Source organism: Mycobacterium gordonae, assembly GCF_001417955.2.
Lineage (GTDB): Bacteria > Actinomycetota > Actinomycetes > Mycobacteriales > Mycobacteriaceae > Mycobacterium > Mycobacterium gordonae_B.
Genome location: NZ_LKTM01000212.1, coordinates 1 through 56,036, shown reverse-complemented (window position 1 = coordinate 56,036; position 56,036 = coordinate 1). Strand labels below are relative to the sequence as shown.

General features: G+C 66.0%; 59 protein-coding genes, 1 tRNA gene and 2 pseudogenes (1 of these 62 running past the window's edge). 36 read left to right on the top strand and 26 right to left on the bottom strand.

Going from position 1 to position 56,036, the window contains the following annotated elements:
- The 6 genes in view from AO501_RS16030 to AO501_RS16005 are tightly spaced (at most 31 nt apart) and all read right to left on the bottom strand, a layout consistent with a single transcriptional unit that may run on beyond the window.
- Positions 1-590, bottom strand: the 5' portion of a protein-coding gene (locus tag AO501_RS16030) for an iron-containing redox enzyme family protein (protein WP_055578656.1). Its footprint begins 427 nt before the window's first position; 590 of the gene's 1,017 nt are visible here — the first part of the coding sequence; its start codon is at positions 588-590; its stop codon lies off the left edge, out of view.
- A gap of 17 nt (positions 591-607) precedes the next feature.
- Complete coding sequence (locus AO501_RS16025; RefSeq protein WP_055578640.1) at positions 608-2,827, bottom strand: SpoIIE family protein phosphatase; 2,220 nt, start codon at positions 2,825-2,827, stop codon at positions 608-610.
- Positions 2,824-3,423, bottom strand: a complete 600-nt coding sequence (locus AO501_RS16020) for a SpoIIE family protein phosphatase (RefSeq protein ID WP_055578655.1) — start codon at positions 3,421-3,423, stop codon at positions 2,824-2,826. The genes AO501_RS16025 and AO501_RS16020 overlap by 4 nt, the downstream gene beginning before the upstream one ends.
- 31 nt (positions 3,424-3,454) lie before the next feature.
- Positions 3,455-3,865 carry an anti-sigma regulatory factor gene (locus AO501_RS16015; protein ID WP_055578639.1) on the bottom strand — a complete coding sequence of 137 codons (411 nt, stop codon included), beginning with the start codon at positions 3,863-3,865 and terminating at the stop codon, positions 3,455-3,457.
- Positions 3,855-4,250: an STAS domain-containing protein gene (locus AO501_RS16010; RefSeq protein ID WP_055578638.1), complete on the bottom strand. Its 396-nt coding sequence runs from the start codon at positions 4,248-4,250 to the stop codon at positions 3,855-3,857. The genes AO501_RS16015 and AO501_RS16010 overlap by 11 nt, the downstream gene beginning before the upstream one ends.
- Positions 4,251-4,265: 15 nt before the next feature.
- The gene (locus AO501_RS16005) at positions 4,266-5,144 is read right to left on the bottom strand and encodes an STAS domain-containing protein (RefSeq protein ID WP_055578637.1); all 879 of its coding nucleotides are present in this window, start codon (positions 5,142-5,144) and stop codon (positions 4,266-4,268) included.
- 164 nt (positions 5,145-5,308) lie between these two features.
- Here AO501_RS16005 and AO501_RS16000 point away from each other — a divergent pair, with 164 nt between their 5' ends.
- The 4 genes from AO501_RS16000 to AO501_RS15985 all read left to right on the top strand — a co-directional run bounded on the left by AO501_RS16000 (position 5,309) and on the right by AO501_RS15985 (position 8,328).
- Positions 5,309-5,677, top strand: coding sequence for an STAS domain-containing protein (locus AO501_RS16000; RefSeq protein ID WP_055578654.1), 369 nt, complete (start codon positions 5,309-5,311; stop codon positions 5,675-5,677).
- Between the two features lie 285 nt (positions 5,678-5,962).
- Positions 5,963-6,361: a heme-binding protein gene (locus AO501_RS15995; protein ID WP_055578636.1), complete on the top strand. Its 399-nt coding sequence runs from the start codon at positions 5,963-5,965 to the stop codon at positions 6,359-6,361.
- A gap of 173 nt (positions 6,362-6,534) precedes the next feature.
- Entirely contained in the window at positions 6,535-7,593 is a 1,059-nt protein-coding gene (locus AO501_RS15990; RefSeq protein ID WP_055578635.1) for a DNA topoisomerase IB, read from the top strand.
- A gap of 87 nt (positions 7,594-7,680) precedes the next feature.
- A complete protein-coding gene (locus tag AO501_RS15985; RefSeq protein ID WP_197419863.1) occupies positions 7,681-8,328 on the top strand; it encodes a PAS and ANTAR domain-containing protein in 648 nt (215 codons plus the stop codon).
- Between the two features lie 6 nt (positions 8,329-8,334).
- Here the strand turns inward: AO501_RS15985 and AO501_RS15980 are convergent, their stop codons facing one another.
- The 4 genes from AO501_RS15980 to AO501_RS37275 all read right to left on the bottom strand — a co-directional run bounded on the left by AO501_RS15980 (position 8,335) and on the right by AO501_RS37275 (position 11,536).
- Entirely contained in the window at positions 8,335-9,333 is a 999-nt protein-coding gene (locus AO501_RS15980) for a helix-turn-helix transcriptional regulator (protein ID WP_082658664.1), read from the bottom strand.
- Positions 9,334-9,345: 12 nt separating this feature from the next.
- Entirely contained in the window at positions 9,346-10,482 is a 1,137-nt protein-coding gene (locus tag AO501_RS15975) for a glycosyltransferase (RefSeq protein WP_055578633.1), read from the bottom strand.
- A 156-nt stretch (positions 10,483-10,638) separates the two neighbouring features.
- On the bottom strand, positions 10,639-11,397 hold the full coding sequence (locus AO501_RS15970) for an STAS domain-containing protein (protein WP_055578632.1): 759 nt from the start codon (positions 11,395-11,397) through the stop codon (positions 10,639-10,641).
- On the bottom strand, positions 11,381-11,536 hold the full coding sequence (locus AO501_RS37275) for a hypothetical protein (RefSeq protein WP_156452598.1): 156 nt from the start codon (positions 11,534-11,536) through the stop codon (positions 11,381-11,383). The genes AO501_RS15970 and AO501_RS37275 overlap by 17 nt, the downstream gene beginning before the upstream one ends.
- Positions 11,537-11,733: 197 nt before the next feature.
- Here AO501_RS37275 and AO501_RS15965 point away from each other — a divergent pair, with 197 nt between their 5' ends.
- A complete protein-coding gene (locus tag AO501_RS15965) occupies positions 11,734-11,991 on the top strand; it encodes a DUF7218 family protein (protein WP_055578653.1) in 258 nt (85 codons plus the stop codon).
- Here AO501_RS15965 and AO501_RS38115 read toward each other — a convergent pair.
- Both AO501_RS38115 and AO501_RS15960 read right to left on the bottom strand, forming a co-directional pair.
- Positions 11,988-12,158 (bottom strand): hypothetical protein, encoded by a 171-nt coding sequence (locus tag AO501_RS38115; protein ID WP_197419862.1) that lies wholly within the window; start codon positions 12,156-12,158, stop codon positions 11,988-11,990. The two genes, AO501_RS15965 and AO501_RS38115, sit on opposite strands and share 4 nt — an antisense overlap.
- 30 nt (positions 12,159-12,188) lie before the next feature.
- On the bottom strand, positions 12,189-12,758 hold the full coding sequence (locus AO501_RS15960; RefSeq protein WP_055578631.1) for a nucleotidyltransferase family protein: 570 nt from the start codon (positions 12,756-12,758) through the stop codon (positions 12,189-12,191).
- Positions 12,759-12,860: 102 nt separating this feature from the next.
- Between AO501_RS15960 and AO501_RS15955 the strand changes: the two genes are divergently transcribed.
- From AO501_RS15955 to AO501_RS15935, 5 genes are read left to right on the top strand one after another with little or no spacing between them, the layout of a single operon-like run.
- Positions 12,861-13,577 (top strand): glycosyltransferase, encoded by a 717-nt coding sequence (locus AO501_RS15955; RefSeq protein ID WP_055578630.1) that lies wholly within the window; start codon positions 12,861-12,863, stop codon positions 13,575-13,577.
- Positions 13,574-14,521, top strand: coding sequence for an acyl-CoA dehydrogenase family protein (locus tag AO501_RS15950; RefSeq protein ID WP_055578629.1), 948 nt, complete (start codon positions 13,574-13,576; stop codon positions 14,519-14,521). The genes AO501_RS15955 and AO501_RS15950 overlap by 4 nt, the downstream gene beginning before the upstream one ends.
- Entirely contained in the window at positions 14,518-15,270 is a 753-nt protein-coding gene (locus AO501_RS15945) for a PIG-L deacetylase family protein (protein WP_055578628.1), read from the top strand. The genes AO501_RS15950 and AO501_RS15945 overlap by 4 nt, the downstream gene beginning before the upstream one ends.
- Positions 15,267-15,908 carry an SAM-dependent methyltransferase gene (locus AO501_RS15940; protein ID WP_055578627.1) on the top strand — a complete coding sequence of 214 codons (642 nt, stop codon included), beginning with the start codon at positions 15,267-15,269 and terminating at the stop codon, positions 15,906-15,908. The genes AO501_RS15945 and AO501_RS15940 overlap by 4 nt, the downstream gene beginning before the upstream one ends.
- Positions 15,899-16,660 (top strand): endonuclease/exonuclease/phosphatase family protein, encoded by a 762-nt coding sequence (locus AO501_RS15935; protein ID WP_055578626.1) that lies wholly within the window; start codon positions 15,899-15,901, stop codon positions 16,658-16,660. The genes AO501_RS15940 and AO501_RS15935 overlap by 10 nt, the downstream gene beginning before the upstream one ends.
- Position 16,661: 1 nt before the next feature.
- Here the strand turns inward: AO501_RS15935 and AO501_RS38110 are convergent, their stop codons facing one another.
- Both AO501_RS38110 and AO501_RS15930 read right to left on the bottom strand, forming a co-directional pair.
- Positions 16,662-16,829 carry a hypothetical protein gene (locus AO501_RS38110; protein ID WP_197419861.1) on the bottom strand — a complete coding sequence of 56 codons (168 nt, stop codon included), beginning with the start codon at positions 16,827-16,829 and terminating at the stop codon, positions 16,662-16,664.
- 47 nt (positions 16,830-16,876) lie between these two features.
- Positions 16,877-17,416, bottom strand: a complete 540-nt coding sequence (locus tag AO501_RS15930) for an isochorismatase family cysteine hydrolase (protein WP_055578652.1) — start codon at positions 17,414-17,416, stop codon at positions 16,877-16,879.
- Positions 17,417-17,557: 141 nt separating this feature from the next.
- Between AO501_RS15930 and AO501_RS15925 the strand changes: the two genes are divergently transcribed.
- The 4 genes from AO501_RS15925 (at position 17,558) to AO501_RS37270 (ending at position 19,891) form a co-directional block, all read left to right on the top strand.
- Complete coding sequence (locus tag AO501_RS15925) at positions 17,558-17,875, top strand: hypothetical protein (protein ID WP_063892876.1); 318 nt, start codon at positions 17,558-17,560, stop codon at positions 17,873-17,875.
- Positions 17,876-17,998: 123 nt separating this feature from the next.
- Positions 17,999-18,298, top strand: a complete 300-nt coding sequence (locus AO501_RS15920) for a DUF4193 domain-containing protein (protein WP_055578625.1) — start codon at positions 17,999-18,001, stop codon at positions 18,296-18,298.
- Positions 18,299-18,332: 34 nt separating this feature from the next.
- Positions 18,333-19,661 carry a cytochrome P450 gene (locus tag AO501_RS15915; protein ID WP_231752515.1) on the top strand — a complete coding sequence of 443 codons (1,329 nt, stop codon included), beginning with the start codon at positions 18,333-18,335 and terminating at the stop codon, positions 19,659-19,661.
- Positions 19,662-19,735: 74 nt separating this feature from the next.
- Positions 19,736-19,891, top strand: a complete 156-nt coding sequence (locus tag AO501_RS37270) for a hypothetical protein (RefSeq protein WP_120794271.1) — start codon at positions 19,736-19,738, stop codon at positions 19,889-19,891.
- A 107-nt stretch (positions 19,892-19,998) separates the two neighbouring features.
- Here AO501_RS37270 and AO501_RS15910 read toward each other — a convergent pair.
- The 4 genes from AO501_RS15910 to ponA2 form a co-directional block, all read right to left on the bottom strand.
- Positions 19,999-20,072 (bottom strand) — tRNA-Pro (locus AO501_RS15910).
- Positions 20,073-20,133: 61 nt separating this feature from the next.
- Complete coding sequence (locus AO501_RS15905; RefSeq protein ID WP_055578624.1) at positions 20,134-21,237, bottom strand: PLP-dependent cysteine synthase family protein; 1,104 nt, start codon at positions 21,235-21,237, stop codon at positions 20,134-20,136.
- Positions 21,234-22,205, bottom strand: a complete 972-nt coding sequence (locus AO501_RS15900; RefSeq protein WP_055578623.1) for a metallophosphoesterase — start codon at positions 22,203-22,205, stop codon at positions 21,234-21,236. The genes AO501_RS15905 and AO501_RS15900 overlap by 4 nt, the downstream gene beginning before the upstream one ends.
- An 80-nt stretch (positions 22,206-22,285) precedes the next feature.
- The gene (gene ponA2 / locus AO501_RS15895) at positions 22,286-24,715 is read right to left on the bottom strand and encodes a transglycosylase/D,D-transpeptidase PonA2 (protein ID WP_055578622.1); all 2,430 of its coding nucleotides are present in this window, start codon (positions 24,713-24,715) and stop codon (positions 22,286-22,288) included.
- 362 nt (positions 24,716-25,077) lie between these two features.
- Between ponA2 and AO501_RS15890 the strand changes: the two genes are divergently transcribed.
- Positions 25,078-25,428 carry a WhiB family transcriptional regulator gene (locus AO501_RS15890; protein ID WP_055578650.1) on the top strand — a complete coding sequence of 117 codons (351 nt, stop codon included), beginning with the start codon at positions 25,078-25,080 and terminating at the stop codon, positions 25,426-25,428.
- 483 nt (positions 25,429-25,911) lie between these two features.
- Here AO501_RS15890 and AO501_RS15885 read toward each other — a convergent pair whose 3' ends face one another.
- Together AO501_RS15885 and AO501_RS15880 are read right to left on the bottom strand one after the other, a co-directional pair.
- The gene (locus tag AO501_RS15885; RefSeq protein ID WP_055578621.1) at positions 25,912-27,042 is read right to left on the bottom strand and encodes an ArsA family ATPase; all 1,131 of its coding nucleotides are present in this window, start codon (positions 27,040-27,042) and stop codon (positions 25,912-25,914) included.
- A 2-nt stretch (positions 27,043-27,044) separates the two neighbouring features.
- Positions 27,045-28,070: an ArsA family ATPase gene (locus AO501_RS15880; protein WP_055578620.1), complete on the bottom strand. Its 1,026-nt coding sequence runs from the start codon at positions 28,068-28,070 to the stop codon at positions 27,045-27,047.
- A 42-nt stretch (positions 28,071-28,112) separates the two neighbouring features.
- Between AO501_RS15880 and AO501_RS37265 the strand changes: the two genes are divergently transcribed.
- Genes AO501_RS37265 through AO501_RS15870 form a run of 3 tightly spaced genes read left to right on the top strand, consistent with a single transcriptional unit; the run spans position 28,113 to position 29,520 of the window.
- Complete coding sequence (locus AO501_RS37265) at positions 28,113-28,274, top strand: DUF4177 domain-containing protein (protein ID WP_120794267.1); 162 nt, start codon at positions 28,113-28,115, stop codon at positions 28,272-28,274.
- The gene (locus tag AO501_RS15875; protein ID WP_055578619.1) at positions 28,271-28,726 is read left to right on the top strand and encodes a RidA family protein; all 456 of its coding nucleotides are present in this window, start codon (positions 28,271-28,273) and stop codon (positions 28,724-28,726) included. Before AO501_RS37265 ends, AO501_RS15875 begins: the two co-directional genes overlap by 4 nt.
- Before the next feature lie 5 nt (positions 28,727-28,731).
- Positions 28,732-29,520, top strand: a complete 789-nt coding sequence (locus tag AO501_RS15870) for an MBL fold metallo-hydrolase (protein ID WP_055578618.1) — start codon at positions 28,732-28,734, stop codon at positions 29,518-29,520.
- A 118-nt stretch (positions 29,521-29,638) separates the two neighbouring features.
- On the opposite strand, the gene crp is transcribed toward AO501_RS15870, so the two are convergent.
- Both crp and AO501_RS15860 read right to left on the bottom strand, forming a co-directional pair.
- Positions 29,639-30,313: a cAMP-activated global transcriptional regulator CRP gene (crp, locus tag AO501_RS15865; RefSeq protein ID WP_036362963.1), complete on the bottom strand. Its 675-nt coding sequence runs from the start codon at positions 30,311-30,313 to the stop codon at positions 29,639-29,641.
- A 108-nt stretch (positions 30,314-30,421) separates the two neighbouring features.
- Entirely contained in the window at positions 30,422-30,829 is a 408-nt protein-coding gene (locus AO501_RS15860) for a hypothetical protein (RefSeq protein ID WP_055578617.1), read from the bottom strand.
- A 152-nt stretch (positions 30,830-30,981) separates the two neighbouring features.
- On the opposite strand from AO501_RS15860, the gene nth reads away from it, so the two are divergent.
- Genes nth through marP form a run of 4 tightly spaced genes read left to right on the top strand, consistent with a single transcriptional unit; the run spans position 30,982 to position 34,330 of the window.
- A complete protein-coding gene (gene nth / locus AO501_RS15855) occupies positions 30,982-31,662 on the top strand; it encodes an endonuclease III (RefSeq protein ID WP_156452601.1) in 681 nt (226 codons plus the stop codon).
- 11 nt (positions 31,663-31,673) lie between these two features.
- Positions 31,674-32,312: a TlpA family protein disulfide reductase gene (locus AO501_RS15850; RefSeq protein WP_055578615.1), complete on the top strand. Its 639-nt coding sequence runs from the start codon at positions 31,674-31,676 to the stop codon at positions 32,310-32,312.
- Positions 32,313-32,318: 6 nt separating this feature from the next.
- A complete protein-coding gene (locus tag AO501_RS15845; RefSeq protein WP_156452596.1) occupies positions 32,319-33,131 on the top strand; it encodes an NUDIX hydrolase in 813 nt (270 codons plus the stop codon).
- 5 nt (positions 33,132-33,136) lie between these two features.
- Positions 33,137-34,330: an acid resistance serine protease MarP gene (gene marP / locus AO501_RS15840; protein ID WP_156452600.1), complete on the top strand. Its 1,194-nt coding sequence runs from the start codon at positions 33,137-33,139 to the stop codon at positions 34,328-34,330.
- Here marP and AO501_RS15835 read toward each other — a convergent pair.
- Positions 34,323-35,276 (bottom strand): alpha/beta fold hydrolase, encoded by a 954-nt coding sequence (locus AO501_RS15835; RefSeq protein ID WP_055578613.1) that lies wholly within the window; start codon positions 35,274-35,276, stop codon positions 34,323-34,325. The two genes, marP and AO501_RS15835, sit on opposite strands and share 8 nt — an antisense overlap.
- A complete protein-coding gene (locus AO501_RS15830; RefSeq protein WP_055578612.1) occupies positions 35,277-35,819 on the bottom strand; it encodes a phage holin family protein in 543 nt (180 codons plus the stop codon).
- Between the two features lie 242 nt (positions 35,820-36,061).
- On the opposite strand from AO501_RS15830, the gene AO501_RS15825 reads away from it, so the two are divergent.
- Complete coding sequence (locus AO501_RS15825; RefSeq protein WP_197419864.1) at positions 36,062-36,748, top strand: S1 family peptidase; 687 nt, start codon at positions 36,062-36,064, stop codon at positions 36,746-36,748.
- 1 nt (position 36,749) lies between these two features.
- Here the strand turns inward: AO501_RS15825 and acs are convergent, their stop codons facing one another.
- Complete coding sequence (gene acs / locus AO501_RS15820; RefSeq protein WP_055578610.1) at positions 36,750-38,702, bottom strand: acetate--CoA ligase; 1,953 nt, start codon at positions 38,700-38,702, stop codon at positions 36,750-36,752.
- Between the two features lie 85 nt (positions 38,703-38,787).
- On the opposite strand from acs, the gene AO501_RS15815 reads away from it, so the two are divergent.
- The 6 genes from AO501_RS15815 to AO501_RS15790 are packed head-to-tail and all read left to right on the top strand — an operon-like array spanning position 38,788 to position 45,086.
- Positions 38,788-39,312, top strand: coding sequence for a DUF4232 domain-containing protein (locus AO501_RS15815; RefSeq protein ID WP_082658662.1), 525 nt, complete (start codon positions 38,788-38,790; stop codon positions 39,310-39,312).
- Between the two features lie 26 nt (positions 39,313-39,338).
- Positions 39,339-40,943, top strand: coding sequence for a peptide ABC transporter substrate-binding protein (locus AO501_RS15810; protein WP_156452599.1), 1,605 nt, complete (start codon positions 39,339-39,341; stop codon positions 40,941-40,943).
- A gap of 1 nt (position 40,944) precedes the next feature.
- The gene (locus AO501_RS15805) at positions 40,945-41,871 is read left to right on the top strand and encodes an ABC transporter permease (protein ID WP_055578608.1); all 927 of its coding nucleotides are present in this window, start codon (positions 40,945-40,947) and stop codon (positions 41,869-41,871) included.
- Positions 41,837-42,685, top strand: coding sequence for an ABC transporter permease (locus tag AO501_RS15800; RefSeq protein WP_055578607.1), 849 nt, complete (start codon positions 41,837-41,839; stop codon positions 42,683-42,685). Before AO501_RS15805 ends, AO501_RS15800 begins: the two co-directional genes overlap by 35 nt.
- On the top strand, positions 42,682-44,319 hold the full coding sequence (locus AO501_RS15795) for a dipeptide ABC transporter ATP-binding protein (RefSeq protein WP_055578647.1): 1,638 nt from the start codon (positions 42,682-42,684) through the stop codon (positions 44,317-44,319). Before AO501_RS15800 ends, AO501_RS15795 begins: the two co-directional genes overlap by 4 nt.
- Positions 44,320-44,354: 35 nt before the next feature.
- Positions 44,355-45,086 (top strand): hypothetical protein, encoded by a 732-nt coding sequence (locus tag AO501_RS15790; RefSeq protein WP_055578646.1) that lies wholly within the window; start codon positions 44,355-44,357, stop codon positions 45,084-45,086.
- Positions 45,087-45,522: 436 nt separating this feature from the next.
- Here the strand turns inward: AO501_RS15790 and AO501_RS15785 are convergent, their stop codons facing one another.
- Entirely contained in the window at positions 45,523-46,380 is an 858-nt protein-coding gene (locus AO501_RS15785) for an HAD-IB family hydrolase (RefSeq protein WP_055578606.1), read from the bottom strand.
- Positions 46,381-46,884: 504 nt separating this feature from the next.
- On the opposite strand from AO501_RS15785, the gene ssd reads away from it, so the two are divergent.
- From ssd to AO501_RS39415, 7 genes and pseudogenes are all read left to right on the top strand, one after another.
- Positions 46,885-47,937, top strand: a complete 1,053-nt coding sequence (gene ssd / locus AO501_RS15780; RefSeq protein ID WP_082658667.1) for a septum site-determining protein Ssd — start codon at positions 46,885-46,887, stop codon at positions 47,935-47,937.
- A pseudogene (locus AO501_RS15775) lies at positions 47,934-48,545 on the top strand (ATPase, T2SS/T4P/T4SS family); the annotation flags it as partial. The gene ssd and the pseudogene AO501_RS15775, both read left to right, overlap by 4 nt.
- A gap of 58 nt (positions 48,546-48,603) precedes the next feature.
- Positions 48,604-49,992, top strand: a complete 1,389-nt coding sequence (locus AO501_RS15770; protein ID WP_055578604.1) for a tyrosine-type recombinase/integrase — start codon at positions 48,604-48,606, stop codon at positions 49,990-49,992.
- A gap of 151 nt (positions 49,993-50,143) precedes the next feature.
- Complete coding sequence (locus AO501_RS15765; protein ID WP_231752511.1) at positions 50,144-51,859, top strand: site-specific integrase; 1,716 nt, start codon at positions 50,144-50,146, stop codon at positions 51,857-51,859.
- Complete coding sequence (locus tag AO501_RS15760; protein WP_055578602.1) at positions 51,856-54,342, top strand: hypothetical protein; 2,487 nt, start codon at positions 51,856-51,858, stop codon at positions 54,340-54,342. The genes AO501_RS15765 and AO501_RS15760 overlap by 4 nt, the downstream gene beginning before the upstream one ends.
- A 477-nt stretch (positions 54,343-54,819) precedes the next feature.
- The gene (locus tag AO501_RS15755; RefSeq protein ID WP_082658660.1) at positions 54,820-55,056 is read left to right on the top strand and encodes a PE family protein; all 237 of its coding nucleotides are present in this window, start codon (positions 54,820-54,822) and stop codon (positions 55,054-55,056) included.
- Positions 55,057-55,087: 31 nt separating this feature from the next.
- Positions 55,088-55,660, top strand: a pseudogene (locus AO501_RS39415) (PPE family protein); the annotation flags it as partial.
- Between the last annotated feature and the right edge of the window lie 376 nt (positions 55,661-56,036).

The window sequence follows — 56,036 nt, the reverse complement described above, 5'->3', positions numbered from 1 at the left end:
AGCAGGTCGGCGAACAGCTGCTGGTGCATGTGCGGACCCCGCCCGGCGCCGTACTCGTCGTACTCGATGGCGACGAACGCCGCCTTGGCGGTCCCGAGTAGGCGGGGGATGGCGAATGCGTGCGGGTCCGCCTCTTTGAGGTGGTAAAGGGAGCGGTGCACGAAGTACTCCCGCATCTGCTCCCAGGTCCCGCTGTCCCGCAGGTACCACGACGGGCCGGAGCCATCGCGCGGTTCGATCGTCAGAGCGTCCATTTCCGCGGCCGCTGAGTGGCCGGTATCGATGGGTCCCACGTCGCGGCGTACGCCGGCCAGGAAGACGCGCTCCAGTTCCGCACGCAGCCCCAACAGGGCCGGATTCCACTCCCAACCCGGATCAACCGACGCAAAGCCGCGGTAGTGGAGTTCGTAGCACATGTACAACGCGAGCTGCAGGTCCAGGCCGTAGGGATCGGAGTCTCGCACCGACGCTCCGATCCGGCCCGACGGTTCACGCGAGGCCGGAGTGGTCAGGATGCGGCGTACAGCCGTCGACAGGGGACCGTGTGCCGCCGGCAGGGCCGGTTCAACGGTGATCGACGTGTGAGTCACCACGATGTTTTACCCCGCTAACGGTCAGGCAAACGAAAGACGATGTCGATGGTGGTGCCGTCGGGGCGGTTGTCGATGAGCATCGACTCGCTCATGACACTCATGAGCGGCAGGCCCCGGCCCCCGTTACCCGGGTCGGCCGCCGGCGGCTTCCACGATCCCGAGTCGGCGATCCGCGCTCGGATCTCCCCGTCGGCGGCTTCCATCTCGAGCCGCATGGTGCCGAGCTCGTGCCCTTCGTAGGCGTGCTCGACGCAGTTGGTGCACGCCTCGCTTATCACCAGGACGATGTCGGCGGAAAGCAGCTCCGAGACGTCGGCATCCCGGAGCCACGAGGTCAGCGCCCGCCGGATAGGCGCCAGGTTCTCGGCGGTCGCCTTGGTCTCGATGCGCAACGGGGCCAGCCGGTGCCGGTACACGACCATCGCGACGTCGTCGTCGTAACCGCCCACCGGTGCCAGTTGGTCGAGCACCGCGTCTGCGACGGCACTGATGGGCAGTCCGACGGTGTCCGTCAGCACGTCGGCGACCCGAGCGAGCCCGTCGTCGATCGACTCGTGCCGGCGCTCGACCAGGCCGTCGGTGAACCACATCAGCATCGCCCCCGCGGTCAGCTGCTCGGCTGCCTGCGGCCGAGTCTCATTGCGCCGCACAGCAAGTGGCACCGAACTGGCATCGGTCAGCAGCAACGTCGCGGTGGGCGTCCCGGCCACTGTCCGGACCAGCACGGCCGGCATGTGACCGGCGTTGCTGTATTCGAGCACGCCGGATTCGGTGTCGATGATCGCCAGGAAAACCGTCGTGCAGTACGCGTCCGGAATCAGCGACGCGGCGGCGTCGAGCTGCTCCAGCAGCACCGCCGGCCTGGCCCCGGTCAGCAGCAGAGCACGTGCGGAACTGCGCAACTGGCCCATGATCGCGGCGGCCGGCAACCCCCGGCCAACGCAGTCGCCGACGACGATCCCGATGCGGGTCTCGTCGATCGGCAGCACGTCGTACCAGTCACCACCGATCTCGAGGGGCGGGACCGCCGGCTCGTACCGCACCGCGAAGCCTGGGGGCGGCTGCATCGGCGGCAGCATCGCCCGCTGCAGCGTCAGCGACGTCACGCGTGCGGCCTCGAACTGCCGGACGTGCTGGATGGCCAGGCTCAGGTGGCCGATCAGCATTGTCACCAGCAGCTTGTCCTCGGCGCTGACCCAGCGTGGTGAAGCGAGTTCCAGCCACAGGGCCACGTCGCCGGCACCCGAGAGCATGGCGACCAGGCCCCGGGCCTTGCCGGGAGCCTGCGCCCACTCCACCGTCTTGGCAGTCAGCGGGAGCTGATGGCGGGCTTCCTGGAAAATCTCTCGAAGATCGGGATTCATTGCGCGCCAGGTGGATTCGGGAGGATCGCCCGCCACCACGACAGTCGGTTCGCCCTCGCCCGAGGGCCACATCACCGCGACCACCCGGCGCACGTCGACCGCGGCGCGGCTCTCCTCGAGGGTGATCTCGATCACCTCGGCCACGCTCTTGGCGACACTCACCGAGGTGGCCAGGCGCATGACCGCGCTTTCCCGGGCGGCGAAGGCCCGCCGCGCGGTGACGTCCCGGATCGTGCCGACGTAGACGTCCGGCCCGCCGTCGGGCCCGCGAACGGCGTTGATGCTGACCGCAACCCAGGCCAGGTGTCCGTCCTGGTGACGGACCGGGATCTCGTACTCGGCACTGCCCAGTTCGCGGACGCGCTGCTGTTCGGCGTAGGTGCCTTCGCGGTCCACCAGCCACGGCTGGGGCCACGAATACGGCAGTCCGTCGGCGCCGTATCCGAGAATGTCGGCGAATGCGTTGTTGACTTCGACGACCGTGCCGTCCTCGTCGGCGACGAAGAATCCCTCCTGCAACGAGTTCACCAGTGCCGTGCGGAACCTGTCGCGGTCGGCGAGGTCTTCGGCGCGAGCCCGTTCCTCCGCGTATCGCCTTGTGCCGTCGATGAAGCCGCGAGTTGCGACGTCCAGGGGCGCCAGGGTCTGCAGCACGAATTCCAGTGCGGTGCCGCGGTTGACCGGGTCGGTCTTGGAGAGTTCGTCGAGCAGCCAGAACGTGTTCTCGATGATGTCGAGCATGCTGATCTGTTCCTGCAGTGCCCGGCGCCCGAGTTCGTGCCCGACCGCCAGGATTTCCTCGTTATGCGTCTCCAGATAGGTCCGCAGCGCGGCCCGGTACTGATCGTGGAATTCGCCGGGGTACGTCATGTCGAGATACCCCGGTGACGCGCGGCCAGCACCATGGCGTCGTCGGTTTCCTTGGCGTGCTTCGCCAAAACCTGTTCGGCGATGTCGGCGGCGGATGCCGCGAAGTCGAGATGGTCGAGGTAGTCGTCAGAGATGCCGTCGCTGGTGATCAGCAAGAGATCGCCGGTGCGTATCGAAACCACCTGCGCGGGCCGGGTTTCCGGGATTCGGTAGCCGACGATGCCGCCGACCAGCCGGGCGCTGGACCGGATCTGGACTCCTCCGACGCTCTTGGCCACCAGGTTCGCCCGGACGTTGCCGATCCCGGTCCAGCTCAGCTGGCTGGTCTGAAAATCGATGCGGGCCAAAGACATCGCGGCGCCCCTGGTGCCGGTCAGCACCCGGTGGGAGAGCGCGACCAGAACTTCCAGCCGCTGTCCCCTGGCGTTCGCGAGCGCCTCGACACCCGCCAGCGCGGCGCCGGCAGCGGCCGGTCCGTGGCCCAGACCGTCCAGCACACCGAACAACGCGGCCCCGCCGTCGACGTCCACCGCGACGGCCTGGTCGCCGCAGAGTTGCTCGCCCGGACGGGGGCGACTGGCCGTCGCCCACTCGATCGGACCGAACCGACCCGCCGACCGGGAGCGGTCAGGCACGGGCCGGAACCCATTTCCACATCTCGATGACCGTTCCGCGCCCCAGCGAGGACTCGACCACCAGGCGGTCCATCAGCCGCCGCGCTCCCGGCAGTCCCATGCCCAGGCCGCGCCCGGTGGTGTATCCGTCTTCCATCGCGCGGTCGATGTCGGCGATGCCGGGGCCTTCGTCTTCGGCCCGTACCACCAGCGCCTTGCGTCCCTCCCGATCGGCGACGGCGACGCGAACCTCGCCGTGGCCGGCATAGCTGGTGATGTTGCGGGCGATCTCGGAGATCGCGGTGGCGATCATCGTGACGTCGGTCAGGGAGAACCCCAGATCGAGGGCGAGCTGATGACCGGCTTTGCGGGCGGCGACGATGTCGTCGGAGGTGTTGATCGCGACCACGGTCTCACCCGCCACCGTCGCGCCCGATCATCGATTTGCCCAGCCCCAGCCCCAGCTGCTTGTTGAGCAGCGATATGCCCTCTTCTAGGTCCAGCGCGGTGCTCATGTCGTCGAAGGCCAGGCCGAGTTGCACCATGGCGAACGCCACTTCCGGCTGTAGACCCACGATCACCGTCGTCGCCCCGCGCAAGCGGGTCATGTGCGCGATCGTGCGCAGCGACCGGGCCGCGAACGAGTCCATCACGTCGATGGCCGTCACGTCGACGACGATCCCCTGAGCGCGGAACCGGCTCACCCGCTCCATCAGGTCTTCGCGCAGCCGCTCGGTGTCGGAGTCGGTCAGAGCGGCCTGGACGGTCGCGATCAGGATCGCGCCCTGCTTCAGGATCGGTACGGGCATGGGCTGATCGCCGACTTACTCGCCGGTGCGGGTGACTTCGTACCCGAGCAGACGCTCGGCTTCTTCGATGCCGCCCTGCAGGTCGCCTACCGCATTCATCTTCGACAGGTCCAGTCCGATGGTCACCAGGGTCAGCGCGATCTCGGAGGACAGGCCGGTGATGATGACACTCGCGCCCATAAGTCCCGACGCGTCGACCGTCTGCACCAGGTGGTTGGCCACCGTTGAGTCGATGGTGGGCACACCGGTGATATCGATGACGACCACCTTGGCGCGGTTGGCGCGGATTGCGCGCAGCAGCTGCTCGGTGACCTGCCGGGCACGCTGGCTGTCGAGCACGCCGATGATCGGCAGGATCAGCAGCTGTTCGCGGACCTGCAATACCGGCGTGGACAGCTCGCGGATGGCCTCCTGCTGCTGGCGGATGATGCGTTCGCGTTCCTGCACGAAGCTGACGCCCACCGTGTTGGCGATGCGGTTGGCGGCCGGCTCGTAGGCGTCCAGCACCCGGTTGAGCATGTCGAATTCGGCCTGGTACTTCTCGAACAGCGAGCGCGCCAGGACGTCGCGCAGCAGCAGCACGATGCCCAGCACCTCATCGGTCTCCACGCCCCGCGGGATGATGCGTTCGGAGAGGTCGCGCGCGTAGTCCTGCAGCGCCTCGACGCTGCCGGTCTCGAGCACCTCCACGTAGTTGTCGTAGACGGCGGTCGCCTCGGAGAAGATCTCCTCCGGGGTCATCGCGGTCAGCAGTTCCGCCTCGGTGATTCGGCGAGCCCATTCTTCGCGCAGCGCGGTCCGATTTCGCCGGAGGTGCTGAACGAGCTGCGGTAGCAAACCTTCGGAGGAGACGCTGTTACCGGTGCTGCTGGAATCTGACGGCAAATCTGACATGTGCCCCTCCAACCCCTCCGAGCCCTCCAGTGGCCGCTATGGGGAGAGTAGCTTGAGCGACATCGAGAGACTTCTTGAGGTCTTCCACTACTTGCGGTAAGCACGGCAGGTTAGGCTTGCAGCACACTTGCTCACTCGTGAGGCCCGGACTGAAGGATCGCCAGTTGTCAGCTCCTGATTCGATCACCGCCACGGTCGCAGACCATGACGGCATCGTCGTACTCAGCATCGGTGGCGAAATTGACCTGGTCACGGCACCGGCCTTGGAGGAGGCTATCGGCGGCGTGGTGGTGGACGGTCCCTCGGCGCTGATCATCGATCTGTCCGCGGTGGAATTCCTCGGTTCGGTGGGGTTGAAGATCCTGGCGGCGACCTACGAGAAGCTCGGCGATGCGGCGGAGTTCGGTGTGGTGGCGCGCGGACCGGCGACCAGAAGGCCGATTCACCTGACCGGCCTGGACAAGACATTCCCCTTGTATCCGACGCTGGACGACGCCCTCACCGGTGCGCGGGAAGGCAAGCTCAACCGCTGATAGGGCTCGCGCGGGTAACGGTTCCGTCACAAACCAGGTCACGATCTGATAAGAAACCGCCGCGTTCTCTAAGAGTCTCCGCGCTGCTGCCGCATTTCTCCGGTTGTTTGCCCGCCTGAATTCGTCCCTCGAGTTTCTTGCGTCACATTATTTTCGGCATTCGCCTGCCGCATTCGTTTGGTGGCCGGAAACAGCGTCGGCTGAACCGTTTTCGATTTCGCTACCTTGGATTTCAGGGGATCGGGACCCCAACGATCGGTTCACTCATTCGGAGGAACAAACATCATGAAATTCAGCAGTATCGTCGCTCGCCGCCGCGTAGCCGGTATCAGCGCCGGTTGTCTGCTCGGGGGAATCGCCATGGGTATCGCCGGCGCGCCGTCGGCCGCGGCGGCACCTGACTGCAGCCCTCAAGGCGTCAACTCCACCGTCATGTCGGCGCGGGGTGCGGCAGAGCAGTACCTCGCCGGCCACCCGGGTGCCAACCAGGTGGTCACCGCGGCGTACGGGCAGCCGCGCGGAGAAGCGGCCGCCAACCTCCGCGGCTACTTCACCTCGCACCCCAACGAGTACTACGACCTGCGGGGCATTCTGGCGCCGATCGGCGACACCGAACGTCAGTGCAACGTGTCGGCCCTGCCGCCGAACCTGGAATCGGCTTACCAGGAATTCATGGCCGGCTGATTGTCCGGTCGAGACGCAACGACCCGCCACAACGGAGTGGCGGGTCGTTGCGCATCTAACTGGTGCAATGATTCCGTTGCTGCTACGAACTCGCGTCCGGCAGGTGTGAGCCCCGGCCGCGCGGGTTATCCACCGTTCAGCCGACGTGACGTCGGGGACAGCGGAGGACGCCGATGCGGCTGCGCCGCAGTGATTTAGCCAAGCCCGGGCTGACGCGCAAACGCCGTGGCAAGGGGTTCGCCTATTACGGCCCCGACGGGGAGCGGTTGACCGATGCCGACGCGTTGCAGCGCATCAAGGACCTGGTCATTCCGCCGGCGTGGAAGAAGGTGTGGATCGCGCCCTACGCCAACGGACACATCCAGGCCGTCGGCACGGACGCGGCGGGCCGGCGCCAGTACCTCTACCACCAGCGGTGGCAGCAAGAACGGGCGGAAGAGAAGTTCGATCGGGTGCTGGAGCTGTCCAAGGAGTTGCCGGCCTGGCGCGAGCGCATCGCCCGCGACCTGGCCGGGCGCGGACTGACCCGCGACCGGGTGCTTGCCCTGGGCCTGCACCTGCTCGACCTGGGCTACTTCCGCGCCGGCGGCGAGCAGTACGCCGAGGAGAACGAATCCTACGGTCTGGCCACCCTGCTCTGTGAGCATGTCACGCTGCGTCGCGACTCGGTGGCCTTCGACTACCCCGCCAAGAGCGGGGTGCAGCGCCAGTATGAGATCGAGAACGCCGAGTTGGTGCGTGCGGTGCGCGCGCTGTTACGCAGGACCGATTGCAGCAACGGGCGATTTTTGATGTGGCGCGACGGCTCCGAATGGGTCGACGTGCACAGCGACGACCTCAATGCCCGGTTCAAAGAGCTCGTTGGTTCCGGCTACAGCGTCAAAGACCTCCGGACCTGGCATGGCACCGTGCTGGCCGCCACAGCCTTCGCGGACGCGGACCCGGCGGTATCCCAGCGGGTCGCCAAGCGGGTCGAGGCCGCAGTCATGCGGGAGGTCTCCGAGGAACTGGGCAACACACCCGCGGTGGCTCGCAGTTCCTACGTGGACCCTCGGGTGGTCAGCGGCTACCGGGAGGGCATCACCATCACCTCTGCCGTGCGGCGCGCCGCGCGAGCTGATCGCCCGGACGTCGCACAAGGCGTGCTGGAAAAGGCCACCCGGGAGATGATCCGGCGAATAGCCAAGGGCAACAACAAAACTCGTCCACCAGCCTTGGCCAAGACGGCCTAGTGCAACAACATTCGCATGCTGGATTTTGTCCGGAAAGCGAATCGGGCAGGCACCGAAGTTCAGACGTGGCGCGCGGTTCGGAATATTATGACCCTGGTGTGCGCAGATACGCGGCGAAAGAGGGGTCGCCGGTGGCCACTGGTGGGGAGATTTCGCTACCTGGCCCGAGAAGACCGTTGGGAATGGTCGGAAGAGGTGGCACGAATGCACGGCTATGAGCCGGGCAGCGTGCAGCCGACGACGCAGTTGTTGCTCAAACACAAGCATCCCGACGACAAACCGACAGTTCCAGAGCTGATCGAGCAGGTGCGCCGGCACGGCGCCGCGTTCAGCAGCAGGCATCGCATCGTCGATACCCGGGGTGAAACTCATCTGGTGGTGGTGGTGGGCGACCGGTTCGGCGGGCCGGACGGCCGACTGCTGGGCATCGGCGGCTTCTACATCGACGTCACCGATCAGTTCGACGCTGACCTGCAGAAGCACCTCAGTGAGGCGCTGTTGGCGGTCGATTCGCGACGCGCGGTGATCAACCAGGCGATGGGGATTCTGATGCTGCGGTACGGGGTCAACGCCGAGTCGGCGTTCGACCTGCTGGTGAAGCTGTCGCAGGAGTCGAACGTCAAGCTGCGCGACATCGCCGAGCGGGTCGTTGACGAGATCACGTCTCAGGACGTCGTCAACGACAACGCGGCCGACCGGGTCGACCGGCTACTGCGTACCCGCGAAGGTTTGTAGCGAACGTTACTGCTGAAGCGTGGCGTGCGGGCTCTGGCCGTAGGTCTTGCGATACAGCGCGGCGAACCGGCCGGTGTGGGCGAAGCTCCACCGGTGGGCCACTTCGCTGACGGTGGTGGTGGACCGGTCGCTGTTGATCAGCTCCTGATGGGCGCGGTGCAGGCGCACGCGGCGCAGATACTCGGTGGGCGTGGTGTCCAGATGCTGCCGGAACAGGTACTGAACCGCGCGGGAGGTCATGCGCAGTGCGTCGGCGACGTCGTTGACCCCGATGCCGTCGCCGGCGTGGCGGTGAATGAACGAGATCGCGCCCTTCAACGTCGGTGGCACCGCAGGGTTCCGCAGCAGGTCCTGGCCGTCGTTCATGTTGGAGGGGAAGCACTCCAGCAACGCGGCGCCGAGCAGGTTGCCTGCCGCGTTGACGACCAGTGGCTGCTGAGCGGTTTCGGCGTAGGACAGGCTGGCGATGACATAGTCCAGCGCCTGGGTCCACGTGCGGGCGACCGACATCGAGCGGGGGCGGCAGCTGGCGAAGCGGATGTTCTGGGGTAGCGGCCCCGTCTTCTCCGCCGCGACCTGGGTCAAGTGCCGCAGATCCATCCGCACGACGTGAAAGCGGGCCGTGTTCGCCTGAATGGCGCATGGTAGACCGTCGGCGGCGATCACCGGGGTATCCATCCTGGTGCCGGGGTCGCCGGCCAGCGTCAGCGAGCCCGCGCGCGGGTGGATGACCACCACAGCGTCGGTGGCGCGAATTTCGCAGCCCACGCGGCCCTCGACCAGCACCTCGTCGATGGTGACGGGTTCGGACTCGAAGCGCTGATGGGTGACCGACGAGCCACCGGGCAGGCTGGTGGTCCGCCAGCCCGGTTGGTAGGCCTCGGCGAAAAAGCGTTTCGCCGCCTCGGAGTCCGAGGTGTGGAACTTCGCGTACCGGACCGCCTCCGGCGGGCGACCCTCCTGCGATCGGTCGGCGGTGTCCGGTAGGTAAGGCGCGGTTGTCATATGTTCGGTTTCCTAGGCTATGGCGCTGGTTTTCACGTGACTTGCCTGTTGATAGATGCTCAGCGCGTCTTGGGCGATTCGGTCCCAGGTGAATCGCGACATTGCCCGGGAGCGGCCGGCTGAGCCCATGCTCTGGCGCTGAAAGCGCTGTTGTTGCATGGCTTTCAACGCGCCGGCCAGTTCGTGCGGCTTTGTCGGAGACACCAGCAGGCCGGTGACATTTCCGATCACGGTATCCATCAGGGCCCCCACCGCCGTCCCGACGACGACCCGGCCGCTGGCCATGGCCTGCAGTGCTGACGTGGCCCGTGGCGCCACCCGCGGCGTGCACGCGACCACATCGGCGGACCAGAGCAGCGGCGGAACATCCTCGGGTGCAACGCAACCCGCGAACTGAACCCGGTTACTCACGCCGAGGCCGGTGGCCATCCGCTTGAGTTTGGCCCGTTCGCGCTTGTTGCGGGCGTCGTTGGTGGACGTCTCCACGATCACCAGTTCGCTGTCCGGTACATGCGGCAGAACCCGGATGGTCTTGTCGAATCCATTGCAGGGCTGCAGATTCGGCGCGGCCTGCACGATCCTGAAGCTATCGTTTGCCACCCAGGTGGGATCGGTGCAGGCGTAGCGTTCGACGTCGATCCCGGTGGATAGCAGAGAGGTGCGGGCCCGATTGCGACGCAGCCGCGTCAGCGTAGCCAGTTCCTCGCTGCTGCCGCCGGTCACCCAGGCAGCGCCGCGGATCAGCAACGGTTCGAGGCGGGCACGTTCGGAATCGGCGGCCTGTCCGTTGTGCGGGCCGGAAACCGTGGCGGCCAGGCCGTAAAAACTTTGCACGGTAGTCAGGTGGTTACGGCGGGCGGCCAACTGCGCGGCCAGTCCCCCCAGCCACCCGAAGCCGTGCACGATGTCGGGCGGGTCGCCGGACCACTCACGGGACAACTCGGCCGCCCAATCGCCGACGAACGGCAACACCTTGGCCGGCGCTACCGGCGCGGCCGGGCCGACACCGGCACGGGGGTGGGCCGTTACGGTGTGACCATGGGCGGTCAGCGCCGCGCACAGCCTTCCGAAGTCGTCTTCTAGCTCATTTCCGACGAGATCCTGATTACCAGCGCAGACGTCGTCGCCCCAAACAATGGCGATCCTCACGTGTTGTTGGGTTGCCGTGCCCGGTACCGGGCAAACGGCTTGGAGCAAGCGATTCGCTAACTGGACAGGGCCTGCGGGGGCCGGACATGCTCAAATCGGGCGGGAATCGGGCACGAATCAGCCCGCGACCTCCATCAACATTGCAATCGGACGTTCTCAGAGCCGATTTTCGGATCCCACCAGCGCCCACACGGTTTTTCCGGATGACGTCGGCGTGCATCCCCAGGCGCGGCACAAAACCGAAACGATGGCCAGCCCGGAAACGAGGTCGGCGCCACAGCCCGTATCTTCGTGCCTGATTGCCGGTCGCTGACTGGAATCTTCCACGGCGACAGCCACGGTGTCTTGGCAACTTTCCACGATCAGGACCGGCGCGCTGCCGGTGTGCTCGAGCACGTTTTCTATGAAGACCGTCGCGACGGTGCCGGCCACCGTTATCAGCGGGTCGCATGACCAAGCGGTAAGCCACTCGTCAATCATGGCGCGCGCCAAGCGCTTAGCGGCCCGATCACGGGGAAGTTGGGCGCTGCCACGGTGGCGACTGTGCCAGCAGAAGTCGCCCGCGGCCAAGAAGGCGGCGTCGCAGGTCGGATGCACCGGCACGTACCGGGCCACGCCGCAGCCGGCGATCGCGCTCCTTTTGCGAATATCATTGGATACCAATAGAATCGGCACACCCGGCCAGATGTTCACGTGCCAGCGGGCGCTGGTGAATACCGACCAGGCCGAGGGGGAGGGCACTGCCAGTCCGTCGACGTCGACGATGACCGCTTGGGGTTCGTCCAGTGCCGCCTTGATCACGCTGTCGCGCAGACTCCTGTAGGTGGAGCTGTCCAGCACGCCATCGGCGCGTAGGACGGCTGAGTCGCCACGGCTTTCCATGGCAACCATCACGCAACTACGTACGCTGGTCATCGACGGCTCCGGTGGCGACCCGGCACGCCACGGCGATCCGGAAGCGTGACATACAGGCATGCCGGGTCAGTTCGCCTCCCCGCGCGGCCGCACCGATCGCGACCAGCCGGGCGGACCCACGCTTGTTGGTCTCGTGCATCGCATTGGTTATACCCGCCCGAGGGTAGGAGAAACTGACCGAAAAGACGGTGCGGCTAGAAGCGGGTCCGCCGCCTGAACCCGGCACAGCCGATCTGCCCACCGCTACGGCGAAATGCACACGGCTGCAGCACCACTGGTTTGCTGGGGCTCCAACCGGGCATTCTGCCTGCGCAAACATCGTAGGAGGTGGCAGTCGTGCCCAATTCGTCGATCAAGAATGAAAAGCTGTACGAAGACCTGCGCAAGAAGGGCGACTCGAAAGAGAAGGCCGCGCGGATCTCCAATGCCGCGGCTGGACAAGGGAAGTCGAAGGTGGCGCGCAAAGGCGGCAAGTCCGGGTCGTACGCGGACTGGACAGTGCCGGAGTTGAAGAAGCGCGCCAAAGAACTGGGTATGTCCGGGTATTCGAGCCTGACGAAAGACAAACTGGTCGAAAAGCTGCGCAATCACTAGTCCGGCGGCTCGTCCCCCGAACCCAGCGTCGGGGCCTCCTCGCGTTCGGTCGCATTGCCGGGCACGTCCTGCTCACGGCGTTCGTCGGTCACGTTCTGTTGAAGTTCGTCGACCACATCTTCGAGGTCCTGGTCACGGCGGAGTCCACGACTCGGTTGCGGGTCCATAGTGCCGCTAGATACCCGCATTCACCGGTTTTACTCGGTGAGTCCCAAGCGTTGAACCAGCACCAGGAACGCCGCCGCGAAGTCGTTGTCGGCCGTCTCGGCGGCGATGTGGTCCCAGTCCAGCTGTTCCCTGATCGCCCGCGCGGGCGGAATCAGCTTCGCGAAATCGCAGTGATGCTCGGTGAGGGCGCGCAATTTCTGGATGAACACCGTGGTAGGCGGTAGAACCGGGATCGAGATGGCCAGGACGACGCGCTGCTCGGCACAGTCCAGGGCGTCCGGCGTCACGATCTCACCGTTGACCCGGTGCAGCACATCGACCATCGTCTCGCCTGAGTGGGCCTTGAACAGCCAGTCCTCCGGCGGACGTTCGATTCGGAATCCGGCCTTGCCTAGCGTGGTGGCGGCCGCCGGCACGTCCGCCTCGGCCACCACGATGTCGACGTCGTGAGTGGGTTCGGGGGCGCCGTACGCCCACAGTGCATAGCTGCCCGCCAGCGCGAACGGCGGGCCGTGCTCCTTGAGCGCAGATACCGCGCAGCGCAATGCTTCGCGCAGTTCGGTGCAGCGGAGGCCGGAAGGCACGGGCAACGGATTCATGGTCGCTTGGGCATACCCGGCCTGCGCCGACCGCAACCTGATGCCGGGTTGTGCTGTCGCTCAACCGTTTAGTTGGTAAGCAAACGGGAAATTAGATTCATTATGTCAGCCGCAGCGTCGCGCACCTACGACCAGGTTGCTGTTGTGATACCAGCGCACAACGAACAGGAGAATCTCCCAGACTGCCTGTCCGCGCTAGTCACCGCGGCCCTGTGCGTCTCCGCCCCGGTCACCGTCGTCGTCGTGCTCGACGCCAACGAAGACCGGAGCGCCACGCTCGCCGGTAATTACGGAACCGACGTGCACTTCGTGCGGGTCGAGTCCCGCAACGTGGGTGCGGCGCGGGCCGCGGGATTCGACTACGCCGCCGACCTGTGCGGGTCGGAGGGGAACTGCTGGTACGCCACCACGGATGCAGACAGCACGGTGAGCCCCGATTGGCTGGTGCGGCAGCTTGACCGTGGCGCGGACATGTTTCTGGGCCTGGTCCGGGTGACCGACTGGCAACAGCATCGCAGCGAAGTAGTGGACCAGTACGAGGACGCCTACGAGTCGCGGGTCGGTGAGGACCACGACCATATCCACGGCGCCAACATGGGCTTCAGCGCTCGGGCGTACTGGCGCGTCGGTGGCTTCCGGGCCCTGCCCTCCGGTGAGGATGTTGACTTGGTAGCGCGGTTCGAGCATGCTGGCTACCGAATTTGCCGGGACACCGCACGATCGGTTATTACTTCGGCACGAATCCAGGCTCGGGCGCCACGCGGATTTGCTGATCATTTGAGCACGCTTTCTGAAAGCGCGACGGGGGATGTCGCATGACCGCCGGATTGATTCAACATTGGCTGGAATCTGGACGATTGGAACTGCCCTTGCCGGCGGCGGGATACACCGCAGAACGCCTGCAGCAGCTGACACGTCTGGCGCAGGACGACATCGCGGCGGCCCGTATCGCCGAGGCCCATGTCGATGCCGTCGCCATCCTGCACGAATTGGGCGGTAAGCCACCCGAGCCGAGCCAGCTGTGGGGGGTGTGGGCGGCCGAGGCATCTGACGCCAAGCTGATCGCCACCAGCGTCTCGGGAGACGAGTTCCTGCTCAACGGCACCAAGGTGTGGTGCTCGGGCGCAGGATTCTGCACCAACGCGCTGGTCTCCGCGCAACTGGAGGACGGCGAGCGGGGGCTGTTCGCCGTCACCCTCACCGACGCCGGGGTGAAGCCACTGCCCAGCACGTGGTGGAACCCGGGAATGGCGGGCAGCGACACCCGCTCGGTGCAGTTCAACAACGTCCACGCCATCCTGGTCGGTGAGCCCGGCGACTACCTGAACCGTGCCGGCTTCTGGCACGGGGCGATCGGGGTGGCCGCCTGCTGGCTCGGCGGTGCCCGCCGGGTGGCCGACCCGCTGTATCGCTGCTCTCGCAGCGAATCGGCCGACGCCTACGCTCTGGCGCACCTCGGGGCCGTCGACGCCGCGCTGGCCGCCGGCGACGCGATGCTGGCCGCGGCGGCGGCGCAGATCGACGCGGACCCGTTCGACCGGGCAGGTACGGCTCAGTTGCTGGCGAGACGCGTCCGGGCGGTGGTGGAACACGCGGTCGATGAAGCGATCACCCGCACCGGGCGGGCACTCGGGCCCGGCCCGCTGTGCCAGGACGGTCGGCATGCGCAGCGGGTGGCCGACCTGACCATCTACATACGGCAGAGTCACGCCGAGCGCGACCTCGCCGAACTCGGCCGCTTGGCCGGCCGGCCCAGCCGTTGAGGGCCGCGCCGCCGACCAACGGGCCGCGGTTCGCGGCCACACCGCTGGCCGGCGGCGGCACCCCGGCACAGGTCTGGCTGGATGCAAGCCGGCCGCCCGAATCGGACCTGACCGGGTGCGTCTCCCTGATCGTCGTTGCCGCGCACCCCGATGACGAAACCCTGGGTCTGGGGGCCACGATCGCCCAACTCGCCGCCGCGGGCGTCGCCGTCCGGGTGGTCTCGGTCACCGACGGCGGGGCCGCGCGGCCGGACGTGACGGTGTCGGAGCGGGTTCGCATCGAGGAGGCGCGCCGTGCCGAGCTGCGCAGTGCCGCAAGCGTTCTGGGTGTGGGCACCCCATTGTCGCTCGGCTTACCGGATGGGCGGCTGGCCGAACACGAGGATCATCTCGCCGGCCTGCTCGCCGAGCTTCTGGACGGGTCTGCTCCCGGCACCTGGTGCGCGGCCACGTGGCGTGGTGATGGTCACCCCGATCACGAGGCAGTAGGCCGGGCGGCGGCAACCGCGTGCGCACACACCGGTGTCGTTTTGCTGGAGTATCCGGTGTGGATGTGGCACTGGGCGGTTCCCGAGGACCCCGACGTGCCCTGGGTCCGCGCAGGTTCGGTACCACTCGAGCCGTGGGCTGTAGAGCGGAAAAGCCAAGCAGCGCAATGCTTTCAGAGTCAATTCGAGGGTCCGGATCCGGTACTGCCGCCGTTCGTCTTGCAGCGTTCGCTGCGTGTCGGTGAGCTGGTCTTCCGATGACCGCCCGCCTGCCGGACAGCTACTTCGAGCGGATGTACGCCGGCGCCGATGACCCGTGGCAGCTGTCGACGCGCTGGTACGAAGAGCGTAAGTATGCGATCACACTCGCGCTGCTCCCCGGACGGCGATACCGGCATGCCTTCGAGCCCGGCTGCTCGGTCGGGACGCTGACCGATCGGCTGTCGCAGCGCTGCGACCGGATCACCGCCGTCGACGTGGCCGACGCCGCCATCCGGGCGGCTGATGCGCGGCTGCGGGAGAGCGGGCGCCGCGACGGCGTCACGCTGTCTCGCGGATCCCTGGACGAACCTTGGCCGGACGGGCCGTTCGACCTGCTCGTGCTCAGCGAAATCGCCTACTACCTGTCGGCGGACGCGCTGGCCGAAGTCCTGCGACGGGAATGTCCCCGGTTGCTGCCCGGCGCCACTGTCATCGCCGCCCACTGGCGCCACCCGGTGCCCGACTACCCGCTCACCGGGGACGCCGCCCACGCCGTCATCGCCGATACACCCGGACTGGCGCCGCTGGCACGCTACCGCGACGACGACGTCGTGATCGAGGTGTTCGACACCGGTGACGGACGCTCAGTGGCGGCGCGGGAGCAGGTGCCCGGCGTACCGGAGCGGCCATGCGGATAGCGACCTTCAACATCCTGCACGGTCGCACGGTCGGCGACGGGGTCGATCCGCAGCGGCTGCGGGACTGCGTGCGGCGACTCGATCCCGACGTACTGGCCTTACAAGAGGTCGACCTCGACCAGCCGCGGTCCGCCCGGGCCGATCTGACCGCCGTCGCCGCCGAGGCGATGGGTGCAGTCGAGCACCGGTTCGTGGCCGCCATCTCGGGAACCCCGGGCGCAACCTGGATGGCCGCCACCGGCCGGGAACAACCCGGGACCGCGGCCTACGGCATCGCGTTGCTGTCGCGGTTCCCGGCCACCAGTTGGCAGGTGGTGCGGTTGCCCCGCATCCCGATGCGCTTCCCGATGTACCTGCCCGGGCCCAACAAGGTGATGATCGTCGACGAGGAGCCGCGGGCGGCGGTGATAGCGCGGCTGCAGACGCCGCTGGGGCTGATGACCGTGGCCAACACCCACCTGTCCTTCGTTCCGGCGTGGAACGTGCGTCAGCTGCGCCGGCTGGTGCGCGACCTGCGCGGCCTGCCGGGGCCGCGGCTACTGGTCGGTGACCTCAACCTGACGCCCGAGCCCGTGCACCGCTGGACCGGCATGCGCCCGCTGGCGTCCGCGGCCACCTTTCCCGCCGATGCGCCGGCCCGTCAGCTCGACCACATCGTGACCGACGACAAGGAACTGCGCGCCGGTCCGACCGTCGCCGACGTGATGCCGATCTCGGATCACCGGCCGTTGGTGGCCGACCTGCACCGGTGAGTCAGTCCTGCTGGCTGCGAGCCTCCGCGCCCGTCATCCCGGCGTCGAAGTCGTCGTCGGCCGCCGTACGTCCCACGTAATCGCCGTCTGCCTCGCGTCCTGCTCGTGAGTTGGCGACGTGCTCGTCGCCCTCCACGTCTTCCTCGGCCTTTTCTTTGCCACCGGTCATCGCGACCTCCTTCGGGTCTTCGGGTGTGTGCGTGGTCCTGTTTTGTGCTACGGCAGGCAATGCGCGGCCTCGACGAGCTCCGCGCTCATGTTGCGCTCCATCATCTTCAGCGCGGCCGACCCGAGGTCCTCCTCGATGTGGGCGACCGCGTCGGGCGGTACCACCACCTCGTAGTGGCGCAGGTAGCCGTCGAGTGCGCTGTAGAGGATGCACTGCTCTGTCACCTGTCCGGCCAGTACCAGACGCTGCGTCTTCAAGCGATCGAGCAGATAGTCCAGAGCCGTGGAGTAGAAGACGCTGTGGCGGACCTTGGTGAGGAGGTAGGTGTCGTCCGGCGGCACCAGCGGCTTGACCAACTCGGGCCGCTTGCCGTTCAGGGCGCTGGAAATGATGGCTTGACGGTCAGCGGTGAAGTTGCCGTGGTTGTCGTTGACGTAGATCAGGTCGACGCCGTCGTGTCCGCGGGCGTCGTCGACCAGTGCGACCAGCGGATCGATGATGCCGGCGACGTTGTCGGCCAGTTGCTCTGCGTCGGGATGGTCGTAGTCGTTGAACATGTCGATGATCAGCACGGCGGTATCACTCACAGTCGACTTGTACCCGCTCTCCGGGAACTCAACAGCGCGATGCGCCACCATGGGGGCCGCGGTCAGAATTCGCGAGTGCAGAAACTGTATCCCTAGGATATAGTAGCCGTAACAAGGGTTCCGTCGTCACTGGGAGTGAGCATGGTTTACATCGGGTCAGACGCGCTCGTACAAGGGCCGGCCACGACCAGCGAGTCCGGTGAACGGACCGTGAGCGTGCCCGGCCTGGTCGCCGCCGGAACGTGGGCCGTCGGCCTGGTCATCGGGCTGGCGGCAATGGCCGTCGGGCATGAGTTGCTGGCTGGGGTGTCCCTGGTGGTGGCCATCATGTCGCCCTGGCTGGGCCTGGCCTGGGTGGCGCGCAACCAGCGCGCCGACATGCGCCGGCAGCGTGCGCTTGCGCACCAGGCCGTGCTGTACCCGGCCAGCTGGCCCGCGCTGCAACTCACCGCGCGCTGACGCATAGCACATCTGGAAATTCTTCTTGTCGAAGGGGTGTGGGCCGCTTCGGAATGGGGTACTGCCTGTGCCAACGGGCGACCATGTGGTGGACGGCCCGGCCCTCCGCAGGAAGGAACTGCCATGACGACCGTCAGCGACTACGACGCACGCCGCGTGACCGACACCGATGCCGCGGACCGGTCCACGCTCCGTGAGCTGGGACCCATGCCGAAGTTGTCCACGACGGTGGTCGACGACGACCCGAACGAGTCGCTGTTCTTCGAGCTGCCGGGTGCGGACCTGTCCAGCGAAGAACTGTCGGTGGTGGTGATTCCGCAGCGCTCTGACGAGTTCACCTGCTCGAGCTGCTTCCTGGTGCAGCATCGCAACCGGTTGCGGGACACCACCGGCGGACGGCAGATCTGCGCCGACTGCGTGTGAGGCTTCGCTCTCGTCGCGGCGAGGAGGACAATCGCTGCGCGTGAGCCCGCCGCCCGGACTGCCCGCTCCGCGCGGGTTCCGCAGCGCTTTCGCCGCGATCTACGCGCTGGCCTACCTGGTGGGCGGCGAGCGCCGGATGATGCGACTGATCCGCCGGTACGGGCCGATCATGACGATGCCGATTCTCAGCCTGGGCGACGTGGCGATCGTTTCGGACCCGGCGCTGGCCAAGGAGGTCTTCACCGCGCCGACCGACGTTCTGCTCGGCGGTGAAGGAGTGGGACCCGCAGCGGCGATTTACGGGTCCGGATCGATGTTCGTGCAGGAGGAGCCAGAGCATCTGCGTCGGCGAAAGCTGCTGACGCCCCCGTTGCACGGCGCCGCGCTGAACACCTACGTCCCGGTGATCGAGGCGTCGACGCGAGCGGCGATGCGCGGGTGGCCCGTTGACCGCCCGTTCGAACTGCTGCAGGCCGCGCGGGCGCTGATGCTGGACGTGATCGTCCGGGTCATCTTCGGCGTCGAGGACCCCGACGAAGTGCAGCGGCTGGGCCGGCCGTTCGAACGACTGCTGAACCTGGGCGTGTCTGAGCAGCTGACCGTCCGCTACGCGCTGCGCGGCCTCGGCGTGCTGCGGGTATGGCCGGCCCGGGCGCGGGCCAATCGCGAGATCGACAACGTCGTCATGCCGCTGATCGCCGCCCGCCGCGACGACCCCGGGCTGGCCGACCGGCGCGACCTTCTGGCAGTGCTGATGTGTGCCCGCGGCGAGGACGGGAGAGCGCTGTCGGACAGCGAGATTCGCGATGATCTGATAACTCTGATGCTGGCCGGGCACGAAACCACAGCGACCACGCTGGCCTGGGTCTTTGATCTGTTACTGCACCATCCCGACGCGCTGCGGCGAGTGCGGGAAGAGGCGGTGGGTGGCGGTGAGGAGTTCACCACGGCGGTGATCGACGAGACGCTGCGGATACGCCCGCCCGCTCCATTGACCTCCCGGGTGGCGGCGCAGCCCATCCGGCTGGGCGGCTACCTGGTAGCGGCCGGGACCCGGATCGTGGTGCACATCGTCGCGATCAACCGCAACCCGGCGGTCTACGAGCGTCCCCGGGAATTCCGGCCGGAGCGATTTCTGGGTGTCCGGCCGCAGACCTATGCCTGGCTTCCATTCGGTGGCGGCGTCAAGCGCTGCCTCGGCGCCGCCTTCTCGATGCGCGAGCTGATCACGGTGCTGCACGTCCTGCTCCGCGAGGGCGAGTTCAGTGTGGTCGATTCCCGGCCGGAGCGAGTGGTGCGCCGGTCCATCATGCTGGCACCGCGCCGCGGAACGAGAGTGTGCTTCCGGCCGTGTGTCGAGTGATTGGACACACATATAGGGGGGTACTCCGTCCTTGGATCTGCCAATTAGACAGCGTTCAACAGAAGGGGCGCGACGTGATCATCCTGGGAATTATTTTGCTGCTGATCGGCTATTTCGCCGGTATCCCAATTCTCTACACAATCGGCGGCATTCTCGTGCTCGTCGGTGTGATTCTGTGGATTCTGGGTGCGGTTGGGCGCCCGGTTGGAGGCCGAAGAGTCTGGTTCTAGCGCACTCATCTGTGCGCTGAGCTAGTTGCGTCGGACCGGAACCGTGGAAACGCGGTTTCGGTCCGACGCATTTTGGTCGGTACAGGAATAACAGGTACAGAAATGAGTCGGGGTGGCGGGATTCGAACCCACGGCCTCTTCGTCCCGAACGAAGCGCGCTACCAAGCTGCGCCACACCCCGCTTGAAGCCTCGACAGCCTATCGCACCGGAGCAGCCACCTCCCAAACGGCAGGTCGGCGGCTCAGTCCCAACGGCAGGAGCGCTCGAACTCGACCAGCGCCCGGGCGGCATGGCCGGGATCCAGTCCCTGGGCAGCGACCCACTCGTCGTCGAAATACGTGTCGGCATAGCGGTCACCGCTATCGGCCAACAGCGTGACTACCGAACCCTGGCGGCCCGCGGCCACCATCTCGGCCAGCAGACCGAACGCGCCCCAGAGATTGGTGCCCGTCGACGGGCCCACCCGGCGGCCCAGCACGGCACTGACATGGCGAGCGGCGGCGATCGATGCCGCGTCGGGCACCGAGACCATCCGGTCGACCAGCGACGGCAGGAACGACGGCTCCACCCGCGGCCGGCCGATGCCCTCGATCCGCGACGACGCGCCGGTCTCCACGTCGAGACGGTCCTCGACGTAGGCCGGAAAGAACGCCGAGTTCTCCGGGTCGACCACACACAACCGGGTCGCGTGCCGTCGATACCGGATGTAGCGGCCGATCGTGGCACTGGTGCCCCCGGTGCCGGCGCCCACCACGATCCAGGCGGGTATCGGGTGGGACTCGAGGGCCATCTGCAGGTAGATCGATTCGGCGATGTTGTTGTTGCCGCGCCAGTCGGTGGCGCGCTCGGCGTTGGTGAACTGGTCCAGATAGTGACCACCGGTCCCGGCGGCGACGCGGGCCGCCTCGGCATAGACTTCGCTCGACTTCTGCACGAAATGGCAACGGCCACCTTGTGATTCGATCAATGCAATCTTGGCGGCGCTGGTCGCCGCCGGCATCACCGCCACGAACGGCAGTCCCAGCATCGCCGCGAAGTAGGCCTCTGACACCGCGGTGGAACCCGAGGACGCCTCGACCACCGTGGTGCCCTCACCGATCCAGCCGTTGCACAGCGCGTAGAGAAACAGGGATCGGGCGAGCCGGTGCTTGAGGCTTCCGGTGATGTGGGTCGTCTCATCCTTGAGATAGAGCTCCACGCCGGCCTCGTCACCCCACCGGGCCGGCAGCGGGTAGCGCAGCAGATGTGTGTCGGCGCTGCGACGGGCATCCGCCTCGATCAACCGGATCGCATTGTCGGTCCAGTCCCGGGAGAGACTGCGGACCGCGATGCGCGTCGGCGTCAACGCACGGACACGGTCGGCTGCGAGCGCCCCAGGTTGCTGGTCGAATCCCGGCCGCCCATCGGGGTGGCGATCAGCGTCAACAGGGTCGCCTCGGGCCGGCAGCAGAACCGCACCGGCGCGAACGGCGACGTCCCGATGCCCGCGGAGACGTGCAGCCGGGTGTGGGAGCCCCACTGCGAGGGACCCTTGGCCCGGGAGCGGTCCAGGCCGCAGTTGGTGACCAGTGCGCCGTAGAACGGCAGACACAGCTGACCGCCATGGGTGTGGCCGGCCATGATCAGCTGGTAGCCATCGGCGGCGAACCGGTCCAGCACCCGGGGCTCGGGGGAGTGCACCAGCCCCAGCCGCAGGTTGGCGGCCGGGCTGGCCGGCCCCGCGATCGTCTCGTAGCGGTCCCGGTCGATGTGTGGGTCGTCGACCCCGGCGGCGGCGATGTGCAGGCCCGCCACCTCGAACTCGCGCCGGGTGTGCGTGAGGTCCAGCCAGCCGCGCTCGGTGAACGCCGCGCGCAGATCCTGCCAGGGCAGCGGCTCGCCCTTGATCCGGTGATCCGGGTTGGTCAGGTAGTTCATCGGGTTCTTCAGCCGCGGCCCGAAGTAGTCGTTGCTGCCGAAGACGAAGACACCGGGCCGGGACAACAGGTCACCCAGGGCCTGTACCACCGCGGGCACGGCTTTGGGGTGGGCCAGGTTGTCACCGGTGTTGACCACCAGGTCGGGCTCCCAGCTGGCCAGCTCGCGCAGCCAGGCCTGCTTGCGCCGCTGGTTGGGCGTCATGTGCAGGTCACTGATGTGCAGCACCCGCAGCGGGGTGGAGCCCGGGCTCAGCACCGGCATCGTGATCTCGCGGAGCACGAACGCGTTGCGCTCGACGAAGGCGGCGTAGCCGATCCCGGCGACCGCCGAGCCGAGCGCTGCGGCGCCGGTCCTTAACACGACGGGAAGTGCCCCGCGATGTACGTCAGCCATGCCAGGCAGTTTACTGCCGGGAACCGACCCGACGCGCGGCTCTTCGCGTGATCAGCGCCTACGGAGTGCCTATGGGGCGCCTACGGAGGCGGCGGTGCCGGCGGCGGAGGCGCCAACAACGGAATGGTGATCGGCGGCAGGCCCGGAATCTCGACCACCTGCGATCCGACGACCTCCGGCGGCAGCCCGCCTTCCGGCGGCGGCGGTGGTGGTGGCGGGATGCCGTTGCTGACCTGGATCGTCACGATCGAGCCGGGAATCGTCTGGCCGGTGGGCGAGGTTCCGACCACCTCGCCGTACTTGGCGCTGCTGTTGACCGAGTTCGGCTGATCGGCGACCTGGAAGCCGGCGTCCTTCAGGCGCTGCCGCGCCTGGTCGACGTCCAGACCGGCCACGCTGGGCACCCGTCCGGCCGGTGAACCGTCCATGTAGCGCGGGTCGGTGGGCGGCAGATGCACCTCGCCGAAGTTGTTGGCGATCGGCTGTAGCGCCGTGAACCAGGTGCGCGCGGGCTCGTTGCCGCCGTACAGGTCACCGCTGCCGCAGTGCCGCAGCGGGGCCGAACACAGGTCGGTCGGCGAGGGCGAGTCGTCGTAGATGTAGTTGGCCGCCGCATAGCGGTTGGTGAAGCCGACGAAACCCGACGACCGGTGCGCCTCGGTGGTGCCGGTCTTGCCGGACATCGGCAGGGTCCAGCCCGCCGCGCCGGCGGACCCGGCCGCCGTGCCGCTGCCGACAGCGTCCTTGCTCATCGCGTTGGCGAGCGTGTTGGCCAGCCCTTCCGGCACTACCTGCTCGCAGGTCTCGGTGGTGACCGAGACCTCGTTGCCGTTGCGGTCGATCAGCTTGTCGATCGGGTTCGGCGGGCACCACATGCCGCCGGAGGACAGCGTGGCCACGACATTCGACAGCTCCAGCGCGTTGACCTCGATGGGGCCCAGGGTGAAGGAGCCGATGTTCTGCCGCTTGACGAAGTCGGCCAGGCTCTCGTTGCTGTCGGGGTTGTAGTCGCGGGCCGTGCCGGGGTTGGCATAGGAGCGCAGGCCGAGCTTGATGGCCATGTCGACCGTCCGCGATACACCCACCTGCGAGATCAGCTTGGCGAACGCGGTGTTGGGCGAGGTGGCCAGCGCGTCCGTCACGCTCATGCTGCCGCGATAGTTGCCGGCGTTGATAACGCACCAGGTGTCCTTCGGGCAGCCCTTGGCGCCACCGCTACCCAGGCCCTTGCCCTGGAAGCGGGGCGGGACGTCGAGCTGGGCGTTGATGCCCATGCCCATGTCGAGCGCGGCCGCCGTCGTGAAGATCTTGAAGATCGACCCGGCACCGTCACCGACCAGGGAGAACGGTTGTGGTCGCATCGTCTCGCCGGCCTCGGTGTCCAGGCCGTACTTCCGGTTGCTGGCCATCGCCACCACTTTGTGCGATGTCTTGCCCGGCAGGATCACGCTCATCACGCTCGAGATGCCGCTCAGCGTCGGGGGAGCGAACTTGTCGATGGCCGACTTGACCGGGATCTGAACATCGGGATCCAGCGTGGTGCGGATCAGGTAGCCGCCGCGGGCGACCTGTTCCTTGCTGATGCCCGCACGCGACAAATACTCCTGCACGTAGTCGCAGAAGAAGGCGCGATCGCCGGCGGCGATGCAGCCGCGCGGCAGTTCGTTGGGCTGGGGCAGGATCCCGAGCGGCTGGGTCTTGGCCGCGCGCAGCGCATCGGCCTCCTGGGGGATGTTCTCGATCATCGTGTCGAGCACCAGGTTGCGCCGGGCCAGCGCGCCTTCGGGGTTGGTGTAGGGGTTCAGGGCGCTGGTCGACTGCACCATGCCGGCCAGCAGAGCCGCCTGCTGCCAGTTCAGGTCGATCGCGTTCACCCCGAAGTAGGTCTGCGCGGCGTCCTGGATGCCGAACGAGTTGTTCCCGAAGGACACCAGGTTCAGGTAGCGGGTCAGGATCTCCGGCTTGGTGAAGGTCTTGTCCAGCGTGAGCGCCATCCGGATCTCGCGCAGCTTGCGTGCCGGGGTGGTCTCGACGGCCGCGCGCTTCTCCGCGTCGGTCTGCGCCGTGACCAGCAGCTGATAGTTCTTGATGTACTGCTGCTCGATGGTGGAGCCACCGCGGGTCTCCACATCACCGGAGGCGTAGCCCGCCAGGCCGGTCAAGGTGCCTTTCCAGTCCACGCCGTTGTGATCGGCGAACCGCTTGTCCTCGATCGACACGATCGCGAGCTTCATGGTGTTGGCGATCTTGTCCGAGGACACCTCGAAGCGGCGCTGAGAGTACAGCCACGCGATGGTGTTGCCTTTGGCGTCGACCATGGTCGACACCGCCGGCACCTGTCCCTCGAGGTGTTGGGCCGAACCGTTGGCGACGACCTCGGAGGCGCGGTTGGACATCAGCCCGACGCCACCGGCGAGCGGGAACATCAGCGCGGTGGCCACCACGCTGGCAAGCAGACAGAAACCTGCGAGCTTCAGCAGCGTGAGTGCTACCGGGGGTCGCTCGGACATGCGTACTACAGTAGCGACCCCTCGTCACGCCCCCGCGCCGTCCGGCTGGAAAAAAATTTCTTTAGCAGCTGTTGAGCAGGTCCGCTACCCCTGGGAACTGTGAATCTGCTGCGACTGCACTGGTCAGAGGCCCAAAGCGGGAGAGGTCGCTCCTGTTTTCCCCGGCCGGTCGGCGGAAGACGGCACGGACGTCCCAGAAAAAGCGTTATCGGACTGTTGCGCAATTGCGGTGTCAACCCCTAACTTAGATACGCAGTGAGATTCAGGTAACACCGATGTGCACGTTGTGGCTGGAATCGCATCGTCGGCTGGTACCCGAAGAGGGCGGCCGCAGGCGGCGGCCGGAAGGAAGGGATCAGCTCGTGTCAGGAACACGTCCGGGTGCACGAAGGACCAACCTCACGTCCGTAGGTAACCCGCTCCGCAGCGTCGAGGCTGAAGAGCGCATCACCTGGGTGTCGCAGGCGTTGTGCCGGGCGACGGACCCCGACGAGCTGTTCGTGCGTGGAGCCGCCCAGCGCAAGGCCGCGGTTATCTGCCGGCACTGCCCTGTAATGCAGGAATGCGGTGCCGACGCGCTGGACAACAAGGTCGAGTTCGGCGTCTGGGGCGGCATGACCGAGCGTCAGCGGCGCGCACTGCTCAAGCAGCACCCCGAGGTCGTGTCCTGGTCGGACTACTTCGACAAGCGCAAGCGCCGCAACATCATCTGACCCGGCCGCGGTTCCCGCCCGGCGGCGGGCGTGTTCCTCATTACTTTTTTTATTACAGCTTAGCTGGACGCTATTTTTGCGTCCAGCCATTTAAGCAGGTCAGAGGGCCTTTTCGAACTGGGCTGCGGTCGACGTCTACTGACCGCCGTTGAATCGGCGTCAAATAACGCCCGGAGTGCGCGGTATCGTCGCTGGTCGCGACGCCTTTACAGAGTCGACCGCCGGCGTAACACGACAGCCTCCGGCGCCCTCCTACCCGCCTGGCCGGCAGAGGCGTCAACGACGGTCAAGGAGCAGGTCGGAGACTCGCTTCCATCATTACTTTATTGTTACAGCTTAGCTCAACGAAATACCTGCGGCGCGGTATCCGCGCAGGTCAGAGGGGTTTTTGGGGCTATAGATACGTATGTTGTTCATGGTCACCGTTGAATGGGCGTCAAATAACCCACCGCTGCGGTGGCATCGCCGCAGGTCAACGACGGATCAAGCCGAAGTGATCTGGTCAGCCAGGGCGCGCAGGGCCTCCAGGTCCGAGACGTCGAACGGCAGCGAGGGCACCCCGATCACCGGCACGTGGGGATGGGCTCCGGTGAAGCGGGACAGCAGGCGGATCTCTCGCTTGGCCGTCTGGCCGCGATCGGCGTGGATGTGCAGCACCGCCGAAGCCAGGGCCGCCTGCTCGGACGTTTCCGATTCCAGCTTCTCGTTGGCGTCGATGGCACGCTCTACCGGAAGTGAGCACAACAGCGGATGGGTGCGGTTGAGGACCAGCCCCGCCAGCGGCATTCCTTCCTGGGACAGCCGGTCGACGAAGAAGGCCGCCTCGCGCAGCGCGTCGGGCTCGGCGGCCGAGACCACCACGAACTGAGTGCCGCGGCGCTTCAGTAGCGCGTAGGTGCGGTCGGCCTTCTCCCGGAAGCCGCCGAACGTCGCGTCCAGCGACTGCACGAACGCCGCCGCGTCACCCAGCATCTGCGAGCCCAGGATCGTCGACATCGCCTTCATCGCCAGGCCCATCGCGCCGGTGACCAGCCGGCCGATGCCGCGGCCGGGCGCCAGCAGCAGTCGCCACAGCCGGCTGTCCATAAAGCTGCCCAGACGCTTGGGCGCGTCCAGGAAGTCCAGTGCGTTGCGTGACGGCGGGGTGTCGACCACGACCAGGTCCCACCGGTCCTGTGCCAGCAGCTGGCCCAGCTTCTCCATCGCCATGTATTCCTGCGTGCCGGCCAGCGACGTGGCGACCGTCTGATAGAACTGGTTGTCCAAAATCGATTGCGCCCGATCGGATCCCGAGTACTGGACCACCATTTCGTCGAAGGTGCGGCGCATGTCGAGCATCATCGCGTGCAGCTCGCCGGGCACCTCCGGTGCCAACGGAACGCGCTGCGGCGTGTTGCCAAGGTCGTTGACTCCCAACGCTTGTGCGAGGCGCTTGGCCGGGTCGATCGTCAAAACCACTACGGTGCGCCCATATTCGGCCGCGCGCAGCGCGATCGCCGCGGCGGTAGTGGTCTTGCCGACACCGCCCGCACCGCAGCACACCACCACCCGGTTGGTCGTGTCGGCCAGGATCGCGGCCATGTCAAGGGTTTCCGGCTTGTGTGCCTGTGTCATGGTTACCGGACTCCTTGTTGCGCAAGTACTTCCGAAAGTTCGTAAAGGCTGCCCAGGTCGACTCCGTCGGAGATCGTCGGCAGTTCCAGCCTGGGCACCTGCAGCGAATCGAGTTGCTGCGCAGTCTCCGAGCGCGCGCTGATCCGGGTGGCGTGTTCGATGGTCTCGGTCAGCAGGCCCGCGAAGTCGGCGTCTTCCAGCTCGATTCCGGCCGTCGCCAACCCCGAACGCACGGCGTCGGCGTCCACCACGCCCTCGGCGGCCTTCGCCAGGTCGTCGTTGCCGAGATAGGCCGGGATGTTGCGATTCACGATGACGCTGCCGATCGGCAGTTCCATTTCCGCGAGCTCCTCGATGGCCTCCAGGGTCTCCTGCACCGGCAGCGCTTCCAGCAGCGTCACCAGGTGGATGGCCGTCTGGTCGGAGTGCAGCAGCTTGACCACGCCTTCGGCCTGGGAATGCACCGGTCCGCCCTTGGCCAGATCCGACACCGCCTTGGTGACGTCGAGGAAGCGGGCGATGCGGCCGGTCGGCGGGGCGTCGACCACGATCGCGTCGTAGACGGGACTCTTGGCGCCCTTGTTCATGCGGATCACCGTCTCCTTGATCTTGCCGGTGAGCAGCACGTCGCGCAGGCCGGGCGCGATGGTGGTGGCGAACTCGATGGCGCCGATGCGGCGCATCGCCCGGCCCGCGATGCCCAGGTTGTAGAACATGTCGAGGTATTCCAGGAAGGCGGCCTCGATGTCGATGGCCAGCGCGTTGACCTGGCCGCCGCGTTCGGCGGTCGCGATCTTGAGCTCCTGGTAGGGCAGCGGCGGGACGTCGAATAGTTGCGCGATCCCTTGGCGCCCTTCGACTTCCACCAGCAGCACTTTGCGTCCGCCGGCGGCGAGGGTCAGGGCCAGGGCGGCCGCGATCGTCGACTTGCCGGTACCGCCCTTGCCGGTCACGAAATGGAGGCGGGCCTTCGACAACCGCGAAGGCCAACCGACGGAGCTACCGCCGCTCGATGTGTTAGCCACCATCGCATGCTAGCCGTTGCTGTTTTGCCGGATAAGCTCGCGACCATGACCCAACCCACCACATGGGAGTACGCGACGATTCCGCTGCTCACCCACGCCACCAAGCAGATCCTCGACCAGTGGGGCGCCGACGGCTGGGAGCTGGTGGCGGTGTTGCCCGGCCCCACCGGAGAGCAGCACGTCGCATACCTCAAGCGGCCGAAGTGAGCGCCAAAGACCGCCTCGCGGAGCTGGGCCTCACGCTTCCCCAGGTGGTCGCCCCGCTGGCGGCCTACGTACCAGCGGTGCGCACCGGCAACCTCGTCTACACCGCGGGCCAGCTGCCGTTCGTGGACGGCAAGTTGGGTGCGTCCGGCAAGGTCGGTGCCGACGTCGCTCCCGACGCGAGCAAGGCGCTGGCGCGGGTGTGTGCGCTCAACGCTCTGGCCGCCATCGATTCACTGGTGGGCCTGGACTCGGTGACCCGGGTGGTCAAGGTGGTGGGGTTCGTCGCGTCCGCGCCGGGCTTCCACGGTCAGCCGGGGGTCATCAACGGGGCCTCCGAACTGCTTGCCGAGGTGTTCGGCGAGAACGGCAAGCATGCCCGGTCGGCGGTCGGGGTGGCCGAGCTGCCATTGGGCGCTCCGGTGGAGGTCGAACTGATCGTGGAGGTCGGGTAACGGCCGTGGCCGGGTCAGCGCTCGCCCATCCCGCCTACGCCCAGCTGCGGGCGGTCACCGACACTGCCTCGGTGTTGCTGTGCGACAACCCGGGGCTGATGACGCTGGAGGGCACCAACACCTGGGTGCTCCGCGGTCCCCGCAGCGACGAGTTGGTGGTCGTGGACCCGGGGCCCGACGACGACGAGCACATCGCGCGGGTTGCTGAGCAGGGCCGCATCGTGCTGGTGCTGATCAGCCACCGGCACGGCGACCACACCGACGGCATCGACAAGCTGGTCGAGCGAACCGGCGCGACGGTGCGCTCGGCGGGCAGCGGGTTCTTGCGCGGGTTCGGCGGCGAACTGGTCGACGGCGAAGTGATCGACGCCGCCGGCCTGAAGATCACCGTCATGTCCACGCCCGGCCACACCGCTGATTCATTGTCGTTCGTGCTCGACGACGCGGTGCTGACCGCCGACACCGTGCTGGGGCGCGGCACCACCGTGATGGACAAGGAAGACGGCAACCTGACCGCCTACCTGGAATCGCTGCGGCGACTGCGCGGCCTGGGACGGCGGGTCGTGCTGCCCGGACACGGTCCGGAACTGCCTGATCTGGATGCGGTGGCGCAGGGCTATCTGGCGCACCGGAACGAGCGGCTCGAGCAGGTGCGTTCGGCGCTGCGCGAGCTGGGTGAGGATGCCGGCGCACGCCAGGTCGTCGAGCACGTCTACACCGACGTCGACGAGAAGCTCTGGGACGCGGCCGAGTGGTCGGTGCAGGTCCAGCTGGACTACCTGCGGACTCAGTAGCGCGAGCAGACTCCGGAATGGGCCGTCGCGCCGAGTTTGAATCCAGTCACCCACGCACCGGCGTGTCGTGTGCGTGGTGTCAGTGTCGCGGACCTGATGGCCCGCGCTGCGCGCGGGCTCAGCGCGCCCGGCGGGCCAGGCGTTCGGAGTCCGAGATCAGCACGCTCTTGCCCTCCAGCCGGATCCAGCCGCGGTGCGCGAAGTCGGCCAGCGCTTTGTTGACCGTCTCCCGGGACGCGCCCACCAGCTGGGCGATCTCCTCCTGCGTCAGGTCGTGGGTGACCCGCATGGCGCCACCCTCCTGCGTGCCGAAACGTTGAGCGAGCTGGAGCAGCTGCTTGGCCACCCGGCCCGGCACGTCGGTGAAGATCAGGTCGGCGAGGTTGTTGTTGGTGCGCCGCAGCCGGCGGGCCAGCACTCGCAGCAGCTGCTCGGCGATCTCCGGACGGTCGGCGATCCACGCCCGCAGCGCGTCGCGGTCCATCGACACCGCGCGCACCTCGGTGATCGTCGTCGCGCTGGACGTCCGCGGGCCCGGGTCGAAGATCGACAGCTCGCCGAACATGTCCGAAGGGCCCATGATCGTGAGCAGGTTCTCCCGTCCATCGGGTGAGCGTCGACCGATCTTCACCTTGCCCGCGACGATGATGTAGAGCCGGTCACCCGGTTCACCCTCGGCGAATACGGTGTGTCCACGGGGGAAGTCGACAGGCTGCAGCTGCTTGGTCAGTGCCGCGACTGCGCTGGGCTCAACCCCTTGGAAGATTCCGGCCCTTGCCAGGATCTCGTCCACGTTGCCTCTTCTTGCCTCTTCAGTTTCTAACGAAGTAGATACGGGCTGGCCAACCTGTGACGGCCGACACGAGTCTAAAGGTAGGCCAAACGGTGCGGCCTGCCAACGCTACACACGATTAACGTGTCGAGTCACCGTAAATTGCGTGTTGGCCCGATACCGCCCGCCCCAGGTGGCCCCGATGCGGGTTGGCAGGCCCGATTCGATACGTCCGACCATGTCGGCAGCAAAGAATGTCTCGACGTGATGCCTGCCGTTCAGCGCTTTGGGCTGCGGTGCGGCTTCCAGTCCGAGGGCCTGACGGCGGTGCAGCAACTCCAGCGCCTCCGGCATGCCCTCGCGGGCCAGCGTACGGACGTCGACGGCTTGGGCGTGGTCGAGAAAATCGGCGACATCGGAGGCGGTCACGGTGTCGTGGTCGAGGGACTTTTCCAGCCGCCCGAGCCCAAGCGCCGCCAGCATCAGCAAGGCGGGGATGCAGGCCACCAGCAACCACAACACAAAAAGAGTAAACATGGTCAAGGTCTCAGCGAGATTACGAAATCAGTACTCTGTCGTAGGTGTCAGCGGCAAAGTCGTCCCCCGCCAAGGAAAAGGCGGCGGAGAAAGCCGTCGCCAAGCGCTTCGCCAATGAAACCCGCACCGGGTTGGTGCGACGGGCGCGCAGAATGAATCGGGCGCTGGCGCAGGCATTTCCGCACGTCTACTGCGAACTCGACTTCACCTCGCCGCTCGAACTGGCGGTCGCGACCATACTTTCGGCCCAGAGCACCGACAAGCGCGTGAATCTGACCACGCCCGCGTTGTTCGTGAAGTACCGAACGGCACTGGATTACGCGCAGGCCGATCGCGAAGAGTTGGAGGCCCTGATCCACCCGACCGGCTTCTTCCGCAACAAGGCCACCTCGCTCATCGGACTGGGCCAGGCCCTCGTCGAGCGGTTCGACGGTGAAGTGCCGAACACCATGGAAGAGCTGGTGACGCTGCCCGGCGTCGGCCGGAAGACGGCGAACGTCATCCTCGGCAACGCCTTCAACATCCCCGGCATCACCGTCGACACCCATTTCGGTCGGCTGGTCCGCCGGTGGCGGTGGACCGCCGAAGAAGACCCGGTCAAGGTGGAGCACGCCGTCGGTGAGCTGATCGAGCGCAAGGAATGGACCCTGCTCAGCCACCGGGTGATCTTCCACGGCCGCCGGGTGTGCCACTCCCGCAAACCCGCATGCGGGGTGTGCGTGCTGGCCAAGGACTGTCCCTCCTTCGGCCTGGGCCCCACCGATCCGCTGCTGGCCGCCCCACTCGTCCAGGGCCCGGAGACCGACCACCTATTGGCCCTGGCCGGGTTGTAACCGCTCCAGGCATGAAGGGGCTCTCCGGTGCTGCCCGCTGGACCATCGCGGTCGTAGCGGTGGTGGCCGCGCTGGTGGTGGCGCTGGTGGCGCAACTGCGCGACGACGCCGTGCCGAAGACCGGCACCGCGGGGCCGGCCGGGCGTGGACATCGGGATGCGGACACGGTCGAGGCGCTGGCCGGTCCGCGGCAACGGGCCGACCTGGCACCCTGTCCGGCGCCGTCCGCGGGGTGGGGCGTCCCCGTCCTGCAGGGTGTGATGGTCGAGTGCGCGGCCGACGGCGCCCCTGTCGACGTGGCGAAAGCGCTGGCCGGGCGGCGGGTGGTGATCAACCTCTGGGCTTACTGGTGTGGGCCTTGCGCTGCCGAACTGCCGGCGATGGCCGAGTATCAACGTCGAGTGGGGTCCGACGTGGTGGTGGTGACGGTTCATCAGGATGAGAACGAGACGGCCGCCCTGCTGCGACTGGCCGAACTGGGCGTTCATCTGCCGACGCTGCAGGATGGCCGCCGACGGGTGGCGGCTGCGCTGCGGGTGGCAAACGTGATGCCCGCGACGGTAGTGCTGCGGCCGGACGGTAGCGTTGCGCAGACCCTGCCGCGGGCATTCGACAGCGCCGACGAGATTGCGGCCGCGGTCGGGGAGTGAGGCGGGGTGAGCGAATCAGATGAGGTGCCGGTGACTGCAGCGGGAACCGCGCGCGAGCGGGCGACGGTCGCGCTCACTCCTGATGCCGGCCCAGCCTGGTTGCGGCCGCTGATCGACAACGTCGACCAGATTCCCGACGCATTCCGCCGCCGGTTGCCGGCCGACGTGTTGGCAATGGTGACGGCGGCCAAGGCGGTGGGCCGTGGCGGGCGGGATGCCGCCGTCCTGGTGCTGTTCTCGGGGCCGGAGGCCGGGCCTGCCGGCGGCGTCCCCGACGACGCCGACCTGCTGCTGACCGTGCGGGCCTCCACCTTGCGTCACCACGCCGGCCAGGCCGCATTCCCCGGAGGGGCATCAGACCCCGGCGACGCAGGCCCCGTCGCCACCGCCTTGCGGGAAGCCCGCGAGGAGACCGGTATCGATGTCAACAGGCTGCACCCGCTGGTGACCATGGAACGCACTTTCATCGCTCCGTCGCGATTTCACGTCGTCCCGGTGCTGGCCTACTCGCCTGATCCGGGCCCGGTGACGGTGGTCAACGACGCCGAGACGGCGATCGTGGCCCGAGTTCCGGTGCGCGCCTTCATCAACCCGGAAAATCGGCTGATGGTCTACCGGGGCACCTTGGGGCGCCGCTGGGCGGGACCGGCGTTTCTGCTGAACCAGATGCTGGTGTGGGGCTTCACTGGCCAGGTGATCTCTGCGGTTCTCGACGTAGCGGGGTGGGCCCAGCCCTGGGACACCGACGACATCCGCGAACTCGACGACGCGATGGTGTTGGTCGGTGACTCCGACGGGCTGCGGGGTGGGGCGCGATGAATTCGATGACGCCCTCGCAGTGGCTGGACATCGCCGTCCTGGCGGTGGCTTTCATCGCCGCGATCTCCGGGTGGCGCTCCGGTGCCCTCGGGTCGGTGCTCTCGTTCGCCGGGGTGGTGCTGGGCGCGGTGGCAGGCGTGTTGCTGGCGCCGCACATCGTCAGCCACATCGCGGCTCCGCGGGCGAAGTTGTTTGCGGCGCTGTTCCTGATCCTGGCGCTGGTGGTGGTCGGTGAGGTCGCCGGTGTGGTGCTGGGCCGGGCGGTGCGCGGCGCGATCCGCAACCGGCCGATCCGCACCATCGACTCCGTCATCGGCGTCGGCGTCCAGCTGATGGTGGTATTGACGGCGGCCTGGCTGTTGGCGACCCCGTTGACCCAATCGAAGGACCAGCCGGAACTGGCCGCCGCGGTGCGGGGTTCACGCGTGCTCGCCGAAGTCAACGAGGTGGCGCCGACCTGGCTGAAGACGGTGCCCAAGCGCCTTTCGGCGCTGCTGAACACCTCCGGCCTGCCCGCTGTGTTGGAGCCGTTCAGCCGCACCCCGGTGATTCCGGTCGCCTCCCCGGACCCTGCGCTGGCCAACAACCCCGTGGTGGCGGCGGCCGCGCCGAGCGTGGTCAAGGTGCGCAGCCTGGCGCCGAGCTGTCAGAAGGTGCTTGAAGGCACCGGGTTCGTCATCGCACCCGAGCGGGTGATGACGAACGCGCACGTGGTGGCGGGCTCCAGCAGCGTCTCGTTGCAGGCGAACGGCAAGAACTACGACGCCACGGTGGTTTCCTACGACCCGCAGGTGGACATCGCGATCCTGGCCGTGCCGGGATTGCCGTCGGCGCCGCTGGTGTTCGACGACACCCCCGCGAAAACCGGCACCGACGTGGTCGTGCTCGGCTATCCCGGCGGCGGGAATTTCACCGCCACCCCCGCGCGGATCCGGGAAGTCATCAAGCTCAGCGGGCCGGACATCTACCGCAGCCCCCAGCAGGTCACCCGTGACGTCTACACCATCCGGGCCAACGTGGAGCAGGGAGATTCCGGCGGGCCGCTGATCGACCTCGACGGCCGGGTGCTCGGCGTGGTGTTCGGTGCGGCAGTCGACGACGCCGACACCGGGTTCGTGCTGACGGCCGAGGAGGTGGCCGGCCAGCTCTCCAAGATCGGTGCCACCGCGCCGGTGGGCACCGGAGCCTGCGTCAGCTGACCTGCTGCACCTTCTGCAGGAAGCGGGTCAGGTGCCGGTTGATTTCCGCCGGCGCCTCTTCATGGCTGAAATGCCCGGCTCCCGCAACGGAGACGTAGCGGCCGTGCGGCGCGTAGCGCTGGGTGCGCTCGACCGGCGCGGCCAGGACGTAGGGATCGGCGTCACCGCGGATGTGCAGCAACGGCACCCCCAGTTGCGCGGTGGTGGATTTGATGAACCGGTGGCCTTCACCGCGTAACTGGCTGCGCACCGCCCACCGCTGGTATTCGAGCGCGCAGTGCGCGGCGCCGGGGATCTGGATGGCCTGGCGCAGGTACCGCACTGTCTGCGAATAATCTTCGGAGGCAACCCATTTGGCGCTGCAGCGGCTGCGCACGAGCCGCTCGATCTCGGCGCCGTCGTGTCTGGTCAGTAGTCGCTCGGGCAACAGCGGCGCCTGATACCGCAGCAGCGTCGGCAGCAGGGCGCGGCCCTGGTCCCGGCGGGTCAGCGTGGACCGCCGCAACGCCGCCGGATGCGGCGAACTGACCAGTGCGATGCCGCGCACCAGCCGCGAATGCAACAGTGCGGTGGCCCAGCAGGCCAGCCCCCCGTCCGCGTGCCCGATCAGCGTCGCCGACGAATGTCCAAGTGCCCGAATGAGTCCGGCGGTATCCCCGGCCAGCGTCCACCCGTCGTAGCCGCGGGGTGGTTTGTCGCTGCCGCCGTAGCCGCGCAGGTCGACCGCGACCACCCGGGCTCCGGTCAGGGCACGAAGCTGATGACGCCACGACCACCAGAAGGACCCGAACCCGTGCAGCAGCATGACCAGCGGCCGACCGGTGGCCGCGCCATTGGAGTTGTCGTCATTCGCTTCGACGACGTGGAACCGGATGCCGTTGGCGTGCACATCCAGATGGCGCCAAGGCCCGTCGATGCGGACGATCGACGGATCTGGAGCCGGCATCTACCAGCCCGAGGGATCGGTGGGAGCGCTGGTCTCCGGCTTCTCGTGCTTGCCGTGGTGTTCGGGGAGTTGTCTGGGGCCGGCCGGTGTCTTGTCGTGGCCCGGGGCGAAGGCGGTACGAGCTTCTTTGACGGATTCGATGGTCTTCTGCGGCCCGCGGATCCTGCGCACCTTCAAGAAGCCGAACAGTGCCAGCGCCACGGTGACGACGACCATGATCCCGAAAACGATGAGGAACGCGGCCCAGCGCCACACCCAGTTGTCCAGCAGCTCGGCCAGGAAAAAGAAGAAGAAGAACGTCGAGTAGAACAGCACCACCAGCGCGGAGATGAAGAAGACGCTGCCGGTCAGGCCCTTTTTGACATCGCGGGTGATCTCCGCGCGGGCCAACTCGACCTCGGCGCGCACCAGGGTCGACATCTGGGCTGTGACGTCTTTGATCAGGTCACCGACCGACGGCTCGCCGGCCCTGGCATGCGGGTCGGCCAGCGGGATCGTGGTCAGCGTGCTCGGCACACCGTTCTTGCGATCGGGTTTGCTCACAGACGGTCCTCTCCGTTTCGCGCTTGCCGGTGTCCCTGCGGGCCGCGCAGCGCGCGTCGTCGCGGTTTATGTTGCCATGCGGCCCGGCACCGGACGAGGCCAGCCGAGGGCCGTCGCAGTGCGGCGGACTGGAGGCGTTGATCCTCTACACTGGCCCACTGGTCTGAGATTCCTCACTCCAATCTTTGACAACCGAACGGGGTACCACTTTGCAGAAGGCGCGATGCGGCTTGAAACCCGCCTTGAAATCGGGTTCTGCCGCGGCCGTCCTGGCCGTTCTCCTGGGCCTTCTGTTTTTGCCGGCTAACACCGCGTCCGCGGACGACAAGGTTGCGCTGGGCGGCGGATCGGGCATCGTCGTCAACACCGGCACGCTGTGCACGCTGACCACGATCGGCCACGACAAGTTCGGTGACCTGATCGGCTTCACCTCGGCGCACTGCGGCGGCCCCGGTGCGCCGGTCGCCGCGGAGGGCGCCGAAGGTCATGGTCAGGTCGGCACCATGGTGGCCGGTAACGACGGCCTGGACTACGCGGTGATCAAGTTCGACCCGGCCAAGGTGAACCCGGTCAACAACGTCAACGGATTCGCGATCAACGGCATCGGCCCGGAACCGGTATTCGGCCAGGTTGCCTGCAAGCAGGGCCGCACCACCGGCAACTCGTGCGGCGTCACCTGGGGACCGGGCCAGGACCCGGGCAGCATCCTGATGCAGGTCTGCGGCGGGCCGGGCGACTCCGGTGCCCCGGTGACCGTCGACAACCTGCTGGTAGGGATGATCCACGGCGCCTTCAGTGACAGCCTGCCCAGCTGCATCACCAAATACATCCCGCTACACACACCTGCCGTGGTGATGTCGATCAACACCGACCTGGACGACATCGTCGCCAAGAACCGGCCCGGCTCCGGCTTCGTCCCGATCGGCTGAGTTACTTCGCCTCGCGGATGGCGTCGAACACGTTGGGATCCAACAGCGTTGACGTGTCACCCAGGTCGCGGTTCTCGGCGATGTCGCGCAGCAAGCGGCGCATGATCTTGCCGCTGCGGGTCTTCGGCAATTCCGGCACGATGTGCACCTCGCGCGGCTTGGCGATCGGCGAGATCTCGTGGGCAACCTCGGCGCGCAACTCCTCGACGGTGCCCTCACTGACCTCGTAATTGGAGCGCAGCACGACGAACGCGCAGATGGCCTGGCCGGTGGTGTCGTCGGTCACGCCGACCACCGCGGCCTCGGCCACCCCGCGGTGTCCGACGAGTGCCGACTCCACCTCCGCGGTGGAAATGCGGTGCCCGGAGATATTCATGACGTCGTCGATGCGTCCCAGCACCCAGATCGCGCCGTCCGGATCGAAGCGGGCGCCGTCGCCGGCGAAGTAGTAGCCCTGGTCGGCGAACTTCGACCAGTAGGTCTTGCGGTACCGCTCCGGGTCGCCCCAGATGCCGCGCAGCATCGACGGCCAGGGTTGGTCCAGTACCAGATAGCCGGTGACGTGGGTTTCCCCTTCGGCGTCCGGGGGCAGCGGGTCGCCGTGGTCGTCGACGATCTTGGCCGAGATGCCGGGCAGCGGGGTCATGGCCGAACCCGGTTTGACCTCGCTGACGCCGGGCAGCGGCGAGATCATCGCCGACCCGGTTTCGGTCTGCCACCAGGTGTCCACCACCGGCACCCGGCCGGCGCCGATGACGTCGCGGTACCACCGCCATGCCTCGGGGTTGATGATCTCACCGACCGAACCGAGTAGCCGGATACTCGACAGGTCGTGAGCGTCGGGGATCTCGCGGCCCCACTTCATGAAGGTGCGGATCAGCGTCGGTGCCGTGTAATAAATTGTGACGCCGTACTTTTCGATGATCTCGAAATGCCGGTGCTCGCTCGGCGTGTTGGGCGTGCCCTCGTAGAGCACTTCGGTGATGCCGTTGGACAGCGGACCATAGACACCGTAGGTGTGCCCGGTGACCCAGCCGATGTCGGCGGTGCACCAGAACACGTCGGTCTCCGGTTTGACGTCGAAGATGGCGTGCATCGTGTACGCGCACTGCGTCAGGTAGCCACCGCTGGTGTGCACGATGCCCTTGGGCTTGCCGGTGGTGCCCGAGGTGTACAGCAGGAACAGGGGCTGCTCGGCGTCGAATGCCTCGGGCGTGTGCTCGGGCGAAGCCTTGTCCACGACGTCGTGCCACCACAGGTCGCGGTCGTCGTTCCAGGACACGTCGATTCCGGTGCGCCGCACCACCAGAACATGTTCGACGGGACTGTCGTCGACCGAGACGGCCTCGTCGGCGGCCTCTTTCAACGGGGCCGGCTTGCCCCGGCGGAACTGCCCGTCGGCGGTGATCAGCAGCTTGGCGTCGGCGTCGGCGATCCGGGTCCGCAGTGCGTGCGCGGTGAAGCCGCCGAACACCACGCTGTGCATGACGCCCAGGCGTGCGCAGGCCAGCATCGCGATCACCGCCTCGGGAATGAGCGGCAGGTAGATGGCGACCCGATCACCGGCGACCAGGCCCAGTTCGGTCAGCGCGTTGGCGGCCTTGCACACCTCCTGCTGCAGTTGCGCGTAGGTCAGGGTGCGGCGGTGGTCCTGCGGTTCGCCTTCCCAGTGGATGGCGACCCGGTCACCGTTGCCGGCCTCCACATGGCGGTCCACGCAGTTGTAGGCGACGTTGAGCTTGCCGCCGACGAACCACTTGGCGAACGGCGCGTCGGACCAGTCCAGGACCTCGGTGTGCGGCGTCGCCCAGGACAGCCGGTCGGCCTGCGCCGCCCAGAACGCCAGCCGGTCGTCTTCGGCCTGGTCGTAGAGCTCCGGGCGGGCGTTGGCCTGTTCGGCGAACTGTGCCGGGGGCGGGTAAGCCGTGGGATGTCCCTCTTCGGTCGCGGTCACGGATGTGAGCGTAACTCCGCGCCGGCGTGGAAGCCTGTGGGCTTCGATTCGTCACCGGGAGTCCACCTGCCGGACAATTCGGGGCATGGCACCAGCACTTCGGATCGTGGCCGCCCTGGCCGCCACGGCAAGTTTCACCGCCCCGCCCGCCTGGGCGGCTCCGACCGACCCCGCGCCGTGCCCGTCCGGGCAGCTCGTGGTCACCGCCGCCGGACCCGAGGCCGCCGTCGGCCACCGCGCGGTGACACTGATATTCGCGGCGGCCCCCGGCGCGGCGCCGTGCACGCTCACCGGTTATCCCACAGTGGAATCGGGCAGCGGCGGGCCGCCGATCACAGCGCAACCCACCCTGCGCGGATACATGGGAGGTCTGCCCAACAGTTCAGATGTGCCTCCCACCGTCACGGTGTCACCCTCGCAGCGCGCTGAGGCGGTGGTGGAGGGCATGTCGGTCAATTCCGGCGGCGACCCCTGTCCGAACTACACGGAGCTGAGCGTCACCCCTCCGGGTGGGGGTGAGAGCGTCACCGTGGCGGCGGCGATCGAGGGCTGCCAGTTGCAGGTGCATCCGGTCACGCAGGTGGTCATCGAGCCGGTGCCGCCGTCTTAGCCTCTAGGGTCGCTGGTGTGCGTCGGATGATGCGGACGGTGCTGGCGGCCCTGTTGGTGGCCGGTTGCCTGGCCGGATGCGGCGGCGGGATGCTCACCCCCGACGCGGTGGTGGTCAACGGCGGCGAACCGCCCAACCCACTGATCCCGACCGGCACCAACGACAGCAACGGCGGCCGCATCGTCGACCGGCTGTTCGCCGGCCTGGTGTCCTACGACTCGGCCGGGCGGCCCTCGCTCGAAGTCGCGCAGTCGATCGAGACACCGGACAACGTCAACTACCGGATCGTCCTCAAACCGGGCTGGACATTCACCGACGGCTCTTCGGTGACGGCCCACTCGTTCGTCGACGCCTGGAACTACGGGGCGGCAGGGGTCAATGCCCAACTGCAGCAGCAGTTCTTCAGCCCGATTGAAGGATTCGACCGACTGTCGCAGACTCCCGGTGACGGCAAGCCGACCAGCATGTCCGGGCTGCGCGTGGTGAGCGATCTCGAATTCACCGTGCTGTTGCGGGCGCCGACCATCGACTTCATGCTGAGCTTGGGCCACAACGCGTTTTATCCGTTGCCCTCCTCGGCTTTTCGCGATATGCAGGCTTTCGGTCGCCATCCGGTGGGCGACGGTCCCTACAAGCTGGCCGACGGTCCCGACGGGCCGGCATGGGAACACAACGTGAAGATCGACCTGGTGGCCAACCCCGATTACCACGGCAACCGCATACCCCGGAACAAGGGATTGCGGTTCGAGTTCTACGCCAACCTGGACACCGCCTACGCTGACCTGCTCTCGGGCAATCTCGATGTGCTGGACACGATTCCGTCCAGCGCGCTGACCATCTACCAGCGCGACCTGGGTGGCAATGCCGTCAAGGGACCGGTGGCCGTCAGTCAGTCTCTCGATACTCCGTTGCGGCTGCGGCATTTCGGTGGTGAGGAGGGAAGGCTGCGCCGGCTTGCGATATCGGCGGCCATCAACCGCCCGCAGATCTGCCAGCAGATTTTCAATGGAACACGCAGTCCGGCGCGCGATTTCACCGCAAGCTCGTTGCCGGGCTTCGATCCCGACATCCCCGGCAACGACGCGCTGGACTTCAACCCGCAACGGGCGCAGCAACTATGGGCCCAGGCCAACGCGATATCGCCATGGACGGGCAGATACGCCATCGCCTACAACGCCGACAGCGGCCATCAGGAGTGGGTGGACGCGGTGGCCAACAGCATCAAGAACACGCTGGGCATCGACGCCGTCGGGGCACCGCAACCGACCTTCGCCGGGTTCCGCACCCAGATCACCAACCGCACCATCGACTCCGCGTTTCGCGCCGGCTGGATCGGCGACTATCCGTCGATGATCGAGTTTCTGGCGCCGCTGTACGCGACCGGCGCCGGATCCAACGACGTCGGATACTCCAGCCCGGAATTCGATGCCGCGCTGACGGCGGCCGAGGCCGCGCCGGACCTGCACCAGGCGGACGTGCTGGCCAACGTGGCGCAACGAATCCTGTTGCACGACATGCCAGCCGTCCCGTTGTGGTACTACATCAGTGTCATCGGATGGTCGAGCCAGGTCCGCAACGTCAAGCCCACCTGGAACGGGCTGCCCGACTACGAGAACATTGTGAAGGGCTGAAATGGGCTGGTACGTACTGCGCCGGATCGCCCTCATGATCCCCGTCTTCCTGGGTGCCACGCTGCTGATCTACGGCATGGTTTTTCTGCTGCCGGGTGACCCGGTGGCCGCGATCGCCGGCGATCGGCCGCTGAGCCCGGAGGTGACGGCCCAACTGCGCGCCCGCTACCACCTTGACGATCCTTTCCTGGTGCAGTATCTGCGCTACCTGGGTGGACTCGTGCATGGCGACCTGGGCCGCGCCTATTCCGGCCTGCCGGTCAGTGCTGTTCTGGCGCATGCCTTTCCGGTGACGATCCGGCTGGCTCTGATCGCACTGGTGGTGGAAGGCGTGCTGGGCATCGGCTTCGGGGTGATCGCCGGACTGCGTCAGGGTGGCATCTTCGACGCCACTGTGTTGGTCACCGGGCTGGTCATCATCGCCATCCCGATTTTCGTGCTGGGATTTCTGGCGCAGTTCGTATTCGGCGTCAGGCTTGGGTGGGCACCGGTCACCGTCGGCGGCCGCGCCACGTTCGGGCGGTTGCTGCTGCCCGGAATCGTGCTGGGCCTGGTGTCGTTCGCCTACGTGGTGCGGTTGACGCGGTCCGCGGTCGCCGCCAACGCGCACTCCGACTACGTGCGGACCGCAACGGCCAAGGGGCTGTCCCGGCCCCGGGTGGTGACGGTCCACATCCTGCGCAACTCGCTGATCCCCGTGGTCACTTTTCTCGGTGCCGATCTCGGAGCACTGATGGGCGGCGCAATCGTCACCGAGGGGATCTTCAATATTCACGGCGTCGGTGGCGTGCTGTATCAGGCGGTCACCCGCCAGGAGGCGCCCACGGTCGTGTCGATCGTGACGGTGCTGGTGCTGATCTATCTGGTCAGCAATTTGTTGGTGGACCTGCTGTATGCGGCGCTGGACCCGCGGATCCGTTATGTATAGACGCCCCAAGTTCCTCATCGCGGCGGTCTTGATCGCGTTGATCCTGCTGGTTGCCGCGTTCCCGGCGTTGTTCACCGGCGTCGACCCGGGCTACGCCGATCCGGCCCAGAGCCTGCTGCCTCCGTCGGCGGCGCACTGGTTCGGTACCGACCTACAGGGTCACGACATCTATTCGCGGACCATTCACGGTGCGCGGGCGTCGGTCACCGTCGGGTTGGGCGCGACGCTGGCCGTGTTCGTCGTCGGGGGGACGCTGGGTGCGTTGGCGGGGTTCTACGGAAGCTGGGTCGACGCGTTGGTCTCCCGGGTCACCGACGTCTTCTTCGCACTGCCGTTGCTGCTGGCCGCCATCGTGCTGATGCAGGTCATGCACCATCGCACGGTGTGGACCGTGGTCGCGATACTTGCCCTTTTCGGGTGGCCGCAAGTGGCACGCATCGCTCGCAGTTCGGTGCTCGAAGTCCGGGGCAGCGATTACGTGCTGGCGGCGGAGGCCTTGGGCCTGAGTCGTTTTCGAACGCTGCTCCGGCACGTGGTGCCCAACGCGATGGGCCCGGTGATCGCGGTGTCCACGATCGCGCTCGGCGTCTTCATCGTCACCGAAGCCACCCTGTCGTATCTCGGCGTTGGGCTGCCGACGTCGGTGGTGTCCTGGGGCGGGGACATCAATGTGGCACAGATGCGGCTGCGGGCGGGCTCCCCAATTCTGTTCTATCCCGCTGGGGCCCTTGCGATTACGGTGCTGGCGTTCATGATGATGGGTGACGCGCTACGCGATGGGCTGGATCCGGCGTCACGGGCGTGGCGGGCATGACGGGGCAGGCTCTGCTGGCGGTCGAGGGCCTGCAGGTGCGGTTCGGTACCGACGAACCGGTGCTGCACGGCGTCGATCTCAGGGTCGGTCGCGGTCAGACCGTGGCCGTCGTCGGCGAATCGGGCTCCGGGAAGTCCACCACGGCGGCCGCGATCCTGGGGCTGCTGTCACCGGGGGGACGAATCACCGGTGGGCGCATCACGTTCGATGGTCGCGATATCACCGGCGCCGACCGGCGGTCGATGCGCTCCATCAGAGGCCGCGAAATCGGTTACGTGCCACAGGATCCGATGACCAACCTCAATCCGGTGTGGAAGGGCGGCTTCCAGGTCCGGGAGGCGTTGCGCGTCAACACCGATGGCCGCGACGCGCGACGGCGCGCGGTGCAGTTACTGGCCGACGCCGGCATGCCGGACCCGGCCAAGCAGGCCGGACGATACCCTCACCAACTGTCCGGCGGCATGTGTCAGCGCGCGCTGATCGCGATCGGCCTGGCGGGGCGGCCCCGGTTGCTGATCGCCGATGAACCGACGTCGGCACTGGACGTCACCGTGCAGCGCCAGGTCCTCGACCACCTGCAGCGGCTCACCGATGAACTGGGTACCGCGTTGCTGCTCATCACCCACGACCTGGCGCTGGCCGCCGAACGGGCCGAGCAGGTGGTGGTCATCCACCGCGGCAAGGTGGTGGAATCCGGTGCCGCGCAGTCTATTCTGCGTGAGCCGGCGCACGAGTACACCCAGCGGCTGGTGGCCGCGGCCCCGTCTGTGTCCGCACGCGACAGGCGCTCCACCGAGATCCGGGAGCGGGTGGCCGCCGAGGCGGCCGAACATGCCGGAGCGCAGGACGACATCGTGGTGGTGTCCGAGCTGACGAAGACCTACCCGGAGAGTCGCGGTCTGCCCTGGCGACGAACGGAATTCCCTGCGGTGGATAGGGTTTCGTTCCGGGTCCGGCGTGCCAGCACGCTGGCGATCGTGGGCGAATCCGGCTCCGGTAAGTCGACCGTGGCGCGGATGGTCCTGGGCCTGCTGCAACCGACCTCTGGCAGCGTCGTCTTCGACGGAACCGACGTCGACGCGGTGCGCCAGACGCTGGCCTTCCGCCGCCGGATTCAGCCGGTCTTCCAGAACCCGTACAGCAGTCTGGATCCGATGTACTCAGTGTTCCGTGCCATCGAGGAGCCACTCCGGATTCACCGGGTCGGCGATCGTCGCCGGCGTGAGCAGACGGTGCGCGAGCTGCTGGAGCAGGTGGCGTTGCCGTCGTCGGTGTTCCACCGGCTGCCCCGCGAGCTTTCAGGGGGCCAGCGGCAGCGGGTCGCGATCGCGCGGGCGCTCGCGCTGCGGCCCGATGTCCTGGTCTGCGATGAGGCGGTGTCGGCGCTCGACGTGCTGGTGCAGGCGCAGATCCTCGACCTGCTGGGCGAGCTGCAGGCCAACCTGGGCCTCACCTATCTATTCATCAGCCACGATCTGGCGGTGGTCCGGCAGATCTCCGATGACGTGCTGGTGATGCGAGGTGGTCGGGTGGTGGAGCACGCGCCTACCGACGCGGTTTTCACCAGGCCCGCCCACGACTACACCCGGCAGCTTCTGGAGGCCATTCCCGGGACTCCGGCCGGACCCCGATAGGTTGGCAACCTGTGACTGACCCGCTGGCTCCGCTGATGGATCTGCCCGGCGTCGCCGAGGCGAGCGACCGGGCGCGCGAGGCACTCGGTCGCGCGCACCGGCATCGGGCCAACCTGCGTGGCTGGCCCGTGACTGCCGCGGAGGCATCCCTGCGTGCGGCGCGGGCATCCTCGGTGCTCGACGGGGGCCCGGTGCGACTGGACGACGTCGCGGATGCTGAGGGCGTGAGCGATCCGGTGTTCGGCGGTGCGCTACGGGTGGCGCAGGCCCTGGAGGGCGGCGGGGGAGCGCTTGTGGCGGTCTGGCAGAAGGCGCCACTGCAAGCACTCGCGCGGCTGCACATGCTCGCCGCCGCCGACCTGGTTGACGACGAACGGCTGGGCCGGCCGCGCGTCGATCCCGACATCGGCCGGCGGCTGGAGTTGCTCGCGGAGGTGGTCAGCCGACCCACTCAGGCGTCGGCGCCGGTGGTTGCTGCGGTGGCGCATGGCGAATTATTGACGCTGCGGCCCTTCGGCAGCGCCGACGGGGTGGTGGCACGCGGAGTGTCGCGTCTGGTCACCATCGCCACCGGGTTGGACCCGCACGGGCTCGGTGTGCCGGAGGTCAATTGGATGCGTCAGCCGGCCGCGTACCGCGACGCCGCGGGTAAGTTCGCGTCGGGCACCGCCGACGGCGTGGCGGGCTGGCTGGTGCTGTGTTGCCGGGCGCTGAGGTCGGGCGCGCAGGAGGCGCTGGCGATTGCGGAGGCGGTGCCCCGGCGATAGCTGGCAGATGGCCACAATAAGGACGCACAAATGCAAAGCGGGCGGCGATCCGAAATTATCGAATCGCCGCCCGCCAACACGGTTCTCGGTTACCAAGCGTGCATTTCTGGGCTGCGTGGGTGGCCTCGGCGCGTTTGCGACACTTCCTGCTGCGACCCCACCCAAAGGGCCGTCGGGGCAATCCGTTCTTCGCAATTACGCAGGCCCGCAACACTTCTGCCATATCAGTGGCTATGACTCCGCGTGGGTGCCGGGAACCGTGCTGGGTGCCCGGGTTGGGAGATCGAACCTTCTCTTCCGGATCGACCTTGGCCTCACCAGGCTGCCGTGACTCCTTTGTACTACTAGACCTCAGGCACAGCAAGGCCTAAACGTGTCAAAGTTGTGCAACGCAAATTAATTGCGCGCACTAAGTGTTTGCTGACGCTGCTGGCTGCTAGAAAGCGAAACGCCGCAACAAGGCATACGTGACCGCGCCTGCCGCCGCCGCGGTGACACCGACCGCGGCGGTCGTCGCGATCGCGGCGCCCGAGGGTGCCGGGATCCGGTCCCGCAGCGATACGGGTCGTGAGAACGACAACACCGGCCAACCCCGTTCGAGGGCTTCCCTGCGCAGGCCGCGGTCGGGGTTGACGACCGACGGGTGGCCCACGGACTCGAGCATCGGCAGATCGGTGATCGAGTCGGAATACGCGTAGCAGTGTTCGAGCGGGTAACCCTCGCGGGCGGCCAACTCGCGGATCGCCTGCACCTTGCCTTCGCCGTAGCAGTAGAAGCCGACCTCGCCGGTGTACTTTCCGTCTTCCACCACCATCCGGGTCGCCATCGCATGGGTGGCGCCCAGGGCGCGGGCGATGGGCCCGACGATTTCCTCCCCCGACGCGGACACCACGACGACGTCACGCCCGCACAGCTTGTGTGCGGCGATCAGATCCGCGGCTTCGGCGAACACCAGTGGTGTGACGATGTCGTGCAGCGTCTCGCCGACGATCGATTTCACCTGCGCGACATCCCAGCCCGTGCACATGTTCGCCAGGTGGGTGCGCATCCGATCCATCTGGTCATGATCGGCGCCGGAAAGCAGGAAGATGAATTGCGCGTAGCTCGACTTCAGCACCGCTCGCCGGTTAAGCAGACCCTGCGCAAAGAATGGTTTGCTGAACGCCAGGGTGCTCGACTTGGCGATGATGGTCTTGTCCAAGTCGAAGAAGGCGGCGGTGCGGGCACTCGGCAGCGCCGGCTCCGATGTTTGCGGCGAGATTTGCTGGGGCGCGGCCTCGTCGGGGGCGGTCACCAGTCCAGCATAGGTCGACGAAGCCTTGTCGCCGCGATGTTGGGCCCCAAAGTGGGCGGCTGAATACGGCTGTTGTCTTTCTGCCCACCGCATTTACACGGTTCAAGCCACTTATTTCCTTGCGCCGAGTACTTGCGTGACTCCCGGCTGGCATGTGTATAGTAAGCATTACTCGGCCTTGAGCCGAGGGTGTATCAGCCCGACCCCCCGGGGCTGATACACGACGACCTCCGCCTCCTCCCCCCCTGGCGGGGGTCGTCCCTTTTCTGGGGTAAAAATCTTTCTCGCCCACGGCGAAATCCCGCAACCTATGCGTTGCGGAGACGGCCCTTGTTCCCCCGCCGGCGGGGGCGCAGCGAACGATTTGGTGCACAGACCGGTCTTTCTCCACAGATCCCGCTTTGGCACTGGTGTCCAATACCGTCGGCGCCGCACGGTGGAGGGGTGAACGACCTTTCTCCGGGCGGTCGCCCCTCCGAACCCGCCGGATCGGGAGTGCTGGCGATCCTGGCGCAGCCGCACCTTCGCGAGGAAATCGACCGGGTCGCCGCAGCCGTCGGGCTGCGGGTGGTGCATGCCGGCGAGCGAAGTTCGGTGAGCAGGAAGTCGTGGTCAGCGGCTGCGGCGGTGGTCCTCGATCAGCAGGCGGCGCACCGGTGCGGCCGGGCCGCATTGCCGCGACGCGCCCACGTCAGCGTGTTGACCAGCTGTGACGCCGACGCCGATGCCTGGGCGTCGGCGGTGGCCGTGGGCGCCGAGCGGGTGCTGCAGTTGCCGCAACAGGAACACGACCTGGTCGGCGAACTCGCCGAAGCCGCGGAGTCGGCGCGCGACGACCGCCGCTACGGAGACGGCGTGGCGGTCATCGGAGGCTGCGGCGGCGCGGGTGCCTCCCTGCTGGCCGCCGCATTGGCGCAGACCGCGGGCGACGCACTGCTGCTCGACCTCGACCCGTGGGGTGGTGGCATCGATCTGCTGGTGGGAGGGGAGTCCGCACCCGGGTTGCGGTGGCCTGACCTGGCCCTTGCCGGTGGACGGCTGAATTGGCCGGCGATCCGCGAGGCGCTCCCGCGACAACAGGGCGTAAGCGTTCTGTCGGGTACCCGGCGGGGCTGTGAGTTGGAGGCGGATCCGGTTGCGGCGATCGTGGAAGCGGGCCGCCGCGGCGGCGTCACCGTGGTGTGCGACCTTCCGCGGCGGTTGACTGAGGCGACCCATGCGGCCCTGGACAGTGTCGAGCTGGTTGTGCTGGTCAGTCGGTGTGACGTTCGGGCATGCGCGGCCGCTGCGGCTGTCGTACCGGTATTGCGGGCGATCAATCCCAATCTCGGACTGGTCGTCCGCGGGCCGGCGCCGGGCGGATTGCGCGCGGCCGAGGTCGCCGACATCGCGGGCGCGCCGCTACTGGCATCGATGCGTGCCGAGCCGGGGTTGGCCGATCAGCTGGAGCGACGCGGACTGCGCTTGGGGCGCCGCACCGCGCTGGCTGCGGCCGCCCGCTCGGTGCTCGCCGTGTTGCCGAGCAGACGCCGGGCTCCCGCCGGGAGCGCGGCATGAACGGATCGTTGATCGAGCGGGTGAGGGAGCGGCTGGCCGCCGATCCGGGCCCGCTGAGGCCCGCCGTGGTCGCCGCGGCGATCCGCGCCGAATCCGGCGGGATCCTCGGCGACACAGAGGTGCTGGCTAATCTTCGGCTGCTGCAGACGGAACTGACCGGTGCCGGCATCCTCGATCCCTTGCTGCGCGCGCGCGACACCACCGACGTGCTGGTGACGGCACCGGACGAGATTTGGGTAGATGATCGAAACGGTTTGCAGCGCAGCCATATTCGATTTGCCGATGAGGCGGCCGTGCGGCGACTGGCGCAGCGGCTGGCGTTAGCCGCCGGGCGGCGACTCGACGATGCGCAGCCGTGGGTGGACGGACAGCTGACCGGGATCGGAGCCGGCGATTTCGCGGTGCGGTTGCACGCCGTCCTGCCGCCGGTGGCGGCTCGGGGAACGTGCCTGTCATTGCGGGTACTCCGGCCGGCTACCCAGGACCTGGCGGCGCTGACGGCCGCCGGCACCGTGGCGCGACGGGCCGCCGAACTGCTGTCCGGCATCATCGCCGCACGGTTGTCATTCCTGGTCTGCGGCGGGACGGGGGCCGGTTATGCTGAGTTGAGACGTGTGTCTCACTAAGTCGACTCTTTGGATTTGAGTCGTCTTCGGGAGGAGTGCGATGTATCGGGTGGTTGTCGCTAAGTTCGACGGGCTGGCTCTGGCAGAGGAGAGGCATCCCGGTATCTCACGGTGCGTGCCCAACCGCGACGAGCGTGTAAGCGATGGGTTTCCAATTGTGCTTGACGAGGATGGCTATCCGGCCGAACTTTTCTTAGCGTTTTTTGCTGCGAAAGAAGGCCTCGCTGCAACTACGCAATTGCAGTATGCGAATGCGCTAGTCGCGTTCAACAGATATTTGGAAAAACGAGGAGTTTTGTCGCTTCTTGATGCTTCAGATAAAGATTTGACAGCATATCGCCTATATCGCACTCGGAAATCGATTGAAACTATTGGTGATTATTCCTTTAGAGTCGACGGGTCGGCAATAAGACAGTTTTATTCGTGGGCTAAGAGCTCCGCCTTAATTGCTCGAAGCCCTGTGAAGATGTTGTCGCGCAATGGCCGCGATAACTTATCAACGAATAGACTACGCCATTCGAAGATTCGACATGTGGACAGCTTCCTATATCAAGAGTTGTTGAGGGCTGCGGGCGGGATGTACCAGACCTCGGGGATCGCAAGGTCGCCTGCGCGAAATGTAGCTGCTGTCAAAACCCTAGCCACGTCGGGCCTGCGACTGCAGGAATTTCGAAGCCTTCTGACCTTGGAGATTGACAACGGAACGCTGCTGGCTCAGGGCATAAGTATAGAGCTCGAAGCGACTGCGAAATATCGCATAAATAGAAACGTCATTTTGCCGACTTACGCGGTTCAGGCGATCCGGCGATACAGAAAGGTTGAGCGTCCGGATGTCGTGAATCGTGCTCAGCGCGCTTTGCATAATAGGTTGGACAGTTCCTTCGTCGTGACAAGCTTCACGAAATCGACTGGCAGGATCTCTGGTGTCTGGCAAGGAGATCGACTGGACTATTTGTTGCACCTTTTGCCAGTCGAGATGCGACTGAAAGCCATCGCGATACGTGACGACGGCAAGGTCGAGCCGCTATGTGTATTCATAAGTGAGGGCCGCGGCGTGGGAATGACTCGGTCTGGGTGGGAGGACTTGTTCGTTGGATTCAGTGACGCAATGTCGCGTCAGTTTCCAGAAGATGACCGCATCCGGAAGGTGACACCCCATGATTTGCGGCATACCTTCGCCATAAACTTCTTGCGAGCTGCGTACGCAGATAGGATGAAAGCAGTTCCGACTGCGTCACTCTTGGATCGCCCGGTAGCGCGGGACCCGCTGATCTGCCTCCAGGAACTGCTGGGCCACGCGAGTGCTGCTCAGACGTTGCAGTATGTCAGATATGTCGAAGACATCGACAGATTGGTGGCAGCAGCAGTCCCAAGCGCCGATGTCGAGGACATGGACGCAAGCGCGAGGGAACATGCCGCGAAAGAATGACCGCAAAATCGATGCGGATAGTCCGGACACGAGAACGTCCGCGATGAGCGCACCCTTAGCGATTGTGGGCATCAGACGCCTAGAGAAGCCCGCCCAGAATGGAGTGACGCGCGTCTGTGAGCTTGACCCGAGCAGCTATAGCCACAGCAAGTTGGCAGGACAATTGGCAGATCAGTGGATTGAGGTTGCCGGCGGCAGGTCGTCATCGGTCATCGACCTGCACCGGCAGGCTGTGGACAGCTATCTTCGCTTTGTCGAGAAGGCCGAAACGCCGGATTTTAACCTCAGCCTCAAGCCCGAGTATGTTGTCGAAACCTTGGTTGACTGGAGTAAATGGCTGATTGCCAAGTATCGAGAGAGTTCAGTTATGCCCTATCGAATGGCGAGCGTCGTTCAGGCGCAATTGGCTGGCGCGGTTTCCGACGGGGTGATCACTGACGCTGTCCTTTCTGCGGTTGCGCAAGGTCCGTGTCTGATCGCGAAACCGGAGGAGCAGCCACTTGACGAGTTTAGTGAGGACGAACTGCAGCAATTAGTCATTGCCGCGCGAGCTCACGTACGAGCCCTTCGCAAGCTTCGTAAGTGGGCGGAAAAGGCTGTGGCGGAATATGATGCGGGATTATTGACGGACGCCATTCATCAGCGGCTCGGACAAATGTTGAAGATGGCGGCTCAACTAGAACTGGTGGCGGAGTTGGAAATAGTGGAACCCGCGATCCTCGAACTGTTTCCCGCAGAGGCGCACCAGCTTTTCACGCTGGGACCTTTCGGTTACTCCCGTCGATTCGCGGCTGTACGATGGTGTTACCGGTCGTTATTTCCTATGCGCGCGGATCTGATCCCCTTTCGTGTATTGCTTATGGCCGGTACGGGTGCGTCGGCCGACGAGATATCTTCCCTGACGTTGTCTGACGTTGAGTGGCCCGACGACGGCGTCAGGCTGCAGATGACGAAGGCGCGCGCTGGGCGATCGAAAGGCAGATTTTTTCCAGGTTCGGCGCAACGCAACGGATGGGATGTCCCTAGTGTCGTCGCTGCGCTCCGCAGTTTTGGCGAGCCAGCGCGTACGGTGTCGGAGGATTGCCGCAACCAACTGTGGGTAAGTGTCACCCTCGGCAGTTATCACGGCATGTACCGCGTCACCCCGGTTGACTCGAACAAAGACCGGTTATCTAGGTGGATCGAGTCGGTGCAAGGGCTGCACGCCACCGGTGAGATTTCAGTCCCGCACGACTTGCGGCGGATTCGGAAAACAAAAGTGACGCAACGTGCTATCGAGTTGCGCGGCGTGATGGCTGACATTGCCGGAGATGACCACACCACCCAAGTTTTCTTCTCAAGCTATGGGCATACAACTACTCTAAAAGTGTATGCAGCAGAGGTGATTTCACGCTTTCAGTCAACCCTTGCCGAGGCGGTAAAGACCGGGTTCCACGCGTTCTTAGACGAGCGGGCACGCGTCGACGCGGGCACCCTGAAGGCGGCGCTCCCTATTGATTCGACACAAGCATCCGACATCAAGTCCGGAGCCCTTGACATGGGTCTTGTCGATTGCCAGAACCCGTATGCTTCGCCATTCACGACCAAAGGCAAACTGTGTGCATCTGCGCCGCTTTCATGCTTGATGTGCGAGAACGCTGTCGTGTTCACCGATCATCTACCGAACATCATCGCGTTGATGAAGGCGATGGATGCCGCGCGTACGTCGATGGGCCCCGAGGAATGGATTGCCACTTGGGGCGCGCAGTACGGTGCAGCTCAAGCGTTGATCGCAGCCCTACCGGCTAGCATTCGCCACACCGCAGAACAGGGAAGCTCTTCCGTTGCTGTAGACCTTCCCGCCTGGGCACCTCGAGGAACCCAATGACGTGGCCCGAAAATGACGATGCACGCAGCAGTTCGCTGCCGCTAGTCTCTGATCTGTTCGATCATTCTGAGGACGTATTCTCGAGTCGACCTGACCGGATCGATAACGCGCCTGCAATCTGCTTTGGCGCCTCGGAGTGGGATGCGTTCGGCGTCATCCCCAAGCCCCCCAACCGCCGGCGCAGCCACATGAAAGTGGTGTTTCCGGAGCACCCAGCTTGGTCGTTGCGCAGTCGCGAGGTCGCAATGGCCCTGCTAAATACGCGTGATCCTAGACTCTTGAATCGATCAGTATCTTTTGGCAGCCGACAGTTCTCGCTCGGACACGTCCGTTCACGGTGTGAGTCCTATCGGTACGCCGCTAAGTGGCAGGCGGACAACAACCTGCCCGACGACATCTCGATGTGGACGCCCCGAGACTGGTCAGGCATGGTCAAAGCCGCAATTGCAAAGGGGCTGAAACATGGAACCGTCAACAACCATGTGAACGCTATCCGGGACTTGGTGACACTTTCGCCGATCCTCACGGGTGGGGGCATCGCGTCCGACCCATGGAATGGCCAAACAAATCGTGTGATCACCAGAGCCGCCAGCAAAGGAAGGACGGAGGTCATTCCTCCAGCGCGGTGGATACCGTTGATTAGCGCGTGCTGGACGTACATCGACGTCTTTGCCGACGACATATTAACCCTGCGGGACACACACCGGTGTGAACTCCGTGTCGGACTCGACGAAGAACTGCGATTTGCTGCAGACGACGCGGAGTTCCGCGCGCACATCATTAACTACGAAGCAATGATGGATGATTTTCTGGAATCGGCGAACGCGGTGGTCCCTATGCGCTCTGTTCGCGGGAGAGCTGATCAAGTCAACTGGGTACGGCTCTCTCGCCTGATCACCGCCGGCTTGTCCGTCAAACTCTTTAGTAGCAACGATCGACGGAGAAATTTGATCGATGACGCCATCGCTGCGAAGGAAGTCACGTGCAAACGGCTTCCGAAAGCAGAATTCGAACTCTTGATGGCCGCGCGGCAAGGTGACGCCGCCATGCCCCAGGGCGTAGCAGCGCGCCGGAAGCCGCGCTACTACGACGCCGTGCTTGAGGACTGGCTCGGTCGCGGTGACAGCCGTGTCGCGGTCTTCGACATTGAGGTCGACCCAACCGACCTCAATGAGGGTGACATCAACTGGAAGCGAACTGAGCGCGTCGTGTTCGGGAACGACGATGGCCAGAGGAACATCCTGAACTCCAATCAGGAAATTGGACGCCGCCGCAAGCAAAAAATCCTGGAATTTGCGCGTTCGGGACACGTCTTTGACGCATCAAGAGGGTATCTGAGCAACCCTCGAGATTGCGTCGGATTTACACGCGTTGACAGCTCGGATCACGGATCCCGGCCGTGGCGGGACCAAATGTCTGACTACGAGGCTCGCTGTGAACTCAGAGCACTCAGAGCCGCATGCTACGTGTTCATCGCGGCCATGACGATGATGCGCGACAGCGAGATTCAAGACCTCAAGCGAGACTGCATGCGTAGTTCTTTCGGCGTGCTAGCGGTCAAATCGAACATCTACAAAGGGCGTTCGTCCAAGAAGCCGGCGCATTGGTGGATCGTCGATGAGGTTGCCGCTACTATCCGCATCCTTGAGCGTCTCAGCGTTCATCCTGAATATCTGTTCGGCAGCTTCGTTGATGGCGATCACGAAAAGGCAGACCCGGGCATCACAGCAAGTAGCGAAATCGACTGGTTGCTCACGCATTTGGCGGCGACCGGCGGCCGCAGCAGTCTGCCCTCAATACCGGGCGGCCCCAACCTTTCACCTCGCATGTTTCGGCGAACGACCGCATGTATCAGCCGCGACCTGGGGGGCAACGAGCTGGCGCTGAGCCACCAACTCAAGCACGTGATCGACTATTCCTACGCAAACTCGACTTCGCGTTACATGGCTCCCGACCCCGCGTGGGCCGCGTTGCTCAAGTCAAATAGCTCGGCGGACAACGTCGAGCATATGGTGAATATGATCAAAGAATCGGCCCAGACAAGCCATCCGCTCGCCGGTCGCGGCGGAGAACGACTGACCCAAGTGCTGAACGACGTGCTAGATGTCGACTCCGCCGCGGGATTTAGAGCGATCCTGATGTCGGATACGGAGATTGCAGCACTTCTGAAGAAGATTGCGCCAGAAATCCATTTCGGGCCGGCCAACGCATGCCTGTACGACGAAGATGTCGCTCTGTGCCGCCGCCATGCCAACCCCGAGGTTCGCGGTCCGATCCTTGGACTATGTCAACCGGCGCGGTGCTCGAACTCCGTCGTCGGCGTGGAACATCTCCCAGTATGGATCTCAGAGCTGCAGATGCTGAAGCAGACAATCGCCGGGACTCGTTTGAGTCCACCCCGCCGACAGGCTCTTTCCGATCGCCAAGCTGACGTCGAGCGGGTACTCGATCAGGCACACAAGCGGATTGAGGACGTCCCATGAGCCCACGAGACGAGATCCAGAGCGCAATGGAGCGTCTATTGGCCGGCGCCGCCGTACACACTGACGGGCGTTTGACCAGAACGAACTTAGCGTTGGAAGCCGGTGTCGGTCGCGCAACGCTGTATCGTCAGCACGACCTACTCGCCGAGTTCGTGAAGCGCATCGCTGAACCCGATATAGCGGAGCCGCGAAATTCTCAGAGCGTGATAATCACGCGCCTTACTAAGCTGCTCGCCAAGGAACGAACTCGGCGCCGCGAATCAGATCGAATCGCAAATGGACTGGCTTTGGTAGTGGCGGAACTCTACCGCAGGCTCGACACAGACTCCGTTGCTGACCCAGATCGCCGAATCATACCGATCAACTCAAAATCTCACTAAACGCTAAAACGATCCATCATCGCAATAAAGGGTACAGAACCAACCGACTAACGGTTCACCTATTTCACATAAATTGACGAACTCTGCCGAGCGGCGAATGCCATTCGGAGATGGGGCTTTCAGGGCACGGCTTGCCTCGACGACCGGGGTGGCGCCAGCGGCCGGCGACGAAGTTTCGGCGCTGGCCGCGGCCCAATTCGCCGCGCACGCGCAGTTGTATCAGGTGGTGTCCGATCAGGCCACTGCGATTCATGACCAATTTGTCGCCGCCCTGGGGACCAGCGCTGGCTCCTATGCCGACACCGAGGCCGCCAACGCGGCGACCACGGGCTGAAGCGGCGAGAGGCAATTGAAGGGATACGCGAATGGATTTCGGGGCGCTCCCACCGGAAGTTAACTCCGCCAGAATGTATTTGGGTCCCGGCTCTGGGCCAATGCTTGCAGCCGCGACCGGCTGGGATGAGTTGGCCAGCGAATTGACTTCGGCGGCAACCGCTTATGCGGCAGTGATCTCACAGTTGGCTGCTCTGTCATGGCATGGTCCGGTCGCGGCATGGATGGTGTCCGCAGTTGCGCCCTACCTGTCATGGATGACTACCACCGCTGCCGGAGCGGAGTCGGCAGCCGGCCAGGCGCGAGTCGCGGCGGCAGCCTATACCGCGGCGTTCGCGGCAACCGTACCGCCGCCGGTGATCGAGGCCAACCGCACCCTGCTTCTGTCGCTGATCGCCACAAATATTCTCGGGCAGAACACTCCGGCGATCGCGGCTACTGAGGCCCAATACGCGGAAATGTGGGCTCAAGACGCGGTGGCAATGTACGGCTACGCTGGTTCGTCCGCGGCCGCATCAACATTGACGCCATTCACCTCGCCCCAACAGATCACCAACGCAAGCGGGCTTGCTACCCAGGGTGCCGTCGTCGCCCAGACCACCGGTGGTTCGGTGGCCACGGATACACAGGCGGCGTTGATGCAGCTGACGTCGACGGTACCTAGGGCGTTGCAGAATCTCGCCTCGCCGCTATCGCCGGGTTCGGTGATCTCGGGGCTGACCTCGCTGAGTCCGGTGCTGTCGGTGACCAGTTCGACTGCCTGGATCGCCAGTGCAGGGCTCTCGACCGGGGAAAAGCTCAAGGGCCTGCTCCCCGTCGCGACCGCGGCATTGGCACCGGCCATTGCTGGCGGCGGGGGCTCCGCAGCCCTTGGAGCGGGCTCGGCAGGTCTGGAAAGTTTCACTGTCGGCTGCCAGGTGAAAGGGACCACTTCAGGGGTGTTTTTGCCATGAGCATGGGACCACCTGTTTGCCATTGATG

Coding starts and splice junctions, on each gene's coding strand:
- AO501_RS15810 (WP_156452599.1), top strand. CDS start 39,339: ATGATGCGGACGGTGCTGGCGGCCCTGTTGGTGGCCGGTTGCCTGGCC.
- marP (WP_156452600.1), top strand. CDS start 33,137: ATGACGCCCTCGCAGTGGCTGGACATCGCCGTCCTGGCGGTGGCTTTC.
- AO501_RS15940 (WP_055578627.1), top strand. CDS start 15,267: ATGACCGCCCGCCTGCCGGACAGCTACTTCGAGCGGATGTACGCCGGC.
- ponA2 (WP_055578622.1), bottom strand. CDS start 24,715: ATGTCCGAGCGACCCCCGGTAGCACTCACGCTGCTGAAGCTCGCAGGT.
- AO501_RS15850 (WP_055578615.1), top strand. CDS start 31,674: ATGAAGGGGCTCTCCGGTGCTGCCCGCTGGACCATCGCGGTCGTAGCG.
- AO501_RS37265 (WP_120794267.1), top strand. CDS start 28,113: ATGACCCAACCCACCACATGGGAGTACGCGACGATTCCGCTGCTCACC.
- AO501_RS15800 (WP_055578607.1), top strand. CDS start 41,837: ATGCGGCGCTGGACCCGCGGATCCGTTATGTATAGACGCCCCAAGTTC.
- AO501_RS15805 (WP_055578608.1), top strand. CDS start 40,945: ATGGGCTGGTACGTACTGCGCCGGATCGCCCTCATGATCCCCGTCTTC.
- AO501_RS15755 (WP_082658660.1), top strand. CDS start 54,820: ATGCCATTCGGAGATGGGGCTTTCAGGGCACGGCTTGCCTCGACGACC.
- AO501_RS15925 (WP_063892876.1), top strand. CDS start 17,558: ATGGTTTACATCGGGTCAGACGCGCTCGTACAAGGGCCGGCCACGACC.
- AO501_RS15900 (WP_055578623.1), bottom strand. CDS start 22,205: ATGGCTGACGTACATCGCGGGGCACTTCCCGTCGTGTTAAGGACCGGC.
- AO501_RS15960 (WP_055578631.1), bottom strand. CDS start 12,758: ATGAATCCGTTGCCCGTGCCTTCCGGCCTCCGCTGCACCGAACTGCGC.
- AO501_RS15760 (WP_055578602.1), top strand. CDS start 51,856: ATGACGTGGCCCGAAAATGACGATGCACGCAGCAGTTCGCTGCCGCTA.
- AO501_RS15880 (WP_055578620.1), bottom strand. CDS start 28,070: ATGGTGGCTAACACATCGAGCGGCGGTAGCTCCGTCGGTTGGCCTTCG.
- AO501_RS15860 (WP_055578617.1), bottom strand. CDS start 30,829: ATGTTTACTCTTTTTGTGTTGTGGTTGCTGGTGGCCTGCATCCCCGCC.
- AO501_RS15995 (WP_055578636.1), top strand. CDS start 5,963: ATGAAATTCAGCAGTATCGTCGCTCGCCGCCGCGTAGCCGGTATCAGC.
- AO501_RS37275 (WP_156452598.1), bottom strand. CDS start 11,536: ATGCACGAGACCAACAAGCGTGGGTCCGCCCGGCTGGTCGCGATCGGT.
- AO501_RS15950 (WP_055578629.1), top strand. CDS start 13,574: ATGACCGCCGGATTGATTCAACATTGGCTGGAATCTGGACGATTGGAA.
- AO501_RS38115 (WP_197419862.1), bottom strand. CDS start 12,158: ATGGACCCGCAACCGAGTCGTGGACTCCGCCGTGACCAGGACCTCGAA.
- AO501_RS15990 (WP_055578635.1), top strand. CDS start 6,535: ATGCGGCTGCGCCGCAGTGATTTAGCCAAGCCCGGGCTGACGCGCAAA.
- AO501_RS15770 (WP_055578604.1), top strand. CDS start 48,604: ATGTATCGGGTGGTTGTCGCTAAGTTCGACGGGCTGGCTCTGGCAGAG.
- AO501_RS16005 (WP_055578637.1), bottom strand. CDS start 5,144: ATGTCAGATTTGCCGTCAGATTCCAGCAGCACCGGTAACAGCGTCTCC.
- AO501_RS15815 (WP_082658662.1), top strand. CDS start 38,788: ATGGCACCAGCACTTCGGATCGTGGCCGCCCTGGCCGCCACGGCAAGT.
- nth (WP_156452601.1), top strand. CDS start 30,982: ATGAATCGGGCGCTGGCGCAGGCATTTCCGCACGTCTACTGCGAACTC.
- AO501_RS15955 (WP_055578630.1), top strand. CDS start 12,861: ATGTCAGCCGCAGCGTCGCGCACCTACGACCAGGTTGCTGTTGTGATA.
- AO501_RS15985 (WP_197419863.1), top strand. CDS start 7,681: ATGACCCTGGTGTGCGCAGATACGCGGCGAAAGAGGGGTCGCCGGTGG.
- AO501_RS15795 (WP_055578647.1), top strand. CDS start 42,682: ATGACGGGGCAGGCTCTGCTGGCGGTCGAGGGCCTGCAGGTGCGGTTC.
- AO501_RS15920 (WP_055578625.1), top strand. CDS start 17,999: ATGACGACCGTCAGCGACTACGACGCACGCCGCGTGACCGACACCGAT.
- AO501_RS15935 (WP_055578626.1), top strand. CDS start 15,899: ATGCGGATAGCGACCTTCAACATCCTGCACGGTCGCACGGTCGGCGAC.
- AO501_RS15885 (WP_055578621.1), bottom strand. CDS start 27,042: ATGACACAGGCACACAAGCCGGAAACCCTTGACATGGCCGCGATCCTG.
- AO501_RS16010 (WP_055578638.1), bottom strand. CDS start 4,250: ATGCCCGTACCGATCCTGAAGCAGGGCGCGATCCTGATCGCGACCGTC.
- AO501_RS15980 (WP_082658664.1), bottom strand. CDS start 9,333: ATGACAACCGCGCCTTACCTACCGGACACCGCCGACCGATCGCAGGAG.
- AO501_RS16025 (WP_055578640.1), bottom strand. CDS start 2,827: ATGACGTACCCCGGCGAATTCCACGATCAGTACCGGGCCGCGCTGCGG.
- AO501_RS15970 (WP_055578632.1), bottom strand. CDS start 11,397: ATGACCAGCGTACGTAGTTGCGTGATGGTTGCCATGGAAAGCCGTGGC.
- AO501_RS38110 (WP_197419861.1), bottom strand. CDS start 16,829: ATGACCGGTGGCAAAGAAAAGGCCGAGGAAGACGTGGAGGGCGACGAG.
- AO501_RS15790 (WP_055578646.1), top strand. CDS start 44,355: ATGGATCTGCCCGGCGTCGCCGAGGCGAGCGACCGGGCGCGCGAGGCA.
- AO501_RS15835 (WP_055578613.1), bottom strand. CDS start 35,276: ATGCCGGCTCCAGATCCGTCGATCGTCCGCATCGACGGGCCTTGGCGC.